At 39.7% G+C, this 57,671-nt stretch carries 41 protein-coding genes, 1 tRNA gene and 2 pseudogenes; 11 read left to right on the plus strand and 33 right to left on the minus strand.

Annotated features, from left to right (window positions below; translation table 11 throughout):
- The first annotated feature begins 311 nt into the window (after positions 1 to 311).
- From CAP51_RS14165 to CAP51_RS14190, 6 genes are all read left to right on the plus strand, one after another.
- Positions 312 to 1,211 (plus strand): MlaA family lipoprotein, encoded by a 900-nt coding sequence (locus tag CAP51_RS14165; RefSeq protein ID WP_087621418.1) that lies wholly within the window; start codon positions 312 to 314, stop codon positions 1,209 to 1,211.
- 35 nt (positions 1,212 to 1,246) lie between these two features.
- A complete protein-coding gene (locus CAP51_RS14170; RefSeq protein ID WP_087621419.1) occupies positions 1,247 to 2,218 on the plus strand; it encodes a PP2C family protein-serine/threonine phosphatase in 972 nt (323 codons plus the stop codon).
- 179 nt (positions 2,219 to 2,397) lie between these two features.
- Positions 2,398 to 2,922, plus strand: coding sequence for an anti-anti-sigma factor GigB (gene gigB, locus CAP51_RS14175; RefSeq protein WP_087621420.1), 525 nt, complete (start codon positions 2,398 to 2,400; stop codon positions 2,920 to 2,922).
- 30 nt (positions 2,923 to 2,952) lie between these two features.
- Positions 2,953 to 3,783, plus strand: coding sequence for a carbon-nitrogen hydrolase family protein (locus CAP51_RS14180; RefSeq protein ID WP_087621421.1), 831 nt, complete (start codon positions 2,953 to 2,955; stop codon positions 3,781 to 3,783).
- Between the two features lie 739 nt (positions 3,784 to 4,522).
- The gene (locus CAP51_RS14185) at positions 4,523 to 5,638 is read left to right on the plus strand and encodes a Fic family protein (protein ID WP_087621422.1); all 1,116 of its coding nucleotides are present in this window, start codon (positions 4,523 to 4,525) and stop codon (positions 5,636 to 5,638) included.
- Positions 5,639 to 5,716: 78 nt separating this feature from the next.
- Entirely contained in the window at positions 5,717 to 6,448 is a 732-nt protein-coding gene (locus CAP51_RS14190) for a Fic family protein (RefSeq protein WP_087621423.1), read from the plus strand.
- 200 nt (positions 6,449 to 6,648) lie between these two features.
- Here CAP51_RS14190 and CAP51_RS14195 read toward each other — a convergent pair whose 3' ends face one another.
- The 15 genes and pseudogenes from CAP51_RS14195 to CAP51_RS14265 form a co-directional block, all read right to left on the minus strand.
- Entirely contained in the window at positions 6,649 to 7,008 is a 360-nt protein-coding gene (locus CAP51_RS14195; RefSeq protein ID WP_087621424.1) for a hypothetical protein, read from the minus strand.
- A 106-nt stretch (positions 7,009 to 7,114) separates the two neighbouring features.
- Positions 7,115 to 7,348, minus strand: coding sequence for a hypothetical protein (locus CAP51_RS14200; protein WP_087621425.1), 234 nt, complete (start codon positions 7,346 to 7,348; stop codon positions 7,115 to 7,117).
- Positions 7,348 to 8,097, minus strand: coding sequence for a TNT domain-containing protein (locus tag CAP51_RS17740; RefSeq protein WP_425426824.1), 750 nt, complete (start codon positions 8,095 to 8,097; stop codon positions 7,348 to 7,350). The genes CAP51_RS14200 and CAP51_RS17740 overlap by 1 nt, the downstream gene beginning before the upstream one ends.
- Positions 8,091 to 8,502, minus strand: a pseudogene (locus CAP51_RS17745) (VENN motif pre-toxin domain-containing protein); the annotation flags it as partial. The gene CAP51_RS17740 and the pseudogene CAP51_RS17745, both read right to left, overlap by 7 nt.
- A gap of 136 nt (positions 8,503 to 8,638) precedes the next feature.
- On the minus strand, positions 8,639 to 8,989 hold the full coding sequence (locus CAP51_RS14210) for a hypothetical protein (RefSeq protein ID WP_087621427.1): 351 nt from the start codon (positions 8,987 to 8,989) through the stop codon (positions 8,639 to 8,641).
- Positions 8,990 to 9,823: 834 nt separating this feature from the next.
- Positions 9,824 to 10,246: pseudogene (locus tag CAP51_RS17750) on the minus strand (VENN motif pre-toxin domain-containing protein); the annotation flags it as partial.
- Positions 10,247 to 10,330: 84 nt separating this feature from the next.
- The gene (locus CAP51_RS14225; RefSeq protein WP_087621428.1) at positions 10,331 to 10,828 is read right to left on the minus strand and encodes a hypothetical protein; all 498 of its coding nucleotides are present in this window, start codon (positions 10,826 to 10,828) and stop codon (positions 10,331 to 10,333) included.
- The gene (locus CAP51_RS14230; RefSeq protein WP_087621429.1) at positions 10,828 to 11,808 is read right to left on the minus strand and encodes a deaminase domain-containing protein; all 981 of its coding nucleotides are present in this window, start codon (positions 11,806 to 11,808) and stop codon (positions 10,828 to 10,830) included. Before CAP51_RS14230 ends, CAP51_RS14225 begins: the two co-directional genes overlap by 1 nt.
- Positions 11,809 to 11,865: 57 nt before the next feature.
- On the minus strand, positions 11,866 to 12,138 hold the full coding sequence (locus CAP51_RS14235; protein WP_087621430.1) for a hypothetical protein: 273 nt from the start codon (positions 12,136 to 12,138) through the stop codon (positions 11,866 to 11,868).
- 4 nt (positions 12,139 to 12,142) lie between these two features.
- Positions 12,143 to 13,135, minus strand: a complete 993-nt coding sequence (locus tag CAP51_RS14240; RefSeq protein WP_087621431.1) for a hypothetical protein — start codon at positions 13,133 to 13,135, stop codon at positions 12,143 to 12,145.
- A 71-nt stretch (positions 13,136 to 13,206) separates the two neighbouring features.
- On the minus strand, positions 13,207 to 13,551 hold the full coding sequence (locus tag CAP51_RS14245; protein ID WP_087621432.1) for an immunity protein YezG family protein: 345 nt from the start codon (positions 13,549 to 13,551) through the stop codon (positions 13,207 to 13,209).
- Between the two features lie 185 nt (positions 13,552 to 13,736).
- Entirely contained in the window at positions 13,737 to 14,069 is a 333-nt protein-coding gene (locus tag CAP51_RS14250; protein WP_087621433.1) for an immunity protein YezG family protein, read from the minus strand.
- 8 nt (positions 14,070 to 14,077) lie between these two features.
- Positions 14,078 to 25,450: a two-partner secretion domain-containing protein gene (locus CAP51_RS14255; protein WP_087621434.1), complete on the minus strand. Its 11,373-nt coding sequence runs from the start codon at positions 25,448 to 25,450 to the stop codon at positions 14,078 to 14,080.
- Positions 25,451 to 25,498: 48 nt separating this feature from the next.
- On the minus strand, positions 25,499 to 26,023 hold the full coding sequence (locus CAP51_RS14260; RefSeq protein WP_087621435.1) for a toxin-activating lysine-acyltransferase: 525 nt from the start codon (positions 26,021 to 26,023) through the stop codon (positions 25,499 to 25,501).
- Between the two features lie 31 nt (positions 26,024 to 26,054).
- Positions 26,055 to 27,842 (minus strand): ShlB/FhaC/HecB family hemolysin secretion/activation protein, encoded by a 1,788-nt coding sequence (locus CAP51_RS14265; RefSeq protein ID WP_213062700.1) that lies wholly within the window; start codon positions 27,840 to 27,842, stop codon positions 26,055 to 26,057.
- A 472-nt stretch (positions 27,843 to 28,314) separates the two neighbouring features.
- Here CAP51_RS14265 and mutS point away from each other — a divergent pair, with 472 nt between their 5' ends.
- Positions 28,315 to 30,942, plus strand: a complete 2,628-nt coding sequence (mutS, locus tag CAP51_RS14270; RefSeq protein WP_087621437.1) for a DNA mismatch repair protein MutS — start codon at positions 28,315 to 28,317, stop codon at positions 30,940 to 30,942.
- Between the two features lie 93 nt (positions 30,943 to 31,035).
- Here mutS and CAP51_RS14275 read toward each other — a convergent pair whose 3' ends face one another.
- The 8 genes from CAP51_RS14275 to CAP51_RS14310 form a co-directional block, all read right to left on the minus strand.
- On the minus strand, positions 31,036 to 32,823 hold the full coding sequence (locus CAP51_RS14275) for a peptide-N4-asparagine amidase (RefSeq protein WP_087621438.1): 1,788 nt from the start codon (positions 32,821 to 32,823) through the stop codon (positions 31,036 to 31,038).
- A gap of 76 nt (positions 32,824 to 32,899) precedes the next feature.
- A complete protein-coding gene (locus tag CAP51_RS14280; protein ID WP_087621439.1) occupies positions 32,900 to 34,069 on the minus strand; it encodes an aminotransferase class V-fold PLP-dependent enzyme in 1,170 nt (389 codons plus the stop codon).
- Positions 34,070 to 34,080: 11 nt separating this feature from the next.
- Positions 34,081 to 37,005 (minus strand): insulinase family protein, encoded by a 2,925-nt coding sequence (locus tag CAP51_RS14285; protein WP_087621440.1) that lies wholly within the window; start codon positions 37,003 to 37,005, stop codon positions 34,081 to 34,083.
- A gap of 121 nt (positions 37,006 to 37,126) precedes the next feature.
- On the minus strand, positions 37,127 to 37,990 hold the full coding sequence (locus tag CAP51_RS14290; RefSeq protein WP_087621441.1) for a hypothetical protein: 864 nt from the start codon (positions 37,988 to 37,990) through the stop codon (positions 37,127 to 37,129).
- 4 nt (positions 37,991 to 37,994) lie between these two features.
- On the minus strand, positions 37,995 to 38,327 hold the full coding sequence (trxA, locus tag CAP51_RS14295; RefSeq protein ID WP_087621442.1) for a thioredoxin: 333 nt from the start codon (positions 38,325 to 38,327) through the stop codon (positions 37,995 to 37,997).
- A gap of 2 nt (positions 38,328 to 38,329) precedes the next feature.
- Complete coding sequence (locus tag CAP51_RS14300; protein WP_140404450.1) at positions 38,330 to 39,316, minus strand: alpha/beta hydrolase family protein; 987 nt, start codon at positions 39,314 to 39,316, stop codon at positions 38,330 to 38,332.
- A 3-nt stretch (positions 39,317 to 39,319) separates the two neighbouring features.
- Complete coding sequence (locus tag CAP51_RS14305) at positions 39,320 to 41,032, minus strand: ABC transporter ATP-binding protein/permease (protein ID WP_087621444.1); 1,713 nt, start codon at positions 41,030 to 41,032, stop codon at positions 39,320 to 39,322.
- Between the two features lie 79 nt (positions 41,033 to 41,111).
- Positions 41,112 to 43,430, minus strand: a complete 2,319-nt coding sequence (locus CAP51_RS14310) for a TonB-dependent siderophore receptor (protein ID WP_087621445.1) — start codon at positions 43,428 to 43,430, stop codon at positions 41,112 to 41,114.
- A 396-nt stretch (positions 43,431 to 43,826) separates the two neighbouring features.
- Between CAP51_RS14310 and CAP51_RS14315 the strand changes: the two genes are divergently transcribed.
- Positions 43,827 to 45,269 carry an aminotransferase-like domain-containing protein gene (locus CAP51_RS14315; RefSeq protein ID WP_087621446.1) on the plus strand — a complete coding sequence of 481 codons (1,443 nt, stop codon included), beginning with the start codon at positions 43,827 to 43,829 and terminating at the stop codon, positions 45,267 to 45,269.
- Between the two features lie 113 nt (positions 45,270 to 45,382).
- Here the strand turns inward: CAP51_RS14315 and CAP51_RS14320 are convergent, their stop codons facing one another.
- The 6 genes from CAP51_RS14320 to metC all read right to left on the minus strand — a co-directional run bounded on the left by CAP51_RS14320 (position 45,383) and on the right by metC (position 51,232).
- Positions 45,383 to 46,807: a leucyl aminopeptidase gene (locus CAP51_RS14320; RefSeq protein ID WP_087621447.1), complete on the minus strand. Its 1,425-nt coding sequence runs from the start codon at positions 46,805 to 46,807 to the stop codon at positions 45,383 to 45,385.
- A 127-nt stretch (positions 46,808 to 46,934) separates the two neighbouring features.
- The gene (gene trxB / locus CAP51_RS14325; protein WP_087621655.1) at positions 46,935 to 47,894 is read right to left on the minus strand and encodes a thioredoxin-disulfide reductase; all 960 of its coding nucleotides are present in this window, start codon (positions 47,892 to 47,894) and stop codon (positions 46,935 to 46,937) included.
- Between the two features lie 26 nt (positions 47,895 to 47,920).
- Positions 47,921 to 48,325: an ExbD/TolR family protein gene (locus CAP51_RS14330; RefSeq protein WP_087621448.1), complete on the minus strand. Its 405-nt coding sequence runs from the start codon at positions 48,323 to 48,325 to the stop codon at positions 47,921 to 47,923.
- A gap of 59 nt (positions 48,326 to 48,384) precedes the next feature.
- Positions 48,385 to 48,945 carry a MotA/TolQ/ExbB proton channel family protein gene (locus CAP51_RS14335; RefSeq protein ID WP_087621449.1) on the minus strand — a complete coding sequence of 187 codons (561 nt, stop codon included), beginning with the start codon at positions 48,943 to 48,945 and terminating at the stop codon, positions 48,385 to 48,387.
- A gap of 28 nt (positions 48,946 to 48,973) precedes the next feature.
- Entirely contained in the window at positions 48,974 to 49,804 is an 831-nt protein-coding gene (locus tag CAP51_RS14340) for a TonB family protein (RefSeq protein ID WP_087621450.1), read from the minus strand.
- Between the two features lie 261 nt (positions 49,805 to 50,065).
- Positions 50,066 to 51,232 carry a cystathionine beta-lyase gene (metC, locus tag CAP51_RS14345; protein ID WP_087621451.1) on the minus strand — a complete coding sequence of 389 codons (1,167 nt, stop codon included), beginning with the start codon at positions 51,230 to 51,232 and terminating at the stop codon, positions 50,066 to 50,068.
- Between the two features lie 300 nt (positions 51,233 to 51,532).
- Here metC and pcp point away from each other — a divergent pair, with 300 nt between their 5' ends.
- The gene (gene pcp / locus CAP51_RS14350) at positions 51,533 to 52,186 is read left to right on the plus strand and encodes a pyroglutamyl-peptidase I (protein ID WP_087621452.1); all 654 of its coding nucleotides are present in this window, start codon (positions 51,533 to 51,535) and stop codon (positions 52,184 to 52,186) included.
- 34 nt (positions 52,187 to 52,220) lie between these two features.
- On the opposite strand, the gene CAP51_RS14355 is transcribed toward pcp, so the two are convergent.
- Entirely contained in the window at positions 52,221 to 52,691 is a 471-nt protein-coding gene (locus tag CAP51_RS14355; RefSeq protein WP_087621453.1) for an Lrp/AsnC family transcriptional regulator, read from the minus strand.
- Positions 52,692 to 52,983: 292 nt separating this feature from the next.
- Between CAP51_RS14355 and CAP51_RS14360 the strand changes: the two genes are divergently transcribed.
- Together CAP51_RS14360 and CAP51_RS14365 are read left to right on the plus strand one after the other, a co-directional pair.
- A complete protein-coding gene (locus tag CAP51_RS14360) occupies positions 52,984 to 54,216 on the plus strand; it encodes a threonine ammonia-lyase (protein WP_087621454.1) in 1,233 nt (410 codons plus the stop codon).
- Positions 54,217 to 54,374: 158 nt separating this feature from the next.
- Positions 54,375 to 54,962 carry a YitT family protein gene (locus CAP51_RS14365; RefSeq protein WP_245809182.1) on the plus strand — a complete coding sequence of 196 codons (588 nt, stop codon included), beginning with the start codon at positions 54,375 to 54,377 and terminating at the stop codon, positions 54,960 to 54,962.
- 160 nt (positions 54,963 to 55,122) lie between these two features.
- Here CAP51_RS14365 and CAP51_RS14370 read toward each other — a convergent pair.
- The 3 genes from CAP51_RS14370 to CAP51_RS14380 form a co-directional block, all read right to left on the minus strand.
- Positions 55,123 to 55,198, minus strand: a tRNA-Arg gene (locus CAP51_RS14370).
- Between the two features lie 100 nt (positions 55,199 to 55,298).
- The gene (locus tag CAP51_RS14375) at positions 55,299 to 56,543 is read right to left on the minus strand and encodes a dihydroorotase (RefSeq protein ID WP_087621456.1); all 1,245 of its coding nucleotides are present in this window, start codon (positions 56,541 to 56,543) and stop codon (positions 55,299 to 55,301) included.
- Positions 56,544 to 56,565: 22 nt separating this feature from the next.
- On the minus strand, positions 56,566 to 57,582 hold the full coding sequence (locus tag CAP51_RS14380) for an aspartate carbamoyltransferase catalytic subunit (RefSeq protein ID WP_087621457.1): 1,017 nt from the start codon (positions 57,580 to 57,582) through the stop codon (positions 56,566 to 56,568).
- Positions 57,583 to 57,671 lie beyond the last annotated feature (89 nt).

A 57,671-nucleotide genomic window follows, 5' to 3' on the forward strand; every position in this document is an offset into this window, starting at 1 on the left:
AACTAGTAATTTCGATTGTTTCTAAACTTATTCCTTCAAACCAAATATTAATAAAAACCCTTAAGTTCCAACTAACACCCTGTTTTTCAACAAGTTTTAATCTGCATCACCGCCGATGGATGTGCATTCTACAGCATTCCAGAACGGTTGCAAGTGCTTTTTATCAGAGATTAATTCGATTGATTATTTTGTGTTCGAAATTATAGTTTTATTGGTGGCTTTCTTGTTTCTTTAATCTTTTATATTTGTACTATTTATAAAGCTTGATATTATCAATCCATTGATTTCATCAAATCTCAGAGAATTTTATAATGATCTATCCATCTATAAAGCTATTATTGATTGCTTCGATCAGCAGTATTTCTTATCTGGCTTACGCAGAAGATACCGTTTCCACCGTAAATGAAGATAATAGTAGTGTGTTGAATGAACAAGATGACATTTATAGTTTGGCAGCTTTAAAAAAAATCCAGCTTAACCAATTAAAAATTAATGCATTGGCGAGTCAACCTGCATCGATCAAGGATCCATTACAACCGCTTAATCGCAAAATTTTTACGTTTAATGATACGCTTGATCAGTATGTGTTAAGACCTGTTGCTGTTCAATATCAAGCAAAAGTGCCTGAAGATGCTCGTGGTGGGTACACCAATTTTCGCAATAATCTTCGTGAACCATGGAATGCTATCAATCAGATTTTACAAGGCAAACCAAAGACAGCTGCAAAATCTCTTGGTCGTTTTACCATTAATACATTAACTAGTCTGGGTATCGCTGATACTGCAAAACGATTAAAGTTGGATAATGAGAAAGATGACTTGGGGATTACACTCGGGGTTTGGGGGGTTTCGTCCGGTCCTTATATTATGTTACCTTTTCTTGGACCTAGTACATTTCGGGATGGAGCAGCGACGATTGCAGATCGATATGCCAATGTACAACAATATATTTTTGAAGATGACCGGTCTTACTGGACCAATAATGCCATAGATGCAGTCAATACCAGAGCACAACTTTTATCCGTTGAAAGTATGCTTCATGGTGATAAATATTCTGCTATTCGCGATGCGTATTTACAACAGCGTGCTTATGTTATTGCAACTAAACGTGGGGAAGATCTTGAGACCACAATGTTTTCGGATGATCCTTTTGAATCTACCGATGAAGAACTAGATGATCTTCCAGATGATACTCAACCAACAGGAGAGTAATCTAAGTCTTTTTGATTTAGATTAACTTTGAATTTATGTATTTTGTTTATCCATCCAGAGTTTTGCGACAATTAGATCGTGCATTGGCATTATTTGCAGAATTAGAGTGGATTAAATTATCTCAAGTTCAGCAATGTGATCCAAACCGTATCTATATTGCTGATGTTAATGATTTTTTAAATCAGGACTGGAATTGTCCAACAGTGGTCATTGCACGCGCAGAAGAAGGACTAGAGTTAAGTCAGGCTTGGCAAAAAGGTGCGCTTGCGGGCTGGATCTGGGAGGATTTACCTGCACAACCTTTTGATGCTTTACAATTAATTGAAGCACAATACAAACGCAATCAGGATAGCCGAGATTTACCCACGGCAGCAGATTTACAAAGACGTTTATTACCGAATCCTATTCAAGTCAATCATTATTCTTTTGATACTTTATTTCAGCCTTCTGCCTATTTATCAGGTGACTGGTATGATTATTGGCGTGTAGATAATGAGCATATTTTATTTTATCTTGCCGATGTTTCTGGTCATGGTGTAACCAGCAGTTTATTAACTTCCTGGATGGCGGCTTTTCATAAACGTGCAAATTCACCACAGCAGTTAATTCAAAAACTCAATGATATGCTACTGAAGGAAAATATTGAAAAGCATATCACCATGGTTGCAGGCTTGCTAAATCTAACCACTGATACCATTACCTGTTGTAATGCTGGACATTTTCCACCTGCAATCCATTTAATCCCTGGTTCAGAACCAAGGATTTTAAATGCAAGTAGTTTTCCACTTGGTTTAACTGATGAGTTAACGATTGATGAGGTCACCTTATATATGCCACCTCAAAGTCGTTTGATTCTATGTTCTGATGGTGCGCTGGAACCATTTAAGGGTGGCCTAAATGATCAATTTCAACAACTGATTGATCAGTTAGCACAATACCAGTTTACCCCACCTGAACAGGTCAATGATGATATTGCAATATTAAGTTTAACACGCGTTCAGAATTGATTTTTTAGAAACTCTTAACTACTTTATTACACTGATCTTTATCAAATTTAAAGCTAAAGATTGTAATAAAAATTCGATAACATCGGACTTTAGTTTAATAATTTTGTTACTTTGTCCGCCTTGCGGACGCCCGAGAGCTATGTGATAATGACCAAATGTATTCTAAAAATGGCATTTCCATGTCAATAGGTCGTATCGAATATGCTAGCTTAAATGGCACGCACATCTTCAAGATTATTGGTGAAGTACGGGCACAAGCTTGCATTAGTTTAGATAATTTACTTAACAAAATAGATCAAAATTCCCAGATTGTTGGCGCAATTGTTGATCTTACCGAAACTACGTTTATCGACAGTACCGTTTTGGGTATTTTGGCAAAGTTAGGTATCAAACTTAAGCAGAATCATGGCATACAGGCTGTGATGTTGTCGACAAACCCTGATATTACTACACTTGCTAATAGTATGGGCCTGAATCAGGTATTTGTAATTCTCAACTATTGTGGCAATCCAAATGTGTGTACAAAAGCACTGGTTGAAGACAATATATCTCATGCCGCTATGTTAAAAACTGTACTAGAAGCCCATCGTACCCTTATGCAATTGAATGAAAATAATCAAAATATGTTTGAGCCTTTGGTCAAACAGTTGCAAAAAGAGCAAGCAAACATTCATTCTAATGATGAACAAAGCCAAAAAGTATAATGTCTTTTAATATTCATAGAGGATCGCCGTATGACCAAACTTGCTGTCACTCAGCTTAATTCTCAAAATGATATTGATCAGAATTTTATTGAGGTTGAACAACTACTTAAACAAGCAAAGATACAACAGGCAGAACTTTTTGTGCTGCCTGAGAATTTTGCCTGTTTTGCTGCGGGTAAACAGGCAATTACAGCGCAGCGCTTTGATGAATTAAAACAACGCATAGAACAACTAACATTTCAGTATCAAATCTGGATTGTTGCAGGGACATTACCCTGCCCTTATCGCCCAAATGGTGAGATTGTACCTGATGGTCGGGTACGTACCGTCAGTCTGTGTGTCAGCCCCGAAGGTAAAACTGTTGCGCGTTACGACAAAATCCATTTATTCGATGTTCAGGTAGCCGATGGTATCGGAGGTTATCAGGAATCTGCTGTGTTCGAACCGGGTGATGCACTCGTGATTGCCAAAACCCCTTTTGGCAATATCGGTCTAATGATCTGTTATGACCTACGCTTTCCAGAGTTATCATTAATGTTGCGAGCTAAAGGTGCCAATATTCTCACGGCACCTGCGGCATTTACGTATACAACCGGACAAATGCACTGGAAATTACTTTTACAGGCTAGGGCAATGGATAGTCAATGTCAGGTTCTGGGTTCAGCTCAACAAGGTTGGCATAGCAATGGTAAACGTCAGACTTGGGGACATACACTTGCTACTCAATCTCAAGGGAAAGTTCTGGCTGAAGTCAGTGAAGAAGGTAGTCAATTAATTGTGGTCCCTTTTGATCTTGAAGAGCAAAATAAAATCCGGGAAGCTATGCCATTGATACAGCATCGCAGACTAATTAATTTATAAATGTAGACGGTGAATTGAGATTAACCAGCCATCAGGTTTTCATGAAATTATCGAACAGGCAATGAAGAAACAAGTCCTTACTACATGTATATCCCACCTTGTGTATCTACTTTTCGCCTGAACTCCCTGCTCTTACTTTATTCAATCAGGCAGTGTGTCTTTTATTATCATCTGCCGATGTATTAAGCAATCTATTTTAAACCTTCACAGATCAATTCAATTATTTGCTATTCTTTCAGCCTGTTTGTTTTTGATTCTTGATCAAGAAACACATCATCATTTAAACTCAAAACTTTATGTTTTTTAGTGTGATAGAAAAACATAAAGTTTAAATTTCATTCCACTTTAATGGATAGTCTATCTATGAATAAATGCTTAAATATGCTTAAAACAAAGGATTTAAATAGAATGAGTACGAATAATAACAAGCCAGACTTATCCTCCCACCCCTATGATGCGAAAGTATTTTTATATTGATTTTTAAACATTTTTCCAAGCTTTTTATAAAAACCTATACTATAACCTACACTTTTTCATCTATTAGAAATTTTTGCTAATTCATTATTACTCACCTGCCCCCTCTATTTCAGAAACAATCACATGAAACAAAGTTCTATATCTCTAAAACTTCATCTCTAAATTTTTAAAAGTAGATACGAATTAAATATATATTTGACTCATTAAATGAGCCGAATATATACTCTAAACAGCTCATGATTTTTCATTGAGGGAAAACATTATGTACAACTGGATATGGCAACAACCTGACTGGACAGCTTTTACATGGCAGGATGAAATCATCTTACCATTAACCCGTCATATCCATCAAAAGATCGGGATACTGCTCGGTCAAAGCCAACATGATCCGGAAAAAGATCATTTGACTTTAGATAATCTCATTGCCAATTTGGTTTCATCTTCTGCGATTGAAAACGAATCATTAAATGTTTATTCGCTACGTTCATCTTTGGCAAAGCGATTAGGCGTGTCGTTGGATCAACCTTATCCGAGCTCTGATCGCTCAGAGGGGCTAGCCAATATCATGCTGGATGCCTTAAACAACTTTGAGCAGGATTTATCCATAGAACGTTTATTGCAATGGCATCAATGGCTATTCAATGAACCTGACTGGACGATGCAACGTATTCGTATTGGGCAATTACGTGGTCATGAGCCAATGCAGGTTGTATCTGGACGGATTGATCGACCAACTGTGCATTTTGAAGCACCACCACGGGAAGGGCTAGACCAGAAATTAAATGAATTTATTCAGTGGTTTAATATCAGTAGAACCAATGCCCTGCTTGATCCTTTGATTCGAGCCGGTATTGTGCATCTATGGTTTGTCACGTTACATCCTTTTGATGATGGTAATGGGCGTATTACTCGGACTTTAACCGACTTGGCATTGGCACAAATGGATCAACAAAGTATCCGACTATATGCCATGTCACCTGTCATTTTAAATAAGCGTAAAAGTTACTACGATATATTGGAACATAGCCAAAAAGGTGATGCTGATATTACTGCATGGTTAAGCTGGTTTTTACAGGCATTAGATGAAAGCCTTGAACAGACTTTGAATCGTATAGAAAGGACACTGGTCAAAAGTGCATTTTGGCAGAAGTTTTCTGAAGTGGATTTACATGAAGGACAGCGCAAAGTCTTAAATCGGCTGCTAGATGGCGGGGAAAATGGTTTTGAACATGGTATCAGTGCATCACAATACCAAAAAGTGGCAAAAGTCAGTAAAGCGACTGCAACTCGTCATTTGACTGATTTACTGGAAAAAGGCTGTATTGTGAAGATGGAAGGTGGCGGAAGAAATACGCGGTATCAGATTGGATTTCATTAATAATATCATCAATCAAAATAGTGATTGTTTTAAGTTTGAGTTATGATAAATACTTGTTTTTTCAATCTGAGTATGAACATGTTTGAAGATATTGATCAGTTAAAACAGCAGTTGGATCAACATCGTCCACTTGCTCCGAATATTGTTAAAAACTTACAAGAAGACCTGATTTTACGCTGGACATATCATTCTAATGCCATTGAAGGCAATACGCTCACTTTGATGGAAACCAAGGTTGTACTTGAAGGCATTACAGTTGGTGGTAAATCACTTAGGGAACATTTTGAAGCGATTAACCACCGCAATGCAATTTATTACGTTGAAGACATTATTAAAAAACAAGAGCCTTTCTCTGAATGGCAAATTCGTAATATCCATCAATTGATTTTAAAAAACATCGATGATGATCATGCTGGCCGTTATAGGCAACAAAATGTCATTATTTCTGGAGCATCTGCAAATCCACCTGACCATACACTTATAACCGATAAAATAGCTCAGTTTATCGATTGGTACAATAACGAAGCCGCCAGAGTACACCCAATAGAACGAGCTGCAAAAGTTCATGCAGATTTTGTAGGAATCCATCCGTTTATCGATGGAAATGGACGTACATCGAGATTACTGATGAATCTGGAGTTAATGAAAGCTGGCTATCCACCTTGTGTCATCACAGTAGAAAATCGTCTTGCCTATTATGAGGTTCTGGATCAATGGATGGCTCAAGGTATTACTGAGCCATTTATCCATTTTGTTCATGATGCAGTTTTTGAGGGATTTCAACCTTATCGAGTAGTTTTGGGTATTTGATGAAATGATCCAGCGTGATACTACCATCTAGCATCCCTGTGGTTTGATCTCGGGTGATTTCCTGTATATCGTTAATATCCCAATTAATCAAATACCAAATTTAAACTCAATGATCCATTAAAAACCCTAAAAATTAGGGTCAAAAATAATCAACAACGACTTGCGGACACATAGTTGAGACAATGTTCAGGTGAAAAAGATCACAAATCATACTTCTTAAAAATACGATTTATTTCATCTTTACGATGAGGCTGTTCTTTTAGCACATTTTCCAAGCCTTTTCGAATATGATACTTGACAGTTATCTCATCATAACATCCTTCATTAGGTTCTAGTCCCATCATTTCATCCACCCATGCATAATAAATAGTTTCTCCATTCTGTTCTTCTGGAATGAGATTCCAACCTGGATCCCCCCCTACAGGCTCCATTGGATTCTTACCTATAATACCTCGTAAATAATATTCTAAATCCTGTCCACCTAATACTCCAAACCCTAAACACCAAAGTAGAGGCATTAACTTTATAGAACATCCTTCCTCATTAATATATCCTATCATTACTTGCCTCCTGTAGAAGCAGGATTTACAGGAAATGCTGATGGAACATATCGATCCCTTTTATAATTTGCGATAATGGTGAAATCAAATAAAAATACATGCACCATTAATTCTTGTCTAACCATTTTTTAAATAAATTAGCAACAAAATCATAAGCAATTTCTTCACTGAAAGAACTAAACAGAAGATCAGGTTTATCTCTTTCAGTGTAATAAACTCTCCATTCACTATTATCTTCTAACACACTAACACACTCAGAGTTTTTAATAATATCAAATGAATATGAACTTTCATGAACTCCTAACAACTTTAAAAAGTTAATTAACTCGTTTCTACTCATTAAGGCTTCTCCTTTAAATATGGATTTTTAGAATCCAATAATTCTGACACACTTTTTGGTAGTTTATATTGAGTTCCCTGACCTGGTTGTCCAAACCATGGAAGTATTTTGGATTCAGAAACAGGGTTTATTGGTTGAATTACTTCATATTGAGAATAGGGTTTATTCAAACTACTAGAAGGCAACGCTCTCTGCTCAAAAGGGGTGCCTACTGGTGAAACATAGCTCCCTCCTGGATACCCATAACGATCAACAATTGTACCTGGTTGCAAAGTTTCTGCTGGTTTAGTTGCATATCCTCCGCTATTTGGCGGCCAAATCCCTAATTCTTCTTGTAACTTACCTTCTTTGGTACTAAATTTCTGAAAGTTTGATGCTTCCCTAACAGCTTGACTAACTTCTATATTATTTTTAATTGTTTCCGCTAGTTTATCATCTCCCCTCCCAAACCACCCCTTAACAGTATCTGTAACTTTATTCCAAATACCAGATTCTTTTGCAATAACAGCTATAGGTTCCAACTTTTTAATAGCTATTTCTGGAACAATGGCACTAGCGGCCATCTCTATTGATCCAAATGCTAATCCTTGAACATACTCATTACCTTGATCTGATAATCCTGAACGACGATTGAAGTCCTCAATTAACTTTTGCGTATCTTCATCACTTAAACCATTTTCTTGAGCATATCTAGCTATACTCTCATAGCCTTGTCCTAACTTTGGATCTAATGGAAATGGCAAGCTCATTTCATTATTCTCCACCGCATTCTGCGCAACTTGCCCTGCCTGTACCGTACTGGCTACATCTCCTGTACTGGCACCAACTGCACTTCCTGCCAAACCTACAATGGCACTAATCGTACTTTTCTCATCTGCCGTCAGGTCTTGTGCATCTTTTCCATACAGATACTGTGCAAGTTTTGGTGCTGCTGCTTCACTTCCACCTGCAACCAATCCTGCCGTCAAGGCATCATTGCCGCCTGCTGCTGCGACTGCTGCACCCAATACCGTATGTGCCAATATATGCGCTGCACTACCTTCGGCATCATTGCCTTTAAAGTATTGTCCGATTTCATAGCTCACCGATGGGCTTAATGTCGCTGCTGCAATACCCAAGCCACTTGCTGTTGGGGCGGATAAGCCTACCGATACAGTAAAATCCCTAAAAATCCCCATCATCAAATACCAATGTCAAATTTAAAAAACCATTTTCAACCCTAAAAATTAGGGTTAAAAATGATCGGGCATGGCTTGCAGACACGTGGATGGGACAACATTGCAGACAATATTATTCTAAATTATAAATAGTTTTTAATTCTTTCACTGTATCAACTATATATTCCTCTGAATTAGTATTTAAAATTCGGGTAAATAAATTTAATCTAGTCTCCAATTCTTTTGGTCTCTGTGTAGTATCAGAATGTCGTTGTAGTGCTAGTAAAATTTGTAATAGTTCATATAACTCATTAGATTTTAAATCATGGTCTATAATCTGTATTATATGAGAGGTCTCATCAAAAGCATCCTCTTTTGATAATACATTTATATTTTTATCAATAAAATCTGATAAATACCATTCATCGAAATCTACTCCTGATTTTAGATATTGCATAAAATCAGATAATGCATTAATAAACATATATTAATCCTTAAATTTAAAATCTATTGTTTGACCAGTTTTAGTATTTTCAACATAGTGAATTTCAACACCATTAACATTCTGAGCTCTTTTAACCCATCCATCTTCTGCATATAAGTTATTCTTTGAATCACTCATCTTTGGCATCCTTGGTGGAGTTTTTCCTTGCGGATTATTTTTGACTTGCTCCATTGCTAACTTCTCATTCAAATTTCTAGGTTCTGTTCGTCCAGTACTAATTTTTGAAGAATCAATAGAATGATTTAATTCCAGTTTTGAACTTGATTCTTTTCCCCCTACACCAATTTTTACAGCAACAGCAGCCCCTGCAACATTTAATCCTGCATTAGCTGCATAAAGCGTACGCTCCGTTGTAGTCAGTTGCCTTTTCGTAATCGGATCAACACCATAATACTCCATCGCCGCCGAACAAATTGTAGAGCTTATTCCAACTGATGAACATCCATTATTAAATGCACTACTTGCTAATTCTATTAACTTCTTGTCATTGGCTATACTTTTTTGAATATATTCCATTTGTTGAGTTGAAGTTGCTGCGACTAAAACATATTCACCATTAACTACTTTATTGGTAATTTGACAGATACTTGGTCCGCTTGCTGTAAGACAACCAACAACATCTCCAGGCTTATGTTCTATTGTACGATCCTCACCCCAAAATCCATCACCACCATCAATAACTTCTTCTTTCTCAATAGTTTTCCCTCTATTTATAATAGCTTGAATCTCATTATTTGTTTGTGCACAATGCTTAGCAGTTTTTCCTCCTTCACAATCCCGCTTATATTTTGCCACTAATATTGCATAATTAGCTGCATCATTGGGTTGTAAACGATTATTCTCCACCGCATTCTGACTGACTTGCCCTGCTTGTACCGTACTGGCTACATCTCCTGTACTGGCACCAACTGCACTTCCTGCCAAACCTACAATTGCACTAATCGTACTCTTCTCATCTGCCGTCAAGTCTTGTGCATCTTTTCCATACAGATACTGTGCAAGTTTTGGTGCTGCTGCTTCACTTCCACCTGCAACCAATCCTGCCGTTAAGGCATCATTGCCACCTGCTGCTGCGACTGCTGCACCCAATACCGTATGTGCCAATATATGCGCTGCACTGCCTTCGGCATCATTCCCTTTAAAGTATTGTCCGATTTCATAGCTCACCGATGGGCTTAATGTCGCTGCTGCAATACCCAAGCCACTTGCTGTTGGGGCGGATAAGCCTGCCGATACAGCAAAATCCCTGAAAATTCCCATAGCTTAATACCAAATTTCAAATGATCATCCAAGGCTTGTGGGCACGTGGACGAAATAGCATTACATATTTTCATTTTCACCAACTGGCGGTGCTAACTTTTCTACAGGATAATTCTTTAATCCTTCTATTACCAAAGGTAAATCATGCTTGATAGCTTCATATTCTTCCTGCGGTAAATGGTAGGCTTGGTGATATCTTTCTAAATCAAACCATTCTAAAACAGCTAATGCCCATGGCTGAAAATCTGATGGAAGATAATCCCACTTCAACATTGATTTTGACCATACTAACCAAGATATTGGCATCGTACATGTAGAGGAGGTTAACCAATCATGGACATGATGAGCTGGATTATAAAACCAAAATCGACTTAGATATTGATGAGTATTTTCAGAATACCTTTGTTTGAATAAATTACTATTAACATACATTTCGATGCTTTCTAAATATCCTGTATATATACCACCTGATTCTTCATCTATCACACTAATATCTATAGTACAATCTGAATAAACAGTATTAGAAAGTAAATCCTCTAATTTGATAGGATTAAACATTATTTATCTCCAGAATTAAAAGTAGGAGCTGTTGGGAAACCACCTGGATTACGTGGAGTTCCCATCGGAGTAGAAATTATTTTACCACCCTGATAAATCGAATAACTTCCATTATCATGATAAACGCGTACCTGTACATTTGGATACTTAATACTAAATTGTTGCTCAATTACATTAGTACAACTTTTACAAGGTGCTCTTTCTGTAAATAAATCAATCGAACCCTGAATGTTAGGTGTATCTTTATATGTTTGAGCAAAATTCTCTAAAATTTTATACTCTGTATCAGTCATACGATTGACTGGACTATTAGGATTATCTAAGGCTTTAAGAATAGGTTCATTATTACTAGATAAACTTACAAAGTTATCTACCTGATTTGCTTCATTATCTCCATAGCGAGAAAATGATTTTACTTCTTGTACATTTTGTCCTTCCACCCGAATTGTTGCTGTAGCTATATTACCTACAGGTTTACCGTCTTCAAACATATCAGTATTTGTACTGCGTACTTCAGCAGCTTTATTTTTTAGATCAATCTGGGTTTGAGCAAAATAGCTGTCTCCTTCACTATAGAAATTATTCTCAACAATCCTCTCCTGTTTTGCAACTTCTGCTATTTTTGCAGCATTACTTGCTTGTACCGCATCAATCGTAGCATCTACACCTTTTTTAATCGCTATACCTGCTGCTCCACCACCAAGTAGTTGACCAGCTATACTAGCTTTGTATTCTTCTGCTGCGCCTTCGTCTTGCTGCATTCGATACAAATCTAGTGTCGTTTCATAACTCTCTGCACTTGCATTTACTGCATTAATTGCTTTTTCTGCCGTTACTACAGGATGAGATACCACATCTACCGCAGATTTTACTGCCTCTACTGTGTTATCTATCGGGTCTTTTAAAAATTCTACTGTACCCGTGACTGCTCCGGCTACATTACTTGCTACCCCTTTAGCCAAGCCTGTTGCTGTTCCCACATTTGCATCTAGTTTCGAACCTATAATCTGTTATAGCTATTTCAGGTAAATGCGTTGCTAGTTAATTACAATTTCAATATCAAATGGTAATTTAAGATCTTTATGTTTTCCATTAATACACTCCTGAACAAAATTAGAGACTTCATTTTCATTTAAAATATTTGAGGTATAAATAGCTAAATCATTTGGCACTTTAAAATAAACCCAATATTCCGACATTCTATTAAAAGTTGGTTCTAAAAAACCAACATAATATTTTTTTTCCTCATCAACTAAAACTAAATATTGATTGATTTTTGAAGAAAATATTTCATTTAATATAAATTTCATAATTTTACCTTATTGGGTTCACGATTATTTGACTCGGTTTAATTTTATTTGCATCAATAATGGCTTCATAATTACCATTAGGTAATTTACCTCCAGGTATCCATTGAGAATTTGCCCCAGCTTCATTTCCAGATGGTAATCGCAAACCACTATTTTTCGGATTTAAGATGTCAATCTTTACTAAAGAGTCATTATTAAGTTGATTCCTTGGAATACCTAAGGCATCAGCCAATTTAACTGGGTCACCTCCCGTTTGTTTCATTAAAATATCAGCTTGGTCTTTTGGTAAAATAAAAGAGGTTCCATCTGTTTGACCAATCCCAAATCTATTGTAGTTACTGCTTAACATGAACTTCGTTGCTCCATCATCAAATTTAGACAAATGATTATCTATATAGCTTTGAGATAAATAAGTTGATGGATCAGGTCTTTCACCTATTGGTTTTTGAATCACATCTCTGAATACTTGATCAACGGAAATACCTTGCTTAAGCTCAACATCACCTCTTCTCATAATGGACTCTAAAACTTGAGCATTACCAATCTGAGAGGGTTGCCATCTAAAATCGGCACGATTCAAATCAGGGGAAAGTAGATCATTATCTGCATTAACATTATTCTCAACAATCCTCTCCTGTTTTGCAACTTCTGCTATCTTTGCAGCATTACTTGCTTGTACCGCATCAATCGTAGCATCTACACCTTTCTTAATCGCTACACCTGCTGCTCCACCACCAAGTAGTTGACCAGCTATACTGGCTTTGTATTCTTCTGCTGCGCCTTCATCTTGCTGCATTCGATACAAATCTAGTGTCGTTTCATAACTCTCTGCACTTGCATTTACCGCATTAATTGCTTTTTCCGCCGTTACTACAGGATGAGATACCGCATCTACCGCAGATTTTACCGCATCTACTGTGTTATCTATCGGGTCTTTTAAAAATTCTACTGTACCCGTGACTGTATTCAATCTAGTAAAATCGTTGAAAATCCCCATAACTTAATACCAATTTAAAAAACCGTTTTAAACATTAAAACAAGGTAAAAACGGTTAGAGGAAATAATAACTTAGTCATCTTTAAACTCGTCCATACAAGACTGAATATCATAAATAAACTGGGTCTTTGCTTCGCCTTTTTCATTGAGCGTTAAAACAAATTTACGCCAATCTCCACCCGTATGGGCTTGCATTTCATTATGCAGTTCTTTACACAGCTCTTGGGCTTCATTGCTAATCTTGTCAAAATTATTAGGACTATAATTTTGATGATTCTTTTCATACCAAGCTGAAAATGAATACCACTGCTCATCCGGATTAAACTTATAAACCAAATGTGCTGAATTATAAGCAATTTCTGTAGAAAAATGTAAAATACGACTTAACTCATTTAATATCCGTAACTGCTCTTCCATTCTATTTCCCTCCACCTTTAGTATTTACAAATGTTTCTTTAGTTGGTTTTCCATCAATAATAAACGTAACCTCCAATCTATCAGGTCTAACAGAACTTGGATCATTACGTGTAAATTTAACCGTAACATTATCTATTGTTTTACATTTGTCTGATTACGCTTTATAGATGTATAACCTCTAATTCTTACTCATAAATAAACTTTGTATGAGCTTTACCATTTTCATCTAAAGTCAAAGTAAACTCTTTCCAATTTCCACCTGTATGATTTTCCATTACTGTATGTAATTCTTTTACTAATTCAGGAACTGCTTTATTTTTGTATATAAGAAATTCTGATTTTAATTCATCATCTTTTTTATAAAAAAATTTTTCTCCAATCGAGACAGAATTGTCATCCTCTGCTCTATAATAATCAAATGTACATTGTAAAGACTGATATTCACCATTTACACTACTATCCATTATTTGTAACAAGCTGTTCAAAATTTCTGTTTGCTTTTCAACTAAATTATTCATATGCCACCTCATTTAGAACTTTCATTATCAAAAGTTTTTCTTAAATTTACACCATTAATATTATACTCTACTACTAATGAGTCAGGTCTAATATTTGCTGGATTTGATCTATCAAAACTCACTTTAACTTCTCCAACCTTGTCACCATTTTGTAATGCTGAACGAATTTCATTTTCCCACCTCTTATATGCTGAACTATTAAAGTTTGCATTTTGTGGAAATAGATTATAGCTGTCACATGTTCCACCTAATGAACACGCCTGTATATGTCCTCCCACATCACCATCATTACCTAGTTTGCCCACTGCCGTTTGTCGGCTATCTCTTTCAACTTTTTCCAATTTTGGTATAAATAAAATTTCTTCCACATAACCGTGTTCATTTGTGGTAAATTTTGTACCATTCGACAACTCATAATTCGTACTAGGTTTCAAATCATTAACAAGCTGATTTTCTGATGTTCCCTTATTCTTAGATTGCTCATAATCAACAGTGATAGTTTCTTTTCCATCACTACCCGCAGCAATCGTACCGCCTGTAACTTCCGTTGCACCAATATCAGTATCGAGTTTACCTGTCATCGTCGTCGCTCCACCACCTATGTCCGGTGTCCCTGCAACTGTTGCCGGTTTTGGGCTAAGCGTATCCTCTAAATTATCTAATCCTTCCTTAATGACTTTTCCTGTTTCTTTTGCAGCCGTTTTGCCAACAGAACCTATTCCTCCACCGCCAATAACTTGACCTGCTAGATTTGCCTTATATTCTGCTTCTGCACCTTCATCTTGCTGCATTCGGTAAAGATCTATTGTGGTATCATATTGCTCTTTTGCCAATAATGCCGCATCTTTCGCAGCCGTTGATAATTCCGGCAAATGTGTGGCAATTTCTACCGCTGTATCTGCTGCCTTTTTACTATTTTCTATTGGATGCTCCAGAAAATCTATTGCACCCTCTATTAATTCTATTCCTGTTTTTACTGTATCTACTGCACCTGTTACTACACCCGTTACTGCACCTGCTACTGTGTTAACTTCCTTATCAACAGATGATCCTGCCCTCTCCCAAAAACCCACTTCTTCCGGTTTAATTGCAGCATATTGTTCTATATAGGCTTTCTTGTCATTATAAACGTCACTACCTTCAACTGTAGAACCTGCCAAGGTATTTAATAAAAATACATCTTTGTTTTTAAAGTCCTCTGCTGTTGCTGTAAATCCCTGTCCTGCTGTATTCACATAGTTCTCTGCCTTTGTTTGCTCTGCTTCTGTCAAGCTGCCTGCATAGGTTTCTGCCGATACACCCAATACATTCATTTGATAAAGTGTGCTGCCATCTGCATCAGTTTTAAATGACTGTGAATAGCCTCCTGATAATTGTGTATCCAGTTCACTCACACTCATATCTTTGCTTTGTGACAATAAATATTGATATGCTTCATTGTATTGCGCTATATCTGCATTACTTAAGTTATAATTCATATTCTCCTGCCAGCCTTCATCTATGTTATATAAGGCTCCTCGGGTCAATAAAGTATTCGCTTCATCTTCGCTGATTCCTTTCTCTTCTGCATACTGTTTCGCAAGTTTTTTGATCAGATCAATTTCATCACGATGCAACTGTCTATTGTTCGAATCAACATTTATTGCCGTCGCAGTACTACCTGTATCAAGCCCTGTGGCGATCCCTGCACCGGCTACTGTCAAACTAGTCACACCATTGGCGATGATATTCGCTGCTTCTGCATTCATGCCTTTTTCAGCCAATGCCTGACTGATGTTTTTCTCAAACTGGTTAATCGTGGGTGCTGCGATTGCAACACTACCCGTAGTTAATGCCCCTTCTACTGTACCTGTAGATAAAGCACCTATCGCTGTATGCATCGCAACTCGATAGATACCGCCTTCTTTCCATTTTTCGGCTTCTTCAAAGTTGCCTGCCGCTTGAAGTTCAAGTACCTGTTGCTGTGCATAGTCAGCGACTGCTTTAGGTGCATTTTCCCCAAATTTCTTGGTAACCGCCACCTGTACATCTATTTCACTTTGTACTTTATCTTTATCAAAGTTATTGGCAATCGCTCCACTATTCGCTTTGGCTGTTTCTGTGCTAATCGTAGTCAAGATACCGGCTTTGCTTTCTTCTATACTTTGTCCGGTTAAGGCTTGCTGTCCAGCAACGTCCGTGATCGTGATATTACTGGTATTGATGCCACTTCGGGTAACGCTACTGTCCTCACCACTATCCAAACCAAAACCAACGGATTTGCTGACATTATTTACAGGCTTATTGTCTTTATCCAGACCACTACCATCCCAGCCACCTTTGGTATTGATACTAGCACTCACACCAAGCCCTTTGGCATCATATTCACTCACATTCTGAATATCACTATAGGTCAGTGTACCTGTGCTTAGGCTGTTTTTCTGGCTTTGTTCTGCCAAGGCACTTGAGGTAATCAAAGCACCTTTTAGATCGGTATTCCCCTGTACATTGATCTGATAGCCATCATCACCTGCAAATATGCCTGCCTGATCCTGTACCGAAGCATAGTTGGCATTGATATTGGATTTACTCGCACTACCTGAAACTGATGCACCACCACCCAGACCAATCGTTGCTTGTCCTTCTATATTCTGCTGCTTACTTTGATAGCTTGCCGTATCCTGTAAACTTTTGATATTCAATGCTTTGGCATTAACCTGTACGCCTTTACCCTGTACCACACTACCAATGATATTGCTGGCATTGCCACTCTGGATCGTCGTCTGGCTCTCGCTACTGCCAACTGTACTGGCAACATAACTGGTTTCTGTGCCATCTCCATGACCTTTGCCTGCATTACCACCCGCAGTAATACCAATTGCACCACCACCTTTACCATAGCTTGCTGCAACACCGGCATTCCAGCCTTCATTTTTATTGCTGCTCTGTTCTGTACTGCTTTGTTCTGCTGCACGAATATTGACATCATTATCGGCAATCAGGGTCGTACCTTGTTGACCAATAACGTCTGAACCAATAATATTAATATTGGATTGCTCGCCTGCGCCTGTTGCAACCAGATTCACCTGTCCGCCGGCATTCACGCTACTTTTTGCTGCGCTCGTGCTTTGGCTTAGGTTTTCATAACTATTCTTTTGTTCACCATAGGTAATACTTACACTCACATTGGCAGCTTTGGCTGCGTCGCTTGCATTTTTCGCTGCACCAACCGCATCTTTAAGTCCTGATAAAGACTGTGCTGTTTTATAACTGTCAAAGGCTGCATTGGCACTGGCCATGGCATTCACACGATCACTACCACTTTGACCCACCTGTTTGACACTTTGCACTGCACCCTGTACCAGATTCACCACCGGTACATTCACTGCTACAGTCAGACCTTTCTGTTCCATTTCATAGCGATAGCGGTTGCTATTGCGGTCTTCTTCTGCACGAATATCGATCTGTGCTGCTTGTATATTGACATCACCCTCGACTGCACTTACCGCACTGCCTTTTTGGCTATATTGATTGCCTGCAATAATGTTGGTATTACCACTTAGACTACCCACAGTCGAACCACTGTGAATAATATCCTCATTGTCCTGTTCGGTGCTTTCTTTCTTGCTACCCACACTAAAGCCGATACCACCGCTAGACATTAAGCCCGATTTTTTCACACTATGTTCGGATTCATTGACATAACGCTCTTCGGCTGATTCTAGGCGAACATCCCGACCTGCAACCATCGCCAAATCCTGATCGGCAATAATACTGCTGCCTTGTACAACTATATCCTGTCCTGCCTGCGCCACAACCGTTTTGCCACCAAGATTGCTGGCAATACTTTGTTGCTCTTCGATATGTATCTTGTCGGTTTCAACAACTTTATTGCCACCACCACTACGTCCAGTATGTTTAGAAGCATCATCTATGACAAGATTACTTTGCCCAGTTGTTAACTGAATATCACGTCCTGCACCAACACTGAGTTGTCCCGAAGCACTGCTGATCTCTGCGGCTTTGGCAGTCAAATCCTGACCAGCAATTAAGCTCAGATTACCCTCACTTTCAATCCGGCTACCTTGATCCTGTTGATAGCCCCGAATAATGTAATTATTGGCATCCTGAATATTTTCCTGATAACGTGAGCTACTCACTGTCCCCAAATTGATATTCTGTCCGGCTTTAACCAATGTTTGTCCCTGTTCAGACTGGTTACTGATGATACTGCCGGTTAAATTAACATCACGTCCTGCCTCGGCAATTAATATCCCATCGGTTTGACCTGTGACATAAACACCGGCGATACGGTTTAATGCAGTAACTTCACCTTGCGCATTGCTGTTATGACTACTCGTGGTAACACTATTAATATCACGTCCTGCATTCAATACCAGTTGCTGTTCGGCATCAATACGACCACCAACATTATTGATATCCTGTAGCGCATTGACCGCAACTTTTGCCGCACTTAATCGACCATTAATATTATTCACATTCTCTGCATTGATTTGTAATGCTTGCCGTCCCGCAATTGTTCCACTATTTTCCAGATTCTGGGTCACATTCAGCGCAGTGATATTACCCGACAGTAATGCACCGCTACCATCAATATCACCCTGACGAACTTTGACATAGACCTGTGGCACCAGCACAGTCTGAATACTGCCATCTGCCAATGTCACATTCTGACTCACCAGCCATACAATATCACTGGTCAATCGTGCAATCTGCTCGGCACTTAAAGCAACACCGGGCACAAGATTCATCGCTTTTGCCGCACTAATACCGCTATCCATCAATGCTTTGTATTGTTCCTCATCATTACTATAGCCCTCAAGATAACGCTGCCCAGTGAGTTTTGAAATCTGTTCATTAATTAGCCGTTGCTCGTAAAAGCCATCGCCCATGCGTTTCTGTTGCAGTGCCGGATCAAGACTTAAAGCGGTTAGCATATAGTCGCTACTCAGCCACTTACGGTAATCTGTAAATTTTGCATCGGTTTCGATTAATGGTTGTCCAGCTTCTGCATTGATGGCAAATAGACTACTTCCGGGAATTTGAGTACTTGGTGTTAAAGTACGAATTTCAACTGCACTGCTACTATCGGTCGTTGATCCTTCTGCATGTTGCAGTGTAGTACCTTCCTGCTCAAGACTATCCTGTGTTTGCACCTGTGCAATATCACCGGATTGCTGTGTTTCTTTTTCTTGATTGGCCAGTTGCTCCGCATCAACCTGTTTTAAATCTGTCGTGCCAACTGCATCGGCACGCTGACTTTGCTCTGCTTGATCAATATCAGTTGTGACCTGTATGCCTTGTCTCGCATCAACCTGTGTGCTATCCCCATCAACTGTACTGTATTGCAGATACTGCATTGTTCCGAGTGATAAACCTTCCGTGATTTGTGCAGCAGGGGCATAAGTACTCTGACTATGTCCGGTGGTATCTGTTCCTTTATGTTTATCTCGCCAGTAATTATGTAATGTGCCCTCATCCGTGATAATGCGCACACCAAGCGTTTCCTCATTATGTAAATTATCTGCTTTAATATTTGCTGTTAATTGTCCACCAGCAATAATCTGACTATCCTTATTCCATAAGCCGTCAGCCGTGATGGTCATATTCCCACCAGCAATGATCTGCCCAGGTGCAGTCTCTACAACACGACTTTCTTCTGTGGTACGAGTATAGTCGTATTTATGCCATTGTTCATGATTTTTACCATCAGGCGTTTGCAGATGTTCACTTTCATCATCAAAGGTTTTCCAACCCAAAGATTCTTGCGTACCTTCCAGCAAGCGCTCATCACGACCATTGGCCTCATATTCCACAATATGCTCTGTTGCAATCTGTTGAATTTGTATGTCTAGATGTGCATTAAGATTATATAATGCAACGCTATCAAGCTGCATATCACCGAGTGATTCTATTCTGGCACTGCTGTTATAAATGCTTTGTGCTCGTCCTATGGCCTGATGATCATCATCCAATAAACCACCGATAAATAAATCACCGGCACTAAAAATTAAGCCCTGTTCACGGTTGATAAGATCCGTAACCCCAATATCCAGACGTTCTCTGGCTGCAATGGTTGCTGCGCCGTTCTCATCAACATCATTATTTAATTGATTTGCCTGAATGGCCAGATAGTTACCATATAGCTTGGCTTGACCACCTACATTATTCAGCTGATCTGCCTTAAGATAGGTGGTATAACCATCGATTAGACCATAGTTGTTTAATACACCGTCAACTTCAATATTGGTTTCATCTGCATTGATACTTGCCTCTGCGGCATTGTTTAAATGCTGGCTGGAAATATTAAGTTTGCCACCTGCCTGCAATTGATCGGTATTATTTAAGGTTCCTACAACCTGTATCGTTGCATCACCAGCGGCTTGCAGTTGGCCCTGTGCAGTCTGGAAATCCGACCCAATCACAACATCAAGTTGTCCCTGTGACTTGATTTGTCCCAAAGTATTGTCCAGACCTGTTGTCTTGATATTCAACAATGTAGATGCCAGTAACTGCCCATTTTGATTGGATAAATATTGACTGGCATGCTGCGCATCCAGACCTGTAATGCTGAGTCGATCTACTGCACTGATTTTACCCTGCTGATTATCTATGTTACCAGCCACAAGAAGATCGGCATTCGCACTGGCAATGACCTGACCCTGAGTATTATACAGATTCTGACTTTCTATCCGGATCTGCTGCGCCTGTATGCCTTGTGTTGCATCATTGCCAGTAGATGAGTTATCAATATCTTGCGCCTGCAATAGAATATCCTGACCTGCAATCAACTGTCCTGATTGATTATTGATCTTGGCTGCCGCATTTACAGTTAAATCGCCAACACTCTGGATACTACCGGACTGGTTCTGCAATGTATCTACTGTAGAACTAAGCTGCTGACCTAGAATATTACCCAGTTGGTTGTTTAGTTCTCCTGCCGTTATTATTAATATTCCCTGCGATACAATGCCCTGCATGGTATCTTGCGTATTTTGGTTATCCAGCTTTTGTTGATGTGTATTAATATTTAAATCAGCATTACTTTGAATAATACCCTGTTGATTATTTAATGCCCCACTTTCAATCACAGTATTATTCAGACCAATAATGTAGCCTTGTCGATTATCCAATTCATTTTTTTGGCTATTAATCTCAAGCTGTCCATTACTATAAATTATACCCGTCTGATTATTTAATCCCACGCTATCAATCAATAAACTATTTCCAGTAATCTGACCCTGTTGATTGTTTAATCCGGCTGTTGTTGCTGTAACGGTAACAATATCTGCACTGATTCCACCACTACGGTTGTCAATACTTTGCCCTCGTAACTGCAAATCATCGGCTGCGGTAATCGTACCAGTCTGATTACTAATGTTCCCCGATGCATTGATTTTCACCTCTGCCGCAGACGAACTGATTTCACCAGCATTATTGTTCAAATCCCCAGTTACAATATTCAATCCCTGATTAGCACTGATCTGTCCTTGATCTTGATTATCCAGTGCTTGTTTAACCTGAGCTGTTAATGTCCCCGAGCTTATCAAGCGACCTTGCTGATTTTGCATATTCTGTGCAACAAGCTGTAGATTTTCTCCTGCCAGCAATTGCCCGCTACGATTATCTATCCCTTGACTTGCAGTTAAATCCAGATTTTGCACACCAACCCATTGTCCTTGCTGATTATTGATATCATCGGCAGAAACTCGACTTTGTTCACTGTTGATCTGACCATTCTGATTATTTACGACCTGAGCATTTGACCAATGCAGATTTTTAACAACAATTTCACCTTGTGTATTATTTAAATCGGCTTGTCCTTGTAAGTAACTCTCACCATTACCAATAATCTGCCCATTCTGATTATTTACCACACCACTGATATTGAAATGTCCGGAAATTTCAGTTGTCACTGTATCTCCCACATAACCGGTATCTATAGTTTCTGTCGTATTAATTGTCGTATTGTTATCAACCACAGTATTATTGGTATCTATAGTGGTTTGATCAATACTCGCAGGATCGACTATCGGCTCTGCGCCTGCCAATTTTGCACCAATCACCCCCTGTGTATTATCCAATCCACCTGAGATATTAATATTTAAATCTGTGCTACCATTTTGTAGAACCTGTCCTTGTACGTTACTGAAAGCATCACTATCAAATGCAATGACATTAGCCTGAATTTGACCCTGATCATTATTCCAGTTTTTGCTTTGGGACGTTAAACGATCTTTTGCCTGAATACTGCCATGATTGTTTACTTGAGCCGCATTTAAGATTAAAGAACCCTGTGTAGCCAACGTACCTGTTTGTTGTAAATTATCTTCAACATCTATTGTCATATTGCCATTACTGAGAATCTGACCACTATTACTCAAGGCTTTTGCTTGTACATCAAGTTCTGTGCCTGACTGAATCACACCTTCATCGTTATCAATGTCCAATGTATAGCCAGATGTAGACTGAATGATTAAATCCGATGCCGTTGCAATCAATCCCTGCTGGTTATTCAAATAATGATCAATCGTGAGAGGCAAAGCTTGATTCGCAATAATTTGTCCTTGACGATTATCCAGATCTTTTGCCTGTATGCGCAGTTGATCTGCCTGTATACCTTGATCACTGGATCGAGTATTTTGATTCTCTAATGTAGTCGCAGTAATATTGGCAATTTTAGCATTCATCAAACCCTGATTATTCACCACAGTCTGACCACTTAATTCTAGTTGATTGCCAGCCCCAATTTGACCAGACTGATTATTGATATTCTGGGCAACAATCTGTAATACTTCATTTGCTAAAATTTTTCCATTTACATTGGATAAATTAGCACTTTCAATAGAAGCCTGATGACTATTAATCAATCCCTGATTGTTATTTAAATCACCACTCTGAATATTTAGAACATCCGCTGATATTCCACCACTGTTTTGTGTATTCTCATTATTTAAACCTTGCCCTGCGGTATCAATATTCAGATTGCTATTTGCGACAATCTGTCCTTGCTGATTCAGTAAAATACCACTTTGCACATCCATATTTTCAGCAGCGGCAAGTATTCCCTGCTGATTATTCAATTGCTGCTGTTGTGTATTGATCGTCACATTGCGACTGGCAACAATTTGCCCTTCAACATTTTCCAATGATCCACTTTTAATATTGATATCAGTCTGGCTCTGAATATCGCCCAGACGATTATTAATTACTGCTGATCCGGCATCAATCTGAATTTGATCTGCATGAATGATACCTTCTTGGTTGTTTAGGTCTCCAGTCTGAATATTTATATCTTGTGTTGCCAGAATTTTCCCTGATTGATTGAGGAATTGGGCGTAATTATTTTGCAGGTTCACGCTTTCCTGTACAGATACAATTTGTCCATCACTGTTATCTAATCCATTACTGCCAATATTCACTGCCTGATTGGCTTTAATCCGACCTGCCTGATTATCTAACTGCCCCTGACTATTTAATGTAATCGTACTACTAGAACTCATTTCACCTTGTTGATTGCTGGCAGTCGCGGTTTCAATACTGATTGCACCAACACTTTGTATTTCACCTTGTACATTATTAAATGTCTTGGTTGTAATCTGTGTCGTATCTTGTACCTGTAACTTACCTTGTTCATTACTAAAGTCATCAGTATCACTAATGAGACGATCAACACTTAAATTCCCTTGACTATTATCTAGTAGCGAACCTGTAACATTTAAATTTCCTAATGTCATTGTACCGTGGTTACTTAAACCATTTTCTGTATCCAGATCAATACCACCATTGGCAGTGATTTGACCGCCATTATTATTCAGGTCATGATGGCTGACAATTTGACCATCTGGCAGACTGGTTAATGTATTATCAATCGTTGTCGTTGTTGTAGAGCCGCCACCTATAGAGGTACTTGGGGCAGTTTCGGTATTTTCATTATTCTGTCCATCATTTGAACCTGAGCCACCGGAACCACTCGATGTCTCAACAATACCTATTACACCACCCTGATCATTACTTAAGTGACCGGCAACAGTTAAAGCAAGATGTTGTAAGCCTGTTTGAACAATTTCACCCTTTTGATTCTGGATTGTGCCTGATTCAATATCCAGCCGACCAGCTTTAATTGTTCCACTATTCTCTAAACTATCTTGATGATACAACTTTAATTCAAGATTACTGTTGATTAAACCACTATTTGATAAGTGATCACTTTGAATCGACGTATTACCTTGACCGGAAACTGTGCCACTATTACTTATATCAGTTGCCTGAATAGTAACCGCAGCAATATCCACATCATTTTGATTATTGTCACTCGCAACAATACTACCACTATTGCTTAAATAACCATTGGCATCGATTTGAACTCCCCCTGCACCCGCAAAGATTTGTCCTGCATTATTGACCCCAATACCTTTGTCACTGCTCACTAAGTGAATCTTGCCTGCATACATCCCCCCTAGATTAGAGGTATCAATTGCAACAGTGGGCTGCAAAGCAGAATCTGAAGAATGATTTGAAGAGGTAACTGCCGTATGTTGCCCCTGAGTATCTATATCGTTCTGACCAGTAATAACCGTTAATTCTTTCGCCCATATCCCTGCATTAATCTGAGCTGCTTGTGTTAATAGATAAGTATAATCCGTAGTGCTACCATCTAAGCCCTTACCTTCCACAGCAATTTGTCCAGTACGAATTTGATAGCTGTCTAGACCACCATTTTTGATAATGGGGTTGCCTGTAGTTAACGTAATACCCCCAGCATTAATAAAACCAGCACCATTAATCTGTAATCCGGCTGGATTTGCAATAACAACATCTGCTTTACGCCCAGCAACCTCTATATAGCCATTCAATTTACTTGGATCACGGCTATTAATCTGATTCACAATAACCTTTGCTTCACCAGTCGCCAACCATGGATTCCCCTGAATCCAGCCGCCTAATTCTGTCTGTATATTCTTACGGCTATTATTGAGAATTGCACCATTACTATTCACATCCATTTGTTGGTATTGGTTCATCGAAACTCCGGCAGCACTGGGAGTTTGAATATTAATTTGGGGAATACCATTTGCTGTTTGCAATATCGTTGCTTGTTGATTGCCTGGTGCTGATGGGTCAGCTTTGATATCTGCTGCCATTGCTTGCTCATTATTTACAAGCAACACACTTCCTAAAGTGAGCAAGATAGAAAAAGAGAGTAATCTAAAACCTGAATTAAATAATCGTTGTGAAATATCGGTAGAGGTCGCTGTTATATTTGCATCTGAACAGCTTGTATCCCCAGCGGATTTACCTTTTCGGACAACATTTTCGGCAACAACCACCATTTGTCCACGATTCTTATTAAAGATAACCTTATATAAATTCTTGTTCATCTCTTCTATCTCTTAATTTCTAACTGGTGCTATAAAAAGGGGGGAATGTTACAAATTCAGATATGTAATCGGATGCTGTATCATCCATTCAGTCTGTTCTTTATAACTGATTGCTTTTCCTCTAAAAGTTTTAATTCTCAAACCAGTTTGATCTCCCTTATGGTATAAAGAACGAAAACAGGCATTAGGGAATAAATATGTTTCTAATATCTGTTTAATCAGAAAGCTATGACCTAGCGGTGCAAACCAGTCAATAATCCACATGCGGTTACCACTATCCCAGTTTAAATTTGACAAAAGCTGTAGATTTGAGGCGATATAACGTGTTTCATCTTCAGGACTAAAATATGCCCATGTCACATACGCCAGTGGTTGAGTGCCTTGACTAAATAAAGCAAATTGCCGATTCTTTATCACTGGCAATACATGGGCTGACATGCGCTCTATAGGTGCTAATTTATGTTGATCTGATTTCAGCCATAACCATGTTATTGCACCAAATACTTCTGCCTCATTCCACATCTCGGTTGGATATAAAGTCGGTGCAATCACATCAATATTTTTAAACTTCATAGGATTTGTCCAAATTATTCAGTATTACGATTTAAAATGAATAAAATAAATTAAATCCAATATTCATATCGTCAGTTCGAAAATATCTTGGTTTATATACAGGTGTACCCATATACAAATCATATGACCAACGACCACCAGCCTGAAATTGCCCTTTAAAACCAGCAACAGTTCCAGCTAAAGTTTGTCCCACTAAATATTCAGCAGAAGCCCCCGAAACATGACCTGCGTCAAGACCAACATAAAATTGTTGTGCTGGCTGATACTGCCAAGCAAAATCATTACGAACATACCATCCACGTTCTGCCATTAAAGTATTTTTTTCATCAAAACCTCTGACTGTATAGCGGCTACCTATAGAAAATTGATCATTACTCACCAATGGTGTTTGATTCCATTGTGAACGAATGCCTAAGGTATAAATAAAAAGTTGCTCATTAACTTTAAATGGATAACTCAGTCCTAAATCAGCATTTAAAATTTGCATCAAATGTGTACCTTCCCCAAACTGTTCTTCCGGAGCAGTTAATGCATTCCATGCACCTGTACCACGTTTATAATTTATACTGGCATTCATCATCGCCGCGCCAATATATTCAGAATGTTCCAAACCTATTTGCCAACCAGCAGTACGTCGTCTTTGTATCTCTATTTCTGTATCATCAATATAATTTCTGGAAGATCTTAACCACATTCCTGCATTCACTGTTGTTTTTCGATGTGCATCTCGATAGACCAATCGCGATAAGGTCGCATTACTTGTTTTACTTTCCCCACTGTAAGTATAAACTTGCGAGTCTCCAGCTACAGCCTGATGATATTTATTTTTACCGCTATCTATGGAGAAAAGCCAATTTTTATAAGGGGCTGAATAGTAAACTGTATAGCCATTTGTTCCACTACCAGCATGATTACCTTCTATGTCTGTATATTCTTGTCGATCTGCCAAATCACGACTATAAGTAACATAAAATAAATCACTAAGATGTAAAGGATGATCTATAGATAAAGTGGCACTCCCTTGAAATCGTCCTGTGCTATCACTGCCAGAATTATCTGCGGATAAACTCATTCGAAATGGATAAGTCCTTTGTTGCCATTTGATAATAATGTCACTTTCATTAGGCAGATCAGCTGGCACAATTTCAATATCCGCCTCAACTGTTGGGAGACGTTTTAAATTTTCTAATCCCTGTTCAATTTGCCTAAGATTTAATATATCTCCTGCACTAAATGGCATTACATTGTGAGAATCTTTAATGCGATTTACATGTGTTTGTTCAATATTGTTTTCATCAAACTTTATCGTCCTTATTCGCCCAGGTATCACTGTTAGTCTTAGTTTGCCGGAGGTTAAATTCTGCGGAGCAGCTAAAATTCGTGTAGTTGTGTAACCTGCATCAATAATTTTGTTTTGGGCTACCGTCATAATTTGATTGATTGACCCAGCACCCAAACACATTCCAGATTTGAATTTAAGCTCTTTTAATGCAGAATATAAATAAAATCTGAATGTTTGGGCATCATCACCCGTTAAAACCATATTTTTGATATTAAAACATGGTGTTTCCTGTTGAGGAAATTGAAGGGAAATATCCTGTTTTTGAAGTTTTTGTTCTTGTAAACTTACATGGACATCAGGTTGCATCTGTTTTTCAAGTGCTGCATCACGTTGTTGTTGTCTGATCAATGCATCTGTTGCAGGATCTGCGGCATATGCCAAATGAGTCAGAATACATACCGTCAAAACGGTAACTTTGCCTGTAGAAGCAATTATTTTATTTAACATTTTAAAAGATAAATGATAAGTAGTTATCATTAAAATAACATAAATTTACCAAAATACAAACCTTGTTACATAATGAATTTCCCTATATTCTTGCTTCTATGTTAATTATCCCACCATTATGGATTGAAGTTTTTTACTTAAATTTTGACTCTAGCTTATTCAATTTCAATGCAAATGTATTAAAGCAAAAAAATAAGAGAGCCGTAGCTCCCAATGACTCAGCCTCGCTGAGCAATCTTATTATCATATTCTTGATTATCATCTGCCGATGTATTAAGCAATCTATTTTAAATCTTCACAGATCAATTCAATTATTTGCTATTCTTTCAGCCTGTTTGTTTTTGATTCTTGATCTAAAAACACACCATCATTTAAACTCAAAACTTTATGTTTTTTTAGTGTGATAGAAAAACATAAGATTTTAATTTTCGTTCCACTTTAATGAATAGTCTATCTATGAATAAATGCTTGAATATGCCTGAAAATAAAGGATTTAAATAGAATGAATACGAATAATAACAAGCCAGACTTATCCTCCCATACCCCTATGATGCGGCAATATCTTGAAGTAAAAGCTGAATATCCACATGCTTTGTTATTTTACCGTATGGGTGATTTTTACGAATTATTTTTTGAAGATGCACATTGTGCAGTTAAGATTTTGGGCATCACGCTGACCCATCGCGGTAAATCTGATGGTAAACCTATCCCCATGGCGGGCGTACCTTATCACTCTGCCGAGGGCTATCTGGCACGTCTGGTTAAGGCTGGACAAACCGTTGCGATTTGTGAGCAAGTGGGTGAAGTTACCGGTAAAGGTCCTGTTGAGCGCAAAGTGGTGCGTATTTTAACTCCTGGAACTTTAACCGATGATGCTTTATTAAGCAGCACCCAAAACATCAATCTGGTTGCATTATCGATTAAACAAAATCAGATGGGAATTGCCATTCTGGATTTGAGTGCAGGTCTATTCCGTGTACAACAGCAGGATTTTAAACCTGATCAAATCGGACTGGAAATGGCGCGTATTGCGCCGAATGAACTGATTATTGATGAAGATCTGGTTGATAAAAATATTATTGATTTTATTAAACAAAGCATTGATTGCCCGATTACCACCCGTCCAAATGTAGATTTTAATCTTAAAAATGCCTATAAAACCTTATGTGATCAATTTGCGGTAAAGTCTTTGGCCGGCTTTGGATTAGATGGTCTTGAGCTAGCACAAGCATCTGCGGCAGCACTTATTCACTATGCCAAAGAAACTCAAAAATCAGCTTTACCTCATCTGACCAGTATTAAAGTCGAACAGCCAGAACAATTTATTGCACTGGATCCCACCACCCGACGTAATCTGGAAATTATTGAACCATTATTCGAGCATGGTACATCCCTCTTCCATTTGGTGAATGATTGTAAAACTGCTATGGGCGCACGGCTTTTGGCACGTCATTTGACCCAGCCAATCCGAGATACAGCACAACTGGAATTACGTCTAAACGCGGTACACACCTTATTAAGAGGATTTCATGAAGAACCATTACGTTTGGTATTAAAGGAAATTGGTGATATTGAACGTGTACTGTCTCGGGTTGCTTTAGGTACCGCACGTCCTCGTGATCTGGTTCAATTACGTCAATCCTGTGGTCAGCTGCCATTTGTTCATCATGCGTTAAAACCAGCTTTGCAACATGATCAAGCATTGCAACGTATTGCACAAGAATTAGGACAATTCGACCATATTTATGAACGTCTGGCTGCTGCTATCGTCGAAATGCCACCCGTACTACTACGAGAAGGCGGTGTGATTGCTGAAGGTTTTGATCATGAACTTGATGAACTTCGTAAAATTCGTGACCATGCCGGACAATATCTGGTCGACCTAGAAACGCGGGAACGTGAAACGACAGGTATTAATACGTTAAAAATTGGCTACAATCGTGTCAGTGGTTACTATATTGAATTAACACGTGCCCAAGCAGCTCAAGCACCTGCACATTTTATTCGCCGTCAAACCCTTAAAAATGCAGAACGTTATATCACACCCGAATTAAAAGAATTTGAGGATAAAGTTTTATCCAGTGAATCCCGCGCTTTAAACCGTGAAAAAGCGTTGTATGAATTACTTTTACAGGAGTTACGCGAAGAAATTCTGGCGCTACAAATCATGAGTCGAGCGATTGCCGAGTTGGATGTGTATGCAAACTGGGCAGCACAAGCAAGATTACGACATTGGAATCGACCAGAATTTCAACTTGAGCCGGGCATTCATATTCAGGCTGGAAGACATCCGGTAGTAGAAGCATTAATTAAGACACCCTATGCGCAAAATGATACGCAACTGGATGCACAGCACCGCTTAGCGATTATTACCGGTCCTAACATGGGCGGTAAATCAACCTATATGCGCCAAACTGCATTAATTGTATTACTGGCACATTGTGGTAGTTTTGTGCCCGCCCAAGTCACTAAGATGAGTAGCATAGACCGAATCTTTACCCGAATCGGTTCGGCTGATGACTTGTCTTCCGGAAAATCCACCTTTATGGTTGAAATGACGGAAACTGCACAAATCCTGCATCATGCCACCAATCAATCTTTGGTGCTGATGGATGAAGTCGGTCGAGGCACCAGCACCTATGATGGCTTGTCTTTGGCATGGGCATGTGTACTGGATTTGGCCAAACGCATTAAATGTTTATGTATGTTTGCAACGCATTATTTTGAACTTACCGAACTTGGTTCGGAAAGTGGCATCGATAATTATCATGTTGTTGCAAAAGAAATTAATGGACAATTGATTCTTTTACATAAAGTGCAAAAAGGTCCAGCCAGCCAAAGTCATGGTTTGCAAGTCGCCAAACTCGCTGGTATTCCACAGAATGTCATTAAGACAGCGCAAAAGAAATTATCACAATTGGAACATCAACAGCAATTGTTACCCCAACATCCACAAGCAGATTTGTTCAGCCAAATTGCCGATGATGTGGTGAATGAACCAATTGTAGAATATGTTGAAATTGCTGCAACATCAAAAGTAGAAGAAGAGTTAAAAGGTCTGGATATCGACAATCTAACACCTCGGCAAGCACTTGATGCATTATATCAACTGAAACAGCAGCTTAATTAAGCTGCTGTTTCAAATAAAGAGAAGAAATAACTTCTCTTTATCTAAAATCATCACGTATTATTTTATTTATGAATAACCTTAATAAACCTTATATTATTTTGAGTTATTTTGCATAGTGATTTTACAGTTCTCAGTTACAGCGGTAATTGTAGCATTCTGACTGGTAATCATTCTGTCATAGCAGCCCGCAGTATTATCATGAATCTGCAAGTGGGCCTGTGTGGTACTAGAGTGTTCCCGATTAAAGACGCCTTTTTCATCTGGAACAATCACTGTATTTGCGCTCACAGAAAATCGTGTTTGCCGATTTAATTTTTGCTGTCCACTCATATTTTCATCACGAATCAGTCCTTGTTTTACATCATAATCATACTGGCGGGCTTCGCCCTCACCTGATTCTCCACGTTGTACAAATAATGGAAATTGCTCGGTTATCTCATGACGCCGACTTCCGGTAGGGCTTTTTTCCAAAAATTGACTGGTCGACATCACGGTTTGATCAATTTTGATTCCTTTAGGCGCTTGCGTAAAAGTGTTGCTAAACGACATGGTTTGATTAATCTGTGTCGTTATACGACCACGAGATGTATCCACATAGCCAGTCAACTTAAGCGTCTGGTTTGCTTTAGTCACCGCCTCACCTAAACCCTTGCTATCCAATGGCACAGGTCGCTCAATATTCACCTCAAGTGGATTGATGGATTGTTGTGTCAATTTACCCGGTACAACTTTTCGTGCAGCATCACGCCAAACCAGTAAAGTACCTGTAGTTACCATGGAACCTCGCGCGCCGATTGACGCCAATTCAATACGATGAGGTTTCCCATCATTTAAATGTCCGGCAAAAGGTGTAAGGTCAACACGATAGGGAGAAAGGTCGAGTGTTTCAATGCCAGGAATCTGTTTCCATAAGGCAGGATATAATCCTCCTGTATAAATCCATGGAAATACTGGTGCAATTCCTGCAAGCATTCCATCGATATAGACTTCTGTTTGTCTAAATGGAAATCCACAGGTACGATCCTCTACAGTGACATCAGCAATATTATCCCGTCTGGGCATACACATATACCAAAACTCATCGCGCTGCTGTGGCATAGCCAGAATATCCAGCATCAAACGTGTCATATTACGAGGTAGATGAACCGTCTCTTTAAGAGATGGGGAAGCAGGATTTAATAATACAGGTGCTTTACTCAGTGAAAATACCAGATCTGCCGGGTTTGGTGCAGGATTATTCTTATCTACCGAATAAAAAACCAGACGGGCTGACCATCGAATACGCCCATTAAGCGTTTCAGTCACCTGATTAATCAGCTCGGCCTCTCCCTGAACTGGATTTTGCAGTAATGCACTGTAGTCGGTTAAATCTCTTTCGATGTGCCAGTGAGGTGTATGTGTTGGCGTGGGTTCGGCAGTTGTTCCGGTAAAAATATTTACGCCGCCCAGTATAATTCTGCCGGTACGGTCATATTGCTGTCCAGTACTAACATTTAAATCTGCTTCCAGAACCACTTTTGCCCATGGACCAGCACAGCCCTTAGGTGGGTTATATGTAATGGCATGTTTTTTCTCGCCCTCAAATTCACGTTCTGCAAATAATTCAACTGTACATGATTTGGTTTTGGGTCTAACAATGGGAAGATCAACCGTCGTGACATCTTTGCTGCCAATCTGTGGTAATGGCGCAGCGACTATAGGCGTTCCTGGCAAAGCAGCATAAAGCGATTGATTCAATACACAGCTAACAAATAGCAGCATGGTTGACTGACAGACTAATGTTTTAGCCTGTCCTACCGAGTAAGGTTTGCAATTTGTACGCTGACCAATTGCAATCTGACCAAGTACTGAATATAGGTGAGCGAATTGTTTTTTTAACACTGTTAAGGCCTCATACCGTTTTTACAGTCTGGATAAATGATGAAATTGGGTAATCTCCTGATGCCCGTATTCCCGTTTAAGCAGAAAAAAATTCAAATTTCTTCAATGATTTTGTTTCGGTAATCGCAGCAAGTAAGCGATCAATATCCTGTTCTGAGGTATATGCACCAAAACTAAAACGGATTGCATTTTCCGACAGTTCTAGCGGAATCTGCATTGCAGATAACACATGCGAAGGTGCTGACTGATGGGAGTTGCAAGCCGAACCACTAGACACTGCGGCTACGGATTTGATGGTATTCATCACCGCCATAGCATTTTTCCCCTTAAAACTTATATTCAGATAATTAGCAACACTGGAAACTAAAGCACCATTCACCTGAACATCTGCATAATCTTGTAAGCCCTGCAAGAGTTTCTGTTTTAACTGCCCCAGACGCTGTTGCTCTACATGTAATTTAGGTTGAGCCAAGGCAAAAGCCATGCCCATTCCGACGATTTGATGTGTTGCCAGCGTGCCGGAACGCATGCCTTGCTCATGTCCTCCGCCATGCATTTGGGCTTTTAATTGCACTGCGGGGTGACGACGCACATATAAGGCACCAATTCCTTTGGGTCCATAAATTTTATGGCCGGAAAAACTCATCAAATCCACCTTGAGTTTTTGCAGATCAATCTCAACTTTTCCGGCAGCTTGCGCAGCATCGACATGAAAGAAACTATGATTGGCCTTTACCAGTTCACCGATTGTGGCAATATCGGTACGTGTACCAATTTCATTATTGACCATCATTAATGACACCAGTAACGTCTCTGGACGTAATGCCTGAGCAACCATCTCAGGTGTAATCAAACCCGTTTTGGCTTCGGGCTGTAGATAGGTAATTTCAAATCCCTGTTGCTCAAGCTCATGACAGGTATCTAGAATCGCTTTATGCTCGATCTGGCTGGTAATAATATGTTTGCCCTGATCTGCATAATATTGAGCGATACCTTTTAAGGCCAGATTATTAGACTCGGTTGCACCGGAAGTCCATATAATTTCACGCGGATCAGCATGGATTAAAGCAGCCACCTGTGCCCTTGCCTGTTCGACTGCTTGTCCAGCTTTTATTCCATAGTCATGTGAACGTGATGCAGGATTACCAAAATTGCCTTCAAAATTCAGGCATTGCACCATTTTCTCAGTCACTAATGGATCTACCGGTGTAGTGGCTGCATAATCCAGATAAATTTGTTGATGCATCTTTAGAACCCTTAAATCACTTTGGAAACAGCAAAACCCAGACTTTCAAGCTGCGCTTCCTTGGCAAAAGGTGCAATCACAGCCTTTTGTGCAAATTCGGGACGCAAATACTGCTTCGCTACTCGTTTTAAATCGTCCTGTGTCACAGCCAAAATATTTTGACGCAATTGTTGTCTGAATTCCGGTGTTCTACCGTGTAAAGCTGCATGACATGCCGAAATCGCTTCACTGGCAGGAGAAGACGGTTTATCCATACCAGAAATTGTGCCTAAAATTGCTGATTCCAGTTGTTGCGGCTGTTCATCTTGTTGTAAAAGCCAGTCAATACTTGCTGCAAAATCTGTAAAAGTTTCTGCTAGGCGAGGATCACGGAAACTAAAGAAACGGAAGGCACAGGCATTGGCATCGTAATTTGCTCCGCCACCATAAGCACCGCCTTGTTCACGAATGGCATGATGCAAGAATCCATTGCGTAAATAACCACCTAATACCATAAAGACTGCTGCATCTGCATGATGAATCGCTACCGCAGGGTAAGCTGTGGCACAAAATTGCACGTTACTCTGGATCAACCATGCCTGATCACTCGTCACATCCGGATAGTCAAAAGACGTTAAAGAAAGTTGTGTTGTCGGCACAGCTAAATCTGACCAGACTTCTGCCAGTTTATGTTTTAAACCAGTAATGTACTGTGACTCACAAACCAATAAAAATTGCTTGTCAGCTTGCAATAATTTTCCGTGAATCAGTTTTAACTGCGTTATAAAATCAGCATAAGCATTTTCATTGTTACTTATTTCATCCAGTGTCGTGGTTAACCAGTTCAATGCTGCCAGACCATAATGCTGTTCATCATGTAGAGCCAAAGCACTCATATGTCGTGAAGCATTTTGCATGGCATAGGTTTGGCCAGAATTTGCCAGACCAGATTGCCACTGTATTTTCTTCTTCTGCAACAGTTCGAGAATACGTGGCTTCTCATCAAAACGTAGTTGTTCAAATGCCAGTTTTAATAATGCAATGGCTTCTTGTTTTTGGCTCAAGGATTTTGTACTTAATACCAGCCAGGCACTGATCTGATTACGATCATCAATATCAGTGCGTAGCGAGCTTGTCATCCATAGACCACCACTTTCTGCGGTTTTAAGTTGTTGAAACTGTAGATAATCATAGTGTGCTGCACCAACTTGCCCCACCAATGAGCTAAAGATTGAAAAATAGGGTGATTGCAACACCTCTTTTGGAATCTGCAATAAAACCTGCTGATAATACAAACCATTAGTTCCAGTCGGATACACATGTAAAGGATAAGCCTGCTGGCCGATCTGTAATTGCTGTAACTCACCGTTGGCAATATTTAATTCTGCTGGAATATCTGCCAGCGTCACTTTTGGCAAAATTTCGTGATCTTCAACACTTTGCTGACGTTTTTTTAATGCGTCTGCCTGATTGAGCAATTGTTCACGATCCTGTTCTGTCAGATGTTTGGCAATATTATCCAAAAGGTCCTGCTCAGCCTGCCGAATCTGTATGGATTTTTGTGGATCCGGAACAAATGTCAGTTGTATACGATGTGGATTGTCAATCAAATACTGCTGAATCAAACTGGAAATCCACATTGGATCCTGTTGCAAAGTATTTTTGACGTCTTGCAATGCCAAATCAATGTCCCACATTTGTACAGGGTCCTGATGATAAATTGCAGCACTTAAACCTCTAAAAAACAGGTTTAAACCATAGGGCATATTACCGCCGGCAATTTCACGCTGTTGTAATTCAATCTGATGTAATAATGCTTCAATCAACTGAGATGAAATAGGCTTGGATGCGACTTCCTGTAAAATCTCCAGAACATCCTGTTTAAACTGCGCTGCATATTCAGGATTCGATCCCTGTACACCACAATAAAAACTCATTTCAAAATTCTTGTCATTCAATCCAAGAATTGGACCAACAGATTTTGCATAACCACAGGTTTCCAGATAATGCATTAATGGAGAAGATGAATCCTGGAGTAATACCCCGGCAACCAAACGCAAGCCAAACCACAATTGAATATCATCGGATTGCGGTAATAACCAGGCCAGTACATGAAAGGTTTTATCCTTTAGATCATCGCCTTCAATTGCATAATGCTCTACTACAGTTTTCGGTGCAGACAAGCGTTGTTCCGGTTTGGAATACAGCGTTTCACCTTTTTGGAATTTGTGTAATGCCAAACTTTCAAACTGCGCCTGAAGTTCTTCCGGCCGCTGATTACCAAAGGTCATAAAAATGGCATTACTCGGATGATAATGTTTTTTATAAAACGCCAGCAGTTCCTCATAGCTCAACTGTGTAATATCCGCAGGTTCACCGCCCGGATTGTAATGATAGGTTGTTTCTGGATATAAGTTTTCGGCAATCCGATGATAAAGCTGTCGTGATGGTGGACTAAGTGCACCCTTCATTTCATTAAAAACCACCCCTTTAAATACAGGCTGATCATTTTCCAGCTCCACTCGGATTCCTTCCTGAGCAAAATCCAGCGGATTAATATTCGGCGCAAATACCGCATCCAGATAAATTGACAAAAGATTCTGAAAATCTTTTTTGTTTTGTGTGGCAAAAGGATACGCTGTCCAGTCGGAATTGGTCATCGCATTCATAAAGGTATTGAGTGATCGTCGCATCATGGCAAAAAAAGGATCACGCACAGGAAATTTCTCTGAGCCACACAATACAGTATGTTCCAGAATATGCGCTTCTCCCTTGGAGTCCATGGGCTGAGTTCGAAATGCCACCAGAAATACATTTTCATCATGGTTTGTCGCCAAATGATAATGCATTGCACCGGTCACCTTATGCTGATATTGATATACAGTGATATCTCGAGATGCAATCGTGTGCTTACGAATAAATGCAAAAGCAGCATGAACAGCGGTTTCACCACGCATAAAATACCTTCTATTACTTTGATTCTATTTTAAAAATATAAAATTATGTTCATATCGGAAATACGAACATGGCAGGCCACCGACTATCGCTAAACAGGAATAATCAGGCAAAGCCATATGCCTATACTTTTGACAATAATGTTTGTAAATGTTGTGCAGACAATCGCCAAAAACCTGCTGGTTGTTCGCGCTGCAATTTCATGTGATTCTTTAACCTTGTCGCATCTTCAGGATATTGAACTTCCAGTAATGAAAATACATCGATCGCTTCTTTTGTTTCTTGCTCTGCTTTGGCAGCCGCATAGATTTTATCCAGCAGAGCCTTGATATCGATATCATCCTGAGCAGACCAGTGTTGTGAAATGACGACATGGGATTGGGCGTTATTCCATGTTCGTACACTATCTGAAACTACTGTACGAGAATTGATTGGATCCCATGCAGCTGCTTCCAGACAAGCCCCCATACGCTGCTCTATTTGTCCATCAGTAAACTGATTGGTGATGGCAACTAACTGTTTTCTTAACGCACGCCATTCCGATGCAGCCACCGTTTCACCTTGTACAGATTTTTGGTGAACAGCCACCAGCAGATCTAATGCTTTTAAGAGTTCGGTATTACTACTAAGTTGCTGTAACCCATACTCTTTATGACTAAGTAATTCCACAAGATAGGTACTACCCAAAGTCTGTAGATTCTGACCAACCGGAATTGCCTCTACCAAGCCAATGCCTGTTTTTATACCCTCTTCCAGTGAAGGAGAGGTAATTAGAAAATAATCCAGTGTAATTGCTAGCCATTTAGGCAATCCCAGATTTTCCCAATCCTGCAAATCTTCACTTTGCAAAATATGTCCAATAAGACTGCCTTCCTGACCATTCCATGAAACAGACTGTCGTTTCCACTTGTCGGTTTGACCAGCCAATTGTTTTAAATTGTCAATAACACCTTGTTTAACTGCGATATCCTGATTAAAACTGAGCATGGGCTTAACCTTCCAAATGTTGATCGAGAACTTGGCAAATTCGGGTTTTTGACGTTAATCCCAAAATGCGCTCTTTTTCTTCACCATTTACCATGACCAACAACGTAGGCAGACCACGTACCTTTAACTTCTCGGTAATATCCTGATTCTGGTCAGCATTTACCTTATAGACCTTTACTTCATCAAGATATAGTTCTGCAACTTCATCCAATATGGGAGACAGCTGCTTACATGGTCCACACCATTCTGCCCAAATATCCAAGAGTACGATGTTGGAATCTTTAGAAACATATTGATCAAAGCTATCAGTCGAGAGATTTAAAATTTGAGAAGACATAATCATTCCTTATTAAATAATGGAGAATAAGCGATATGGGTTACCGCATTATTTTTCCCGAATGAATTCAGGAAAATGCGGATTTGTTGTTCATGTTGAGTAGACTGGCAATCGTTAAAAGTCGTGATATGGCCTTTTTGACAATTGCTACTTTTCAATTCAACTGTTGTAGGAAATGTATCCTGTAGAAATTTCAGACTAGATGGAATTTCAAATGCATCATCATCCCAGGCAAAAACCAGCGCATAAATAGGTTGCTGGGAGATCATGGTGTGTTGTTGAGCTTCACGTACTGTTTTCCAACGGCTAAATTGCTGTTGAACCTGTCGAGTCCCGGCAAAAGCCGGAGCAAAAGCAATGACACCGGCAATATTGTCCGGACCTAGTTCGGCAGCAGTCATCAGCGCCGCCCATCCACCAGCAGAATGTCCGGATAAATAAATATTCTGTGCAGGTACGCCTGCTGCCTTTAACGCATTGACAATTTCGGTAAATTCTTTTACCCGACCAAAGATATATTCACCTGAATAACGCTCTTCTGCATTGCGATCTACTGCGTTGGAACAAATATAAAACAGCAGTGTTTGGTGATCTATCAGCGGTTTTAATGCCTGTGGTAGTGCAGGATTCTCTACATCATCACAACTTGATTGTGTCGTTGGACTTTTCATGCCATGCATATAAACGATTACTTTTTTATCCGCAGCATCATTAATCACAACGTTTTCACGTAATCCTTTGCTGACAGTACGGACTGGATAGGCATTTTGTGTATCCTGCAAAAAACCCGTTCTACTGTCTGTCAAATTAATTGCATGATCAGATATTGCCATCGCTGTAGTTGCTACCTGCGCCAGATCATGGTTAATAGCAGATACACTGCTACCCCATGATAAGGCTGTACAACTCATGACCAGGCATAAACTACCTATTTTCAAGCTGTGTGATAACAACGCCATTTTCAGTCCTGTACTACATTGATGATTCACAGATTAATTTTCCTGTTCGGCATCCAACTCAAAAATATGACCATGGAATTTTTCCAGAGACTCCCGATGTGCCACACTAATCAAGGCACTATCTGGTAATTGCTCAAGCAACGTGGTGTATAATACTTGCTCAGTTTTTGGATCAATGGCACTTGTCGCCTCATCCAGAAATAGGAAATCCGGTTTTTGTAATAGTGCACGGGCAAAAGCCAGACGTTGTTGCTCACCACCGGACAATTTTTGTTGCCAGCGATCTTCCTGCGATAATTGGGAAGTTAAATGTTCTAGTCTGACTTGACTCAGTACATCAATACACGCTTGATCGGTAAAACTACTTCTGTCATTTGGATAACATAACGCTGCTTTTAAGGTACCGTTTGGAATATAACTACGCTGTGGTAAAAACATCAGCTCTTGATGTTGAGGAATAGAAATCTCCCCCTGACCATATGGCCAAATCCCTGCAATTGCACGAATCAGCGTACTTTTACCAGCCCCCGATGGACCACGAATCAGCCATTTTTCGCCTGCCTGAATACGAATTGCTGTGGTGGTATTGATATGTTGACCATTCGGACGTGTTAAGGTCAGACCCGAAGAGTAAATTTCAGGCTTTTCAGTTGAAATGGTGGCAATATTTGCTGCATCTGCATGTTCATCTGTTGCCTTATTGATTGCTGCCAGTAAATTTCTTAATCGATCACTTACCGCTTTCCATTCAGCAAAACTTACATACGCTTGCGGGAAAAAAGCCAAGGATTGTTTTACTCGATCAAACGCTCCGGCAATCCGGGTCACATCACCTAGAGAAATAGCACCTGACAAATAACGAGGCAACGCCGCCAATGTTGGTAAATACGTACTCGGTAAATCATACACATTACGGGCAAACATCATTTTAGCTGTCGTTGCAATCCTGCTACGCCAGTTGCCTTTAATGCCTTCGAAATACGACAGTAAACGTTGCTGCTCTCTATCACCACCATGATAAAATGCAATCTGTTCCGCATTTTCTCGAAGTTGCATGCCCAAATAACGAAAATTGGCTTCAACTGTTTGTCTCTTATTAAACAACTGAATCAATGGCCGTCCAGTGTAGTGGGTGATTAATAGATCACCAATACAATAAGCATAGACGATATATACAATATACCCGGGAATAGCGAAGTCATACCCGCCCATACTGAATTCCAAAGTACCAGATAAGCTCCATAAAACCATGGTAAATGAAACTGCCATGACTGTGACTCGTATTGGTCCAATGACTAAAGTCAGTGTGGATTCAATAAATTTTTCAATATCTTCTGAGATTCGCTGATCTGCATTATCGACGCTACCATCACGTTCAATACTGTAATAGGCATGAAAACGTGTCCATTTTTCAATAAAGTAATGGGTCAACCAACTACGCCATTGATAACGCAAACTTTCACCGACCAGAAAACTGCTCACCAAAAATAAAATAGACGATAGCAAACCCGCCAGCATTGCCATAAGAATGACTTGCCATAAACCGTCCCATTTACGTTCGACCATGGCATCAACAACAGCACCATCCAGTTTATTTGCCCAGACAGCAACATAAGTGATGGTAAACATTAGAATTAGTTGAAGCGTAAGTAATATCCATCCTTTCCAACTTTGCTTGGAGGTCCAATATGGTTTGATTAACTGCCATATACTAGGTCGATATTCACTTTTTAATTTAGAGCTCATGATTTTTCATCTATCACTGAATTTCAGGCTTTACTGTACTGGCCCAGCAAAACCTGAAAATTCTATTAGTTACATAAGATTAGAAACTATATTTCCATGTTAAGGTTGCTGTACGACCATCATAGACAGGCACATACAACGTAGAGCTTGAATAACCATACAAGGTGCGGTCAAATACATTTTTGATACCCAAACGCAGTGACCAGTCTTTGTTATGTTGGTAAGAAGCGCCGACATCTACACGTGCGCCACCCGGAATCGCGGTTGCAGCAGCAGTTGTACCTAAACGCGAATCCGAAAATGCATTTACACCCAGTGACAAACCATACCCTTTTAGACGTTCAGACTGAAAATCATAGGTCGTAAACACATTTAACTGATGTTTAGGTTGTGCCGCATAATACGTAGTTGACACTTCAACATCTTTAGCTTCCGCAAAAGTATAATTAAACAGTACATTCCAACCTGGTAAAATACGGCCTGATGTTTCTAATTCCACACCATTTATACGTTTGGCTTTACGCGTGTCATAACACCGCTCAGCAGCGTTATATTGCAATACATTGGTTTGATCCAATTGATAAGCTGCCAATCCCCATGATAAACCACCTGTTGGTGATTCACCTTTCACACCAACTTCTTTGTTCTCAGTTTCCATTGGTGGGAAATCTGTACCACCACTACAATATGTTGCTATCGGTGATTGCGGTAAGAATCCACCTGAATAATTGGCATAGACAGAAGTATTTGGCGTAACGTTATAAACCAACCCAGCATTAAAGGTGGTTTTATCTGTTTCCTTCTTGGTCGTTGTAGTGGTATTTTGCGATGTATAATAATACGTCGAACTTGGTTCACTAATATAATTGGTATGACGCACACCAAGAGAAGCATGCCAATCGCCCAGACTGATCAGATCCTGTAAGAAAAAAGCATACTGTTTAGAATTACTTTTATAGTCTGAATATAAAGTATCGGACCCGCGAAGATTTGGGAAATTATATTGCTCGTCCTGATAGACAGGGACCTGTGCTGCACTTAAACTTGAAGAATAATAACTTAATGTATTTATCTTAGTTTGTGAGTGGTTAATCCCGGCAGATAATTTATGTCCCACCAATCCTGTATCAAAATCAAAACGTAAATAGTGATCGCCACTCAACGTTTTGTAATTCATGATACTATTGGAATTGACCATATTCATGATCATATTCGCGGTACTAATCGGAAATTGTGTACCCCATACATTCATATCTTGTTCGGTTTTTGAATATTGCAAACGGCTAACCGCCGTAACCCACGGTGCAAAGCTATGTTCAAGATTATAAAAGTAGCGTTCGCTTTCGATCTTCATACCATCATGCGCATTACCAAGACGCATGGCCGGAATCTCTTGCACACCACCGGTAAGTGCAAAAGTATAATAATTCTGTGGAATATAGGAATCATCATAAGAAGCACCTACTGTCACATCAGTTGCATCATCTTTCCAGCGTAATTCGCCCAATGCATAATTCGCTTCACGACCATCAAACCCGGCCTCTGAATGATCCTGCCGTGTCATAGAACCTACCACACGATAACTTAGTTTTTTATCTTGGGTAATCGCATCACCAATATCCAAACTACCAGTTTTGTCATCATGTGTACCATACGATAAGGTAACATCGCGGATACGTTCTGCTGTTGGTTTCTTACCAACAATATTGACACCACCACCTAAAGTATTGGCACCTGACAAAATTGCTTGTGGTCCCTTCAGCACTTCAACCCGATCAATCCCGGCGACATTACTGCTGCTAGCATAAGGATCGTCAATACCATTTGACAGTGTACTGGTCTGAGTAAATCCACGAATTGAATAACTTGGTGTACCTTGTGCACTAGAACGGGTGATTACACCGGCGACATTTTGTAATACATCCTGTACAGATTGGGCCTGTGTATCTTCAATAGCTTTAGCCGTTATAACAGTAATTGCCTGAGGAACATCCTTAAGGTCTGCACCACTACGTGTTGCAGTTTCAGAACGAGAGGCTTTATATCCCTGTTCGGCTTCACTACGTGTTGCTGTGACAGTAATTGCACCAAGCATATGTACGTGGACTTGAATTGTTCCATTTGCTAATGTAGACATCGTCAAACCACTGTCCGATATCGCACGTTGCACCGCTTCAATAGTTGCTAAGCTGCCATTAATTTCTGGTGCTTTAACATCCTGAACATCCGCAGTTTCAAAACGAATTGTCTGACCACTGACACGAGAAATTTCTCTTAACGTGTTTGCTAGTGGTCCAGCTGGAATTGCATATGATTTTACCGCTACAGAACTTGTCGTCGTAGCTGCTGTTTCTGCATATGCAGGCAACCCCATTGCCATTGCTAATGCACCCCACACGAGTGAGTGTTTCCATGTTGGCTTTATGTAAGCACATTTTTTGGATTCTGTATGGAACACTTTTCATTTCTTCTCAAAGAAAGATGGTTAAATTCCTTCTACAAAACTTTCAACTAACCGCTATAGTATCAAATTTTGTAAATGATGATTCAGTTAATTTGCAACAAAACCATAACACTTAGCAGAACAATTAACATAACAATTTTTATATATCTATATTCATTTTTTTGCAAACAATTTTATATATAGTGAGCTGTTAACTTATAGGAGAACGGGGCAAAATAACAAAATTAAATTGTAAAATAATACAGTTTTCTATATAGTAGTTTCCCACAATGAAAACCGTATTAAGACTATAAATAAGCAAAGTTTTTATGTTCTTTTTGAGGTCATTTTTTGCTTACTCACAGTGCAGCTGCACCAATACAGTTTTTTATTGAATATTTTATCCCTATTATTTATACCAATACACTTGAGAATAATCCGATGTATCTTTCAGACACCTTAATTGATCAAATTGCTCAGTCAGTTATGGAAAAAATCAATAAAGGCGAATTAAGCATCGGTATGCGCTTACCTTCAGTTCGAAAATATGCAAAAACACTGAATGTCAGCAATGAAACCATATTACGTGCTTATGACAAACTGGTGGTTCTAGGCTATCTTGAAGCCCGTCGAGGTTCTGGATTTTATGTCCAGAAAACACAAAGTAATGAACCGCAACAATCCCCTGTCAAACCCTGGATGCAGCGTGGAAGCAATGTTTCTGCTTGGCAAAATATTCTCTATGAGAATGATATTTCCGAGCAGTCTTCTCCTCTCAAACCATCCCTATATAAGCAACAAGGCATTGATTTATTACAACATGCGCTCAAACAATTAGATAGCAACACCCTATTACGTTTGAGTCAATATGCCAATCCACAAGGTTTCTTGCCCTTACGCCAACAATTACAACAAAAACTTGTACAACAAGGTATTCAAGTCACAGCAGATCAAATTATTACCACCAATGGCGCAACCGATGCCTTACATCTGATTCTCTGGTCGCATTTTTTCCCTGACCAAGTAATTTTTATTGAAGATCCGACTTCAGTTATACATCAACAAAGAGCACTGGCAAGTGGATTAAATATTCATCGCATCCCTAGATTAGAAGATGGTCCCGATTTAGAAGTGTTACAAACACTTTGTGAGAAATACAAACCCAAAGCATTTCTCATGAGTTCTATCCTGCAAAATCCGACATCCAGTTGTTTGTCGGTATATAAAGCCCATCAATTGCTTAAATTGGCAGAAATGTATAATTTCTTTATTATTGATGATGATAGTTTTGGGGACTTATTGCCTGAATCCCAGATGATTAATATCACCCGATTGGCAAATCTTGATCAATTAAGCAGAGTCATTCAAATCGGTAGTTTTTCCAAAACCATCGCGCCAGGATTACGTTCGGGCTATATTGCGGCACAACAAAAAACCATTGAACATATTTTATTGTATAAATCAGTTGGTGAAATTCAAAACTCATTACTCACCGATGCTCTAGTCGCACAGATACTGGCGAGTGGTGACTATCCTGCACATTGTTTAAAACTGGCCACACAATTTACCCCTTTCAGACAGAAAATTAAAAAACAGTTGGTCGACATTGGCTGGAATATTCCAGAAACAGGTGCTGGAATCTATCTATGGGGCTCACTTGATGAAAAAGCCCATCCTGAAGCACTGGAAGCCACAAATAGTCTGGCCATCCAGCATATACCGGGAAAAATCTTTTCGATTGACAAGGAATTTGGGGCTTTCAAGCGCTTTAATATTGATTCAATTTTAAAGTAAAAATTAAACAAGTCTTCTTGGTACAGATAAAAAAGGATACAGCATGCTGTATCCTTTTTTGCATATCACTTACCCTATTGCTTATATCTAAATAGGGCTTTTTATCAACATCTTTACACTTTGACGCGATTTTTTAACAATTGCATGAGTAAAGGAACGGGACGACCTGTGGCGCCTTTATTCGGACCGGATAACCATGCTGTGCCCGCGATATCAAGATGTGCCCAGCGATATTCACGGGTAAAGCGTTGCAAGAAACATGCAGCAGTAATTGAACCACCATGCGGTCCACCAATATTGGCAATATCAGCAAATGGAGAATCCAGCAATTCCTGATAATCTTCCATGACCGGCATTCGCCAGACCCGATCCATACTTTGCTGCCCCGCATCCATAATTTCCTGCGCCAGCACCTCATCTGAAGAAAATAATCCACTCAAGACTTTACCTAAAGCCACCACGCATGCCCCGGTAAGTGTTGCAATATCAATCACAAGTTCCGGGTTAAAACGTTGGATATACGTCAGCGTATCGCAAAGCACCAGACGCCCTTCTGCATCTGTATTCAGAATTTCAACAGTCTGACCACTCATGGTCGTGACAATATCTCCAGGACGAGTCGCCTTGCCGGATGGCATATTTTCCACACTGGCAATCGCTCCCACGACATGTATCGGTAATTTTGCTTCACATAATGCACGAATGGTTCCCAGTACAGATGCTGCGCCACACATGTCATATTTCATTTCATCCATTGCCGCAGCCGGTTTAAGTGAAATACCACCCGAATCAAAGGTCACCCCTTTACCGACCAGAACCACAGGAGCCTGTTGTAGATCTGAACAATATTCCAAGGTAATGATACGACCCGGACGGGCAGAACCTTGTGCGACAGCAAGAAATGCATTCATGCCTAACTCGGCAATCTGCGGCTCTTCCAATACAGTGACTTTTAACAAATCCGGATACTGTTTTGCCAATTCAAGTGCTTGATCTGCCAGATATTCAGGTGCACAAATATTAGGTGGACAATTGCCCAAATCCCGTGCGAAATTTTGTCCGGAAATAACCGCATTTAAAAAAGCTAGCTGATCAGCATCCAAAGTGGAATTGCTGGCAATCAGCTGAACCTGTGACAATAATGCCTCTTTTTTCTCTGACTTAAAGGCATGATATTGATAAGCTGCCTGTGCCAGATAGAGTCCAAAGGAGTAATGAAATTGCTCTGGTAAGGCGCTGATATCGACATCAATATTTTGATATTTTTTTTGAGTCACGCTTACAATAGTTTGTGCAATTTTTGCCAGTTTCTGGGGAGTAAGTTCATCAATTTTTCCCAAACCCAATAAATTACACAAGCCCTGTTCAGAATAAAGTTGCAGACCATCATTAAAATCTGCCTTAAATACTGCCTGTCTGACAATACGTTCCAGACCGGGAATCTGATCACTCAGTGAGGCCGGTACTGGTTGGGCAACATCAACCAAAACAAATAAACTGATGCCCGAATCGGGGCTACTTTGCAGTGAAATTTTCATATCAACCTTTTCTATCCTACTTTTTCCTGATTAAAAATCATGCCCAATCATGTGGTTAGTCCTATTTTTAATCAGAATATCAATCTTAAAAATTTATTACAGCTGCATCACAATCCTGCGCGATCATTCAAATCTGATCTTCTAGCAAATCTAGATATTTTTCGGCATCTAATGCTGCCATACAGCCTGATGCTGCCGAAGTGATTGCCTGACGATAAATACTGTCTGCTACATCACCGGCAGCAAATACACCTTCAACCGATGTGGCCGTAACATTTCCGGCAATACCACTTTTTGCTCTAATATAGCCGTCACACAAATCCAGTTGCCCTTCGAATATTGCTGTATTGGGTTTATGTCCAATGGCAATAAACACACCTTGCAACATGATTTCCTGTGTACCGTCGTGCTGTGTAGACTTTAAGCGCACACCTGTGACACCCGTATTATCCCCCAACACTTCATCGACCTGATGATTCCAGATGATGGAGATTTTTCCTTGCTGCTGCTTTTCCAATAAATGATCCTGTAAGATTTTTTCCGCACGCAGACTGTCACGTCGATGTACCAACGTGACATGTTTGGCAATGTTAGATAAATACAGCGCTTCTTCTACCGCTGTATTACCACCGCCAACCACCATGACATGTTGATTGCGATAAAAGAACCCATCACAGGTTGCACAGGCACTGACACCCTGTCCCATAAATTTTTGTTCGGAATCCAGACCCAGATATTGTGCCGTTGCACCTGTCGCAATAATCAAGGCATCACAACTATACTGACCGGCATCACCTGTCAGGATAAAAGGAGGTCCACTAAGATCTACTGCATGAATATGATCATAAACAAATGTTGTTCCAAAGCGTTCTGCATGCGCCTTCATTTGCTCCATCAATAACGGCCCAGTTAAGCCAGCGATACCGCCAGGCCAATTGTCCACTTCGGTGGTGGTGGTTAATTGTCCGCCTAATTGCAATCCAGTAATTAAGGTCGGGCTTAAATTGGCACGGGCAGCATAAACTGCCGCACTGTAACCAGCGGGGCCGGAACCCAAAATAATCAATTTACTATGCTGCATTTGCATTGCTGCCTCTAATCCAAGACTCGTCATTAATTTTCACTCACAAAGGCAATATCACTTAAGCCTGCCGCACTGGCACGGGACATGACCTGTGCAACCATGTCATAACGTGAGTCTTTATCTGCCCGCAATTGTACCGTCGGTTTTTCGGCAGCCTGAGCTTCCTGTTCAAATCGCTGTTCAAGTTCGCCCAGACCAATAATTTGATCATTCCATGCCACCTCACCCTCTGCATTAATACTAATCGTAATGGGTTTGGGCGGTGGTGTTTGTATTTCCGCCATGGTCTTGGGCAATGTCAACGGAATTGAAGGATTCGCAACTGTCGCCGTCACCAGAAAGATAATCATCAGGACCAGCATAATATCGATGAGCGGAATCAGGTTCATTTCATTCATTCCACCATCATGCTCTTCACCAAGTTGAAATCCCATGTGTATTCTCCAAGCAAATATTGTTCAGCTGTTAAACCGTATAAACATCAGTTTTCGGTTCACTTATGCAACATCGTATCGATCAATAACACATGCGCCTGATCCTGTAAGGTATGCGATAAACGTCGATTGGCACGTACACAGATGTTATAGGCCAACACAGCAGGGATCGCGACTGCCAGTCCCAGACCTGTCATAATCAGTGCCTCACCCACTGGCGTAGCGACTTGTGCCAAACCAGCCTGACCACTTTGACCAATCGACACCAACGCATGGAAAATTCCCCATACTGTCCCGAACAAACCAACAAAAGGTGCCAAAGAAGCAATCGTACCCAACACCGAAATGCCTTTATCTGCTGCTGTTTTTTCTTCGGCAATCTGACGCAGTAAAATTTGCTCTACAACAGATTTACGTTGTTCAATCGTTAAAGCAGATAATTTAGGCTTGATTGATTCAATGGCTTGCTCAAGTTGCGATGAGACTTTTTTCTGAAGTGTGCGCGTGTTTTTTAAGCGTAGAATAAAAATACTCCAGCATATCAACGACATCATAAATAAAATAAAATACAAACTTTTGCTAATCACATCAGAATGTTGCCAATATATTGAAAAATCCATGCCTTACTCCAAAATTTGCCAGTTTCGATCAGATAAGTTGAAATGGCTGCTGAGCCCTTACTGGATAAGTGACACCACCCTCCACATAAGGTTTAAGTTTCGCTTTACGTACTGCCCGCATAACGATTTGATCTAAATTCTCTACACCACTGCTTTGCATCACCCGAACATTGGTAATCTCACCTTTTTCATTGGCTTCGATCTGTAAAACAACGATACGGTTTTGACCTTTTAAAGCATCGGGTTCATAAGAAATCTTTGGTTGACGACTCCATTGCACCCCTTGCGTCCCACCGATTTCGACAGTTTTAAATACAGGCAATGACGCAGATGGTTTACTTACTTCTACAGCAGGTTGATTGACTGGGGTTGGAGACGTCACTTTTTCAACCACGGGTTCTTTAGGTTGAACCTGTGTGTTTGTTACTACCGGTGTCGCATCAATCGTCTGCATCACTGGATGCTGTTCTGTTACCGGCTGCTGCTGTACCACTTTTTTCGGTTGGACCATCTCTTTGACAGATTGAACTTTTTCAACCTTTTTAGGTGGTGTTTCTATCTTTGGTTCAGTTTTAACTTCTTTAGGCTTTACTTCAGGTTTAGGTATTTGCTGAGGTTCAGGTTTAAGTTCCTGTATCGGCGGAGCTGGTAATGGTGCAGATGGCGTAGACGGTGCAGGAATTTTGACAAAATGCACTTGAATTGGTTCTTTTTTATGAATGACCAATTCAGGTGCACGAAAATTACTCAACAACCAGATACCGCCCAAATGTCCAACCAGAACAAGTGCAACCGTTGAAATGACACTTTTCTTCACCATCGGAGTGCTATAGGAACGCTGTTGATCTAAATAATACATAAGCCTGTTAAACCTCCGAAAGCTGTTGTTTTCAAATTAAATCTTTTTTGTATGGAACACTTACAAGTCAATAAAAAATGACCGTATTCCATTCCAGATCCACAGAATTAATATTTAAATCATTATTTAAAAAGATAAATAACAATAAACTCATATTCTTTAACCAGTCTGTATCCGCTTAAAAGATCTACTTTAAACAAACAATTTTCATGCCAATTTGCAAGAACACTAAAAACAATTAGCATAACAGTTAAAACAATTTTATATCGCGTTGGCAGCCTGATCCAATGCCTGATATAAATCGGCCTTCAAATCTTCAACGTGCTCCAGTCCGGCATGGATACGAATCAGATAACCATCGCTCGGTAAAGTCGAAGTACTACGATAAGGTTTGCCTACAGGTAACACTAAACTTTCGTAGCCACCCCAAGATAAGCCGATATGAAAAAACTCTAGACGATCAAAGAAACTTTCAACAAATGCTGGATCCTGTGTTTTCAGATAAAATGAAAACAGCCCTGAAGCCCCTGCAAAATCACGCTGCCAGAGAGCATGATCAGGACTATTCGGCAATGCAGGATGACATACCACATCAACCGCAGGATGAGCCGCTAGACATTGTGCTAGAGCGATACCATTGTCATGATGCTGTTTTAAACGTACTGCCAAACTACGTAGCCCACGCAAAGCCAAAAATAAATCGTCCGGACTGGTGGTTTCGCCAAAAAAATGTACGCTTTGATTTAACTGATCCAAACTTTCAGCATTTGCGGTAGCAGTGCCCATCAAAAGGTCAGAATGCCCACCGATATATTTGGTCACAGCCTGAATGGAAACATCCGCACCATGTTCAAGCGGTTTAAAAAATAAAGGTGTTGCCCATGAATTATCAACCAAAACCTTCGCTGCATATTGGTGACTAATGTCCGAAATGGCAGCCACATCACTAAATTCAAAAGTGATCGATCCGGGTGATTCGATAAATACCACACTGGTTTTTGCATTGATCTTTTGTTGTAATTCGGCTAAACAGGTTGAATCAAAATATTCAACCGTAATGCCCAGACGCGTTAAAACATGATCTGCAAAATTACGTGTCGGACCATAAATATTGTCGGCAATCAATACATGATCACCTGTTTTCACAAATGCCATTAATGCATGCGTGCAGGCAGATAAACCAGAAGGAAATACCATACAACCGGCACCACCTTCCAAATCATTAATTGCTTTTTCAAAAGACTTGGTCGTTGCCGTACCAAAACGCCCATAATTTCGATATAAATCGCCGTTTTGTTTGGTCTGTTCCCATTCTTTAAAACTATTGGCCAGAATTGTAGATCCACGGAATACAGGGGTATTGACCAATCCATCAAAACGTTGCGGCGTTCTGCCCACATTAATGGCTTGCGTATGTATATGACTCATAAAAGTACCAAAAAATTTATTTCAGATTGATTTCAATTTGAGAATAGAACAATTTAAAAAAATTGATTTTTAATTTTTTTACTTTATAAGGATAAAATTAGAATAATTTTTTAAAAAGTTATAATTTAATAGATAAATTATCCATAAATGGCTTGTTATAGTAAATAAATATATTTACACCCATATGGCATAGATTTTGCTAATTTTATTGGTTTTACTTGTGTAATCACATGGATTGATCAATATTGAGGCTTAATCATTCTTTTCTGTTTAGTTTTAGAAAAATTGTTCGAGAATTCCATGTATCTGCCCTCACCTACTGTTCTGGTCACTGGTTTTGAAGCCTTTGATACCTATCAGCACAATCCTTCTTGGACCATTGCACAGGCCTTGGATCAATGGCAAATCCATCACCATGTCGTACATGCACGACAATTACCCTGCGAATTTCATCGGGCATCACAAACACTTTTACAGGCTTTACAAACATTGCAGCCCACACTCGTCATCTGTTTGGAACTTGCTGCAAATCGTGCAGCTATTTCTCTGGAACGAATTGCAATCAATATTGATGATGCCAATATCCCCGACAATGCAGGTCAACAGCCCATTGATAAAAAGATTCAGTTGACTGGTCCTGCGGCATATTTCAGTAATTTGCCCATTAAAGCCATGCTACACGCCATTCGGGAACAGCAGATTGCCTGTGAAATTTCCAATACAGCCGGGACATTTGTCTGTAACCATGTATTTTATAATGTCATGCATTATTTACAGCAGCATGCACCACAAGTGCGCGCAGGCTTTATTCATGTTCCGGCATTTTCCGGTTCAGGTATCGTATCACCAGCAACCATGGATTTAGCCCAGCACATTCAGGCCATTCAAATTGCAATTTCAACTGCCCTATTGACCTCACAGGATCTCTCTATACCAGCTGGACATATTGCTTAAGCGCAGTCATGCATTGCATTGATTTCTTATCATTTTAAAAGAAATTTAATGGTAATTCTGTCGAATATTTAATTTGCTCCATGGCAAAACTGGAACTGACATCGGCCAGACCGGAAATCTGGATTAATTTTTTATAGACTTTGTCGTATTCTGCCACATCGGAAACAGCGACCTTAAGCAGGTAATCCGTTTCACCTGCCATGCGATAAACCTCAATCACTTCATCTATGCTGTTGATATGATCATGAAAATTCTTAATCCATTCAACACTATGCTGTGCTGTCTTGATAAAAACGATTACGATTACATTAATATTTAATTTTTTACGATCGAGTAATGCCACTTTGGCACGAATAATTCCATCTTCTTCCATTTTATGGATTCGACGCCAACATGCCGTATTACTTAAACCAACACGATCAGCAATATCCCCAATGGAACGGGTACAGTCTTTTTGTAAAATATCCAAAATAATACGATCATATTTATCGAGCTGGAATTTCATTGGCGCCATATTTCCTGTTAGAAAGATGAAAAAGCAAGAAAGCATGTGCTGATGCTCAAATCGCATTCTCTATCTCATACTATATTAGAATATTAATTCTACATATAGCTCTTTTTAAGAAATATTGATCCATTTTTCTTAATTTTTTTAGAAAATTAAAATAATATTTCCCTAAACACGATTATTATAGATTTTATCCACTTATTTCCATCAGCACGTAGATTTTTTTGATCTGCTTGACTTATGGCTAATCTCCCCCAAACTGGCAAATCGTGTTAATTACGGAGTTTTTATGTCACAGCACATCTGTACGTCTATTCCTACTTTACAGGACATCGAAACTGCTGCTGTACGCCTGAATAATACAGTGGTCAGAACCCCTTTTTTATTTTCAGAAACACTATCCAAACAGTTAAATACCACGCTTTATCTCAAATTTGAAAATCTGCAATTTACTGCGTCATTTAAAGAACGCGGTGCATTAAACAAATTGCTTAGCCTGTCTACAGAAGAAAAAGAAAAAGGTGTCATTACAGCCTCGGCAGGTAATCATGCACAAGGACTGGCCTATCATGCACAAAAAACCCAAAGTAATGCCACAATTATCATGCCGGAAAATACACCCAATATTAAGGTTCAACGGGTAAAAGAATTTGGTGCAAATGTGATTCTACATGGTAAAAACTTCAATGAAGCCGCACTGGAAATGCAGCGTCTTGCAATCGAAAAAAAGATGACCATTGTGCACCCATTTGATGATCCGGATATTATTGCAGGTCAAGGTACCATCGCACTGGAAATTTTAAATGACAGACCGGATATAGATACCCTTATTGTGCCAGTAGGCGGTGGTGGGCTTATTTCCGGTATTGCCATTGCTGCCAAAGCAATACGCCCCGACATCAAAATTGTAGGCGTACAAACAGCAGCTTATTCCGAAATTGCACGTTGTTTTGGCAAGCAAAATATTCCTGTAGGCGCAACATCTACAGTCGCCGAGGGCATTGCCGTCAGTCAACCGGGGCAACTGACCCAGCAAATTATTAATCAGTATGTAGATGATATTTTGATTGTTGATGAAGACACACTCGAAGAAGCCATTGCCCTCTTATTGAATGTGGAAAAAACCGTGTGTGAAGGTGCTGGTGCTATCGGTATTGGTGCATTAATGGCTTATCCACAGTATTTTACAGGACGTCAGGTTGGCGTCATTTTATCTGGCGGGAATATAGATACGCGGGTGATGATCGCAGTGCTACAACGCCATTTAACCCGAACCGGAAGAATTGTACGAATCCGGGTGGAATTACCGGATAACCCCGGCGCACTGGCGCGTTTAACCGCCATCATTGCCGAATATAATGGCAATATCTATGAACTCAGACATGAGCGTTTTGCTGCTGCCAGTCGGGCCAAAGAAAGTGCTGTCAGCGTAGATATCGAATTAAAAAGTGCATCTGATCTGGATATTCTGCTCAATGCTTTGACGCAAGAAAAATATGTGGTCAAAAAAGAATATTTATAAGATCAGTACCTGTTCTTCTCAGTATCCATGCCGGTTAACCGGTATGGGTAAAAATAGTTTTTTATCGAATTAAGTTATCAAGTATGAATCCTCCATCCTCACAACACCCTGTTTCAGATCCAGCTACTCGCATTAAAAGTGAAAATCGGCCTGTGGTTATGCCGCATTCCACCCTTGAAGATATTTTGGCGTTATTAACAGGGACCTTTATTTTGTCTTTTGCCCTCAATCTTATTCAACAAACTGGTCTGATGATGGGTGGAACTATGGGATTGGCACTGCTATTACACTACATCTCACACATTCAATTTGGTCTTCTATTTTTTCTGGTGAATAGTGTGTTCTTTTATTTGGCCTATAAAAAAATGGGGCTTAATTTTGTCATCAAAACCATTGCTGCGATTGGATTAGTTTATCTATTTACTGAAATTACTCCGCACTTTATCCATATCCAAATGATTCATCCGTTCTATACAGCAATCATTGCCAATCTTTTAATCGGAATTGCACTGTTAATTTTATTTAGACATAAATCCAGTCTAGGTGGAATCAATATACTGGCTTTATATATGCAACAACACTACAAAATTTCTGCCGGTAAATTCCAAATGATCATGGATTTATCAATTCTCTTTATTTCATCATTTTTTATGGACATTCATTTATTATTGATCTCACTTATCGGTGCCGTGATTTTAAATCTGGTGATCACCATGAATCATAAAGATCAGCGTTATATTGTTTGAAGTATAGATGATATGCACTCGTTTTTATTCTTAATCAGATTATTGTGCATAGAAAAGGAAGGCATTCGGAAAACAATGGAATTAGGCAGCTACTACTCTATAAATTTCATTTGATTTACAAGACTTAGAATACAATATCGAATGAGGTAAAATAAAGAAGTGGTGCGCTCAGCGGGACTCGAACCCACGCCACAGGCTTCGGAGACCTGTACTCTATCCAGTTGAGCTATGAGCGCATTGTTGTGGTTGCACATCATAGGCAAAAATCATGGCAAGGTAAAGTAAAGTTCATCTTCCACATGATAATTGCCTAACTTTCACTCGATAAATAATGATCTAACTAAAAACCTGCTCAACTTTACCCTGTAATTGCGTACCCAATAATGGTGTATTTTTACCATTCGATAAAATCGTATGTTTATCCAATACCCATTGTTGTTCTGGATTTACCAAGACCCAGCCCGACTGTTGCTGCCAAACTTCGGTCAGATCAAAGATTTTTGCAGCTTGTGTGGTGACTTTCTCCACCCATTGCAAAGGACTTAATAGATCATCTTTGACCAGTTGTACGCCTAAAGCAACAAAGCTATCAAAAGCACTAAAACCAGACTCAGTTTCAGCAAAAGGTGCCATTTTTGCAGAAGCACTCAAAGGTTCATGATGGGTACAAATTGCATCAATAACGCCTGATTTGACGCCTTCACGCAGTTTAATCTTGTCTTGTTCGGATCGTAATGGAGGACGAACATGCGCCAATGAATTAAAACCATCAATAATGATATCGGTTAAATGCAGTTGATGCATTGCTACATCGGCTGTGACAGGCAAACCTTTAGCTTTTGCCTGTGCGATAAGCTCAACCGAAGCACCGCAGGATAACAAACCAAAATGCGCACTGACACCCGTTGCTTCAATCATTTGCAAATATTTGGCAATTGCCACTGTTTCTGCCATTGGCGGAATCATCGGTAGTCCCTGACGTGACGCAATAAAGCCTTCATGTACACAGCCATCTTTGGCGATTTCAGGTTCTTCTGCATAAAAGACAACTTTAAGTCCCAGACCTGCTGCATATTCCAATGTGCGAATAACCACATCATCATCGGCAAAGGCTGCATTGGCATTGGAAACCGCAATGCAGCCACCCTTTTGAAGCCCAGCCATATTAGCCGGTTGCTGTCCTTTAAGACCTTGCGTTTGTGCCCCGATAATGTGTAAATAAATGTCACCATCTTTTAAGGCTTTTTCTTTTAGACCTTGAATTAATGCACCATTATCCTGCACGATTGGTTTGCTATCTGGTGGCGTAATGACATGTAAGATACCATTCTGACGAGCAGCATGACCTTCCGATTTTAGAGTACCATGTTGTTGTTGGCCTGGTTCTCGTAACCGGGCACACAGATCCAGCATGGTCGGCATTAGCCATTTACCTGTACCATCTACACGCGTTATTTGCGCTTGATCAATATCAGTTTCAGCAACAATTTTGCCTTCGTTCAGATAAACTGTTTGTACCTGATCAGTCTGCGTTACCGGGTTTAAAACACGTACATTTTCAATTTTTACAATATTGCTCATGTCATCTTATCCTTTAAACCGTCTAAATCGCCAACGCGTCAATTAAACCTTGTGCTTGCAATTGCCCTTGCATGGATAAAGCAAGCACAGCCATACGTACTGCAATACCATTGGTGACCTGTTTTAGAATCACCGATTGCGTACCATCAGCAATACTGGAGGCAATTTCAACACCACGATTCATCGGACCAGGATGCATGACAATCGCATCCGGTTTGGCCAATGCCAAACGCCGTTCATCCAAACCGAATAATTTATAAAATTCCTGCTGGGAAGATAATGCCGGAGAATCAATCCGTTCGTTCTGAATACGTAGTGCAATGATCACATCACAGTCTTTTACACCTTCATCCATATTGGTAAATAGCTGAACATCAGGGGCATATTCTTCAAAACCCACTGGTAATAAAGTACGCGGACCAATCACACGAATATCTTTACAACCTAATGTCTGCAAGGCAGCAACATCAGAACGGGCAACACGGGAATGCTTAATATCACCAATAATTGCTACGCTGATATCGGAAAAAGGTTTATGGCTTTCCCTCTGAATGGTCAGCATATCCAGCATGGCCTGCGTTGGATGGGCATGTCGCCCATCACCAGCATTAATAATGGCAATCTCCGGACAAACTGTCTGTGCAATAAAATGTGCTGCACCAGAAGCAGAATGACGTACCACAAAAATATCCGCAGCCATCGCCTGAAGATTCCACAAGGTATCTCTTAAGGTTTCACCTTTAGAGGTACTGGAACGAGCAATATCAATATTCAAAACATTAGCAGACAGTCGTTTTGCTGCGGCTTCGAATGTAGTGCGGGTACGGGTGGAATTTTCAAAAAAGAGATTCATTACAGTTCGCCCTTCGAGTAACGGCGACGTAATTAAATTATTATTATCATCAAAAAAACTTTGTGCGGTATCTAAAATCTTGTGGAGCGTGTCTTTACTCAGACCTTCAATGGTTAAGAAATGTTTTAAATTTCCCTGATCATTCAATTGTATCTGACTTGGCTGATGTTGGGCAGCAATATGCATGATGGATTCCTATGGTCGAATCACGAAAACGCCCATAGTTTAGCTGAAAATGAGAATATTTAGCAGCCCAAGTTTTAATCGTTCTTACA

This window comes from Acinetobacter populi, from assembly GCF_002174125.1.
Taxonomy (GTDB): Bacteria; Pseudomonadota; Gammaproteobacteria; order Pseudomonadales; family Moraxellaceae; genus Acinetobacter; species Acinetobacter populi.

What these genes read in the sequence shown, in the direction of transcription:
- CAP51_RS14165 (WP_087621418.1), top strand. Translation starts at nt 312, where the DNA reads ATGATCTATCCATCTATAAAGCTATTATTGATTGCTTCGATCAGCAGT.
- CAP51_RS14170 (WP_087621419.1), top strand. Translation starts at nt 1,247, where the DNA reads ATGTATTTTGTTTATCCATCCAGAGTTTTGCGACAATTAGATCGTGCA.
- gigB (WP_087621420.1), top strand. Translation starts at nt 2,398, where the DNA reads ATGTCAATAGGTCGTATCGAATATGCTAGCTTAAATGGCACGCACATC.
- CAP51_RS14180 (WP_087621421.1), top strand. Translation starts at nt 2,953, where the DNA reads ATGACCAAACTTGCTGTCACTCAGCTTAATTCTCAAAATGATATTGAT.
- CAP51_RS14185 (WP_087621422.1), top strand. Translation starts at nt 4,523, where the DNA reads ATGTACAACTGGATATGGCAACAACCTGACTGGACAGCTTTTACATGG.
- CAP51_RS14190 (WP_087621423.1), top strand. Translation starts at nt 5,717, where the DNA reads ATGTTTGAAGATATTGATCAGTTAAAACAGCAGTTGGATCAACATCGT.
- CAP51_RS14195 (WP_087621424.1), bottom strand. Translation starts at nt 7,008, where the DNA reads ATGATAGGATATATTAATGAGGAAGGATGTTCTATAAAGTTAATGCCT.
- CAP51_RS14200 (WP_087621425.1), bottom strand. Translation starts at nt 7,348, where the DNA reads ATGAGTAGAAACGAGTTAATTAACTTTTTAAAGTTGTTAGGAGTTCAT.
- CAP51_RS17740 (WP_425426824.1), bottom strand. Translation starts at nt 8,097, where the DNA reads ATGAGCTTGCCATTTCCATTAGATCCAAAGTTAGGACAAGGCTATGAG.
- CAP51_RS14210 (WP_087621427.1), bottom strand. Translation starts at nt 8,989, where the DNA reads ATGTTTATTAATGCATTATCTGATTTTATGCAATATCTAAAATCAGGA.
- CAP51_RS14225 (WP_087621428.1), bottom strand. Translation starts at nt 10,828, where the DNA reads ATGTTTAATCCTATCAAATTAGAGGATTTACTTTCTAATACTGTTTAT.
- CAP51_RS14235 (WP_087621430.1), bottom strand. Translation starts at nt 12,138, where the DNA reads ATGAAATTTATATTAAATGAAATATTTTCTTCAAAAATCAATCAATAT.
- CAP51_RS14240 (WP_087621431.1), bottom strand. Translation starts at nt 13,135, where the DNA reads ATGGGGATTTTCAACGATTTTACTAGATTGAATACAGTCACGGGTACA.
- CAP51_RS14245 (WP_087621432.1), bottom strand. Translation starts at nt 13,551, where the DNA reads ATGGAAGAGCAGTTACGGATATTAAATGAGTTAAGTCGTATTTTACAT.
- CAP51_RS14250 (WP_087621433.1), bottom strand. Translation starts at nt 14,069, where the DNA reads ATGAATAATTTAGTTGAAAAGCAAACAGAAATTTTGAACAGCTTGTTA.
- CAP51_RS14255 (WP_087621434.1), bottom strand. Translation starts at nt 25,450, where the DNA reads ATGAACAAGAATTTATATAAGGTTATCTTTAATAAGAATCGTGGACAA.
- CAP51_RS14260 (WP_087621435.1), bottom strand. Translation starts at nt 26,023, where the DNA reads ATGAAGTTTAAAAATATTGATGTGATTGCACCGACTTTATATCCAACC.
- CAP51_RS14265 (WP_213062700.1), bottom strand. Translation starts at nt 27,842, where the DNA reads ATGATAACTACTTATCATTTATCTTTTAAAATGTTAAATAAAATAATT.
- mutS (WP_087621437.1), top strand. Translation starts at nt 28,315, where the DNA reads ATGAATACGAATAATAACAAGCCAGACTTATCCTCCCATACCCCTATG.
- CAP51_RS14280 (WP_087621439.1), bottom strand. Translation starts at nt 34,069, where the DNA reads ATGCATCAACAAATTTATCTGGATTATGCAGCCACTACACCGGTAGAT.
- CAP51_RS14285 (WP_087621440.1), bottom strand. Translation starts at nt 37,005, where the DNA reads ATGCGTGGTGAAACCGCTGTTCATGCTGCTTTTGCATTTATTCGTAAG.
- CAP51_RS14290 (WP_087621441.1), bottom strand. Translation starts at nt 37,990, where the DNA reads ATGCTCAGTTTTAATCAGGATATCGCAGTTAAACAAGGTGTTATTGAC.
- trxA (WP_087621442.1), bottom strand. Translation starts at nt 38,327, where the DNA reads ATGTCTTCTCAAATTTTAAATCTCTCGACTGATAGCTTTGATCAATAT.
- CAP51_RS14305 (WP_087621444.1), bottom strand. Translation starts at nt 41,032, where the DNA reads ATGAGCTCTAAATTAAAAAGTGAATATCGACCTAGTATATGGCAGTTA.
- CAP51_RS14320 (WP_087621447.1), bottom strand. Translation starts at nt 46,807, where the DNA reads ATGAAAATTTCACTGCAAAGTAGCCCCGATTCGGGCATCAGTTTATTT.
- trxB (WP_087621655.1), bottom strand. Translation starts at nt 47,894, where the DNA reads ATGCAAATGCAGCATAGTAAATTGATTATTTTGGGTTCCGGCCCCGCT.
- CAP51_RS14330 (WP_087621448.1), bottom strand. Translation starts at nt 48,325, where the DNA reads ATGGGATTTCAACTTGGTGAAGAGCATGATGGTGGAATGAATGAAATG.
- CAP51_RS14335 (WP_087621449.1), bottom strand. Translation starts at nt 48,945, where the DNA reads ATGGATTTTTCAATATATTGGCAACATTCTGATGTGATTAGCAAAAGT.
- CAP51_RS14340 (WP_087621450.1), bottom strand. Translation starts at nt 49,804, where the DNA reads ATGTATTATTTAGATCAACAGCGTTCCTATAGCACTCCGATGGTGAAG.
- metC (WP_087621451.1), bottom strand. Translation starts at nt 51,232, where the DNA reads ATGAGTCATATACATACGCAAGCCATTAATGTGGGCAGAACGCCGCAA.
- pcp (WP_087621452.1), top strand. Translation starts at nt 51,533, where the DNA reads ATGTATCTGCCCTCACCTACTGTTCTGGTCACTGGTTTTGAAGCCTTT.
- CAP51_RS14355 (WP_087621453.1), bottom strand. Translation starts at nt 52,691, where the DNA reads ATGAAATTCCAGCTCGATAAATATGATCGTATTATTTTGGATATTTTA.
- CAP51_RS14360 (WP_087621454.1), top strand. Translation starts at nt 52,984, where the DNA reads ATGTCACAGCACATCTGTACGTCTATTCCTACTTTACAGGACATCGAA.
- CAP51_RS14365 (WP_245809182.1), top strand. Translation starts at nt 54,375, where the DNA reads ATGCCGCATTCCACCCTTGAAGATATTTTGGCGTTATTAACAGGGACC.
- CAP51_RS14375 (WP_087621456.1), bottom strand. Translation starts at nt 56,543, where the DNA reads ATGAGCAATATTGTAAAAATTGAAAATGTACGTGTTTTAAACCCGGTA.
- CAP51_RS14380 (WP_087621457.1), bottom strand. Translation starts at nt 57,582, where the DNA reads ATGCATATTGCTGCCCAACATCAGCCAAGTCAGATACAATTGAATGAT.